General features: G+C 59.5%; 31 protein-coding genes and 4 pseudogenes. 21 read left to right on the top strand and 14 right to left on the bottom strand.

What is annotated here, in order from left to right:
- Both VIZ63_RS10120 and VIZ63_RS10115 read left to right on the top strand, forming a co-directional pair.
- Positions 1 to 622, top strand: a pseudogene (locus tag VIZ63_RS10120) (IS3 family transposase); the annotation flags it as partial.
- Between the two features lie 6 nt (positions 623 to 628).
- Positions 629 to 751: pseudogene (locus tag VIZ63_RS10115) on the top strand (IS5/IS1182 family transposase); the annotation flags it as partial.
- Between the two features lie 205 nt (positions 752 to 956).
- On the opposite strand, the pseudogene VIZ63_RS10110 reads toward VIZ63_RS10115, so the two are convergent.
- Positions 957 to 1,413: pseudogene (locus VIZ63_RS10110) on the bottom strand (transposase); the annotation flags it as partial.
- A gap of 618 nt (positions 1,414 to 2,031) precedes the next feature.
- On the opposite strand from VIZ63_RS10110, the gene VIZ63_RS10105 reads away from it, so the two are divergent.
- The 4 genes from VIZ63_RS10105 to VIZ63_RS10095 all read left to right on the top strand — a co-directional run bounded on the left by VIZ63_RS10105 (position 2,032) and on the right by VIZ63_RS10095 (position 7,304).
- The gene (locus tag VIZ63_RS10105; RefSeq protein WP_331609462.1) at positions 2,032 to 3,105 is read left to right on the top strand and encodes a universal stress protein; all 1,074 of its coding nucleotides are present in this window, start codon (positions 2,032 to 2,034) and stop codon (positions 3,103 to 3,105) included.
- A 38-nt stretch (positions 3,106 to 3,143) separates the two neighbouring features.
- Positions 3,144 to 3,473 (top strand): universal stress protein, encoded by a 330-nt coding sequence (locus VIZ63_RS25620; protein WP_414703786.1) that lies wholly within the window; start codon positions 3,144 to 3,146, stop codon positions 3,471 to 3,473.
- Positions 3,474 to 3,772: 299 nt separating this feature from the next.
- The gene (locus tag VIZ63_RS10100; RefSeq protein WP_331609461.1) at positions 3,773 to 4,540 is read left to right on the top strand and encodes a universal stress protein; all 768 of its coding nucleotides are present in this window, start codon (positions 3,773 to 3,775) and stop codon (positions 4,538 to 4,540) included.
- Between the two features lie 31 nt (positions 4,541 to 4,571).
- Positions 4,572 to 7,304, top strand: a complete 2,733-nt coding sequence (locus VIZ63_RS10095; protein WP_349261163.1) for a cation-transporting P-type ATPase — start codon at positions 4,572 to 4,574, stop codon at positions 7,302 to 7,304.
- A gap of 136 nt (positions 7,305 to 7,440) precedes the next feature.
- Here VIZ63_RS10095 and VIZ63_RS10090 read toward each other — a convergent pair.
- Both VIZ63_RS10090 and VIZ63_RS25615 read right to left on the bottom strand, forming a co-directional pair.
- A protein-coding gene (locus tag VIZ63_RS10090) for an IS3 family transposase (protein WP_414703785.1) occupies positions 7,441 to 8,567 on the bottom strand; the annotation gives its coding sequence in 2 pieces (ribosomal slippage) (positions 7,441 to 8,321 and positions 8,321 to 8,567; 1,128 coding nt in all).
- 48 nt (positions 8,568 to 8,615) lie between these two features.
- Positions 8,616 to 9,014, bottom strand: coding sequence for a DUF6538 domain-containing protein (locus VIZ63_RS25615; RefSeq protein ID WP_414703784.1), 399 nt, complete (start codon positions 9,012 to 9,014; stop codon positions 8,616 to 8,618).
- 195 nt (positions 9,015 to 9,209) lie between these two features.
- On the opposite strand from VIZ63_RS25615, the gene VIZ63_RS10085 reads away from it, so the two are divergent.
- Entirely contained in the window at positions 9,210 to 9,524 is a 315-nt protein-coding gene (locus tag VIZ63_RS10085; protein WP_331609458.1) for a hypothetical protein, read from the top strand.
- A 90-nt stretch (positions 9,525 to 9,614) separates the two neighbouring features.
- Here VIZ63_RS10085 and ltrA read toward each other — a convergent pair.
- Positions 9,615 to 10,853 (bottom strand): annotated as a pseudogene (gene ltrA / locus VIZ63_RS10075) (group II intron reverse transcriptase/maturase).
- Between the two features lie 1,491 nt (positions 10,854 to 12,344).
- Between ltrA and VIZ63_RS10065 the strand changes: the two are divergent.
- The 11 genes from VIZ63_RS10065 (at position 12,345) to VIZ63_RS10015 (ending at position 29,330) form a co-directional block, all read left to right on the top strand.
- Entirely contained in the window at positions 12,345 to 12,581 is a 237-nt protein-coding gene (locus tag VIZ63_RS10065) for a hypothetical protein (protein WP_331609455.1), read from the top strand.
- Positions 12,582 to 12,635: 54 nt separating this feature from the next.
- Positions 12,636 to 14,900, top strand: coding sequence for a TonB-dependent receptor (locus tag VIZ63_RS10060; RefSeq protein ID WP_331609454.1), 2,265 nt, complete (start codon positions 12,636 to 12,638; stop codon positions 14,898 to 14,900).
- A 237-nt stretch (positions 14,901 to 15,137) separates the two neighbouring features.
- Positions 15,138 to 16,427: a CoA transferase gene (locus tag VIZ63_RS10055; RefSeq protein ID WP_331609453.1), complete on the top strand. Its 1,290-nt coding sequence runs from the start codon at positions 15,138 to 15,140 to the stop codon at positions 16,425 to 16,427.
- Between the two features lie 58 nt (positions 16,428 to 16,485).
- On the top strand, positions 16,486 to 17,370 hold the full coding sequence (locus VIZ63_RS10050; protein ID WP_331609452.1) for an enoyl-CoA hydratase/isomerase family protein: 885 nt from the start codon (positions 16,486 to 16,488) through the stop codon (positions 17,368 to 17,370).
- A gap of 369 nt (positions 17,371 to 17,739) precedes the next feature.
- On the top strand, positions 17,740 to 19,602 hold the full coding sequence (locus VIZ63_RS10045; RefSeq protein ID WP_331609451.1) for an AMP-binding protein: 1,863 nt from the start codon (positions 17,740 to 17,742) through the stop codon (positions 19,600 to 19,602).
- Positions 19,603 to 20,135: 533 nt separating this feature from the next.
- Positions 20,136 to 21,596: a carotenoid oxygenase family protein gene (locus VIZ63_RS10040; protein WP_331609450.1), complete on the top strand. Its 1,461-nt coding sequence runs from the start codon at positions 20,136 to 20,138 to the stop codon at positions 21,594 to 21,596.
- A 50-nt stretch (positions 21,597 to 21,646) separates the two neighbouring features.
- Positions 21,647 to 22,549: an enoyl-CoA hydratase/isomerase family protein gene (locus tag VIZ63_RS10035; protein WP_331609449.1), complete on the top strand. Its 903-nt coding sequence runs from the start codon at positions 21,647 to 21,649 to the stop codon at positions 22,547 to 22,549.
- 14 nt (positions 22,550 to 22,563) lie between these two features.
- Positions 22,564 to 24,897: a TonB-dependent receptor gene (locus VIZ63_RS10030; protein WP_331609448.1), complete on the top strand. Its 2,334-nt coding sequence runs from the start codon at positions 22,564 to 22,566 to the stop codon at positions 24,895 to 24,897.
- A gap of 93 nt (positions 24,898 to 24,990) precedes the next feature.
- Positions 24,991 to 26,271, top strand: a complete 1,281-nt coding sequence (locus VIZ63_RS10025) for an MFS transporter (protein ID WP_331609447.1) — start codon at positions 24,991 to 24,993, stop codon at positions 26,269 to 26,271.
- Entirely contained in the window at positions 26,268 to 27,581 is a 1,314-nt protein-coding gene (locus VIZ63_RS10020) for a CoA transferase (protein WP_331609446.1), read from the top strand. Before VIZ63_RS10025 ends, VIZ63_RS10020 begins: the two co-directional genes overlap by 4 nt.
- Positions 27,582 to 27,623: 42 nt before the next feature.
- Positions 27,624 to 29,330 carry a class I adenylate-forming enzyme family protein gene (locus VIZ63_RS10015; protein WP_331609445.1) on the top strand — a complete coding sequence of 569 codons (1,707 nt, stop codon included), beginning with the start codon at positions 27,624 to 27,626 and terminating at the stop codon, positions 29,328 to 29,330.
- A 144-nt stretch (positions 29,331 to 29,474) separates the two neighbouring features.
- Here VIZ63_RS10015 and VIZ63_RS10010 read toward each other — a convergent pair whose 3' ends face one another.
- Positions 29,475 to 30,440 (bottom strand): helix-turn-helix domain-containing protein, encoded by a 966-nt coding sequence (locus VIZ63_RS10010; protein WP_331609444.1) that lies wholly within the window; start codon positions 30,438 to 30,440, stop codon positions 29,475 to 29,477.
- Between the two features lie 28 nt (positions 30,441 to 30,468).
- On the opposite strand from VIZ63_RS10010, the gene VIZ63_RS10005 reads away from it, so the two are divergent.
- Both VIZ63_RS10005 and VIZ63_RS25610 read left to right on the top strand, forming a co-directional pair.
- The gene (locus tag VIZ63_RS10005; protein ID WP_331609443.1) at positions 30,469 to 30,642 is read left to right on the top strand and encodes a hypothetical protein; all 174 of its coding nucleotides are present in this window, start codon (positions 30,469 to 30,471) and stop codon (positions 30,640 to 30,642) included.
- On the top strand, positions 30,623 to 30,700 hold the full coding sequence (locus VIZ63_RS25610) for a hypothetical protein (RefSeq protein ID WP_414703787.1): 78 nt from the start codon (positions 30,623 to 30,625) through the stop codon (positions 30,698 to 30,700). The genes VIZ63_RS10005 and VIZ63_RS25610 overlap by 20 nt, the downstream gene beginning before the upstream one ends.
- 218 nt (positions 30,701 to 30,918) lie before the next feature.
- On the opposite strand, the gene VIZ63_RS10000 is transcribed toward VIZ63_RS25610, so the two are convergent.
- The 8 genes from VIZ63_RS10000 to VIZ63_RS09965 form a co-directional block, all read right to left on the bottom strand.
- Positions 30,919 to 32,202, bottom strand: coding sequence for an acetyl-CoA acetyltransferase (locus tag VIZ63_RS10000; RefSeq protein ID WP_349261162.1), 1,284 nt, complete (start codon positions 32,200 to 32,202; stop codon positions 30,919 to 30,921).
- A gap of 6 nt (positions 32,203 to 32,208) precedes the next feature.
- Complete coding sequence (locus VIZ63_RS09995; protein ID WP_331609441.1) at positions 32,209 to 32,370, bottom strand: hypothetical protein; 162 nt, start codon at positions 32,368 to 32,370, stop codon at positions 32,209 to 32,211.
- A gap of 5 nt (positions 32,371 to 32,375) precedes the next feature.
- Positions 32,376 to 33,557 carry an acetyl-CoA C-acyltransferase gene (locus VIZ63_RS09990; protein ID WP_331609440.1) on the bottom strand — a complete coding sequence of 394 codons (1,182 nt, stop codon included), beginning with the start codon at positions 33,555 to 33,557 and terminating at the stop codon, positions 32,376 to 32,378.
- A gap of 116 nt (positions 33,558 to 33,673) precedes the next feature.
- Positions 33,674 to 35,470, bottom strand: a complete 1,797-nt coding sequence (locus VIZ63_RS09985; protein ID WP_331609438.1) for an acyl-CoA dehydrogenase — start codon at positions 35,468 to 35,470, stop codon at positions 33,674 to 33,676.
- A 121-nt stretch (positions 35,471 to 35,591) separates the two neighbouring features.
- Positions 35,592 to 36,635, bottom strand: coding sequence for a phosphotransferase family protein (locus VIZ63_RS09980; RefSeq protein WP_414703783.1), 1,044 nt, complete (start codon positions 36,633 to 36,635; stop codon positions 35,592 to 35,594).
- Positions 36,632 to 37,402: an SDR family oxidoreductase gene (locus VIZ63_RS09975; RefSeq protein ID WP_331609436.1), complete on the bottom strand. Its 771-nt coding sequence runs from the start codon at positions 37,400 to 37,402 to the stop codon at positions 36,632 to 36,634. Before VIZ63_RS09975 ends, VIZ63_RS09980 begins: the two co-directional genes overlap by 4 nt.
- A gap of 1 nt (position 37,403) precedes the next feature.
- Positions 37,404 to 38,582: an acetyl-CoA C-acyltransferase gene (locus VIZ63_RS09970; RefSeq protein ID WP_331609435.1), complete on the bottom strand. Its 1,179-nt coding sequence runs from the start codon at positions 38,580 to 38,582 to the stop codon at positions 37,404 to 37,406.
- A gap of 14 nt (positions 38,583 to 38,596) precedes the next feature.
- Positions 38,597 to 40,687, bottom strand: a complete 2,091-nt coding sequence (locus VIZ63_RS09965; RefSeq protein ID WP_331609434.1) for a 3-hydroxyacyl-CoA dehydrogenase NAD-binding domain-containing protein — start codon at positions 40,685 to 40,687, stop codon at positions 38,597 to 38,599.
- A 452-nt stretch (positions 40,688 to 41,139) separates the two neighbouring features.
- Here VIZ63_RS09965 and VIZ63_RS09960 point away from each other — a divergent pair, with 452 nt between their 5' ends.
- Positions 41,140 to 42,177 (top strand): AraC family transcriptional regulator, encoded by a 1,038-nt coding sequence (locus VIZ63_RS09960; protein WP_331609433.1) that lies wholly within the window; start codon positions 41,140 to 41,142, stop codon positions 42,175 to 42,177.
- Positions 42,178 to 42,690: 513 nt separating this feature from the next.
- On the opposite strand, the gene VIZ63_RS09955 is transcribed toward VIZ63_RS09960, so the two are convergent.
- The coding region (locus tag VIZ63_RS09955) for an OB-fold nucleic acid binding domain-containing protein (RefSeq protein WP_331609432.1) at positions 42,691 to 43,933 on the bottom strand (1,243 nt) is incomplete at its 5' end.

Raw genomic sequence — 43,933 nt, 5'->3', positions numbered from 1 at the left:
CAGCTTGATGGAGGAGCTGGGGCTGATCTGCAAGCAGCCCGGCAGCCATGCCTACAAGCAAGCCACGGTGGAGCGGATCGATATACCGAACCACCTCAATCGTCAGTTCGCGGTTGATGCGCCGAATCAGATCTGGTGCGGCGACATCACCTATGTCTGGGGTTCAAGGGGGTTGGCATTACCTGGCGGCCGTACTCGACTTGTTCACGCGACGGGTCTTCGGCTGGGCGTTCTCGACACGCCCCGATGCCGACCTGGTCGTGCAAGCGCTGGAGATGGCCTACGAGCAGCGTGGTCGGCCGCAAGGGCTGCTGTTCCACTCGGATCAAGGCGGTCAGTATGCGAGCCGGAAGTTCCGACAGCGCCTGCGGCGCTATCGGATACAGCAGAGCATAAGTCGTCGAGGAAATTGCTGGGACAATTCTCCGATGGAGAGGCTGTTCCGCAGCTTCAAGACAGAATGGCTCCCGTCCGCGGGTTACATGACGGCGCGGGAAGCACACCGGACATCAGTGAGTACCTGATGCACCGATACAATTGGATACGGCCGCATCAGTTCAATAACGGACTGGCACCGGCTGTTGCAGACGAAAAACGTAACGCCGTGTCCGGGATGACTTGACCACTACAGTTCGGCTTCAACAAGGTTCGCTATCGCGGCTTGGCGAAGAATCTGCATCGGTTGCAGGTGACGTGCGCCCTGGCGAACCTGTTCAGCGCTCGAAAGCATCTGCTGCGAGTGGCGACATGAAGATGCGCGGCGTCCAGGCGCACAGCGCGCCCCAGAATTCAGCCCAGAGGCTGCATCCACCGACCCCAACTTTGCTCTGAACGTTTTCAGTCGCACAGTCATCCGCCTTGGCGGCAATTAATCAGACCTTCCTTAGATCGAATCGCAAGATCGCATTCAACTAATCTTGTGAATTTCCTACGTGAGTATCGATCCGGGGGTGTCACTATGTTGTTGTCAACGGGTTTTCTCCTTGCGGTGGGCTGTATAGCGTCCCGTCCCGGAGGATGGCGAACAAGACATCGCAGCGCCGACGCGCGAGCGCGATGAGGGCCTGATTGTGGCGTTTACCTTGGCTGATCTTGCCTGCGTAGTATGCCCTCGAGATCGGGTCGCGCAGCGCTGCGAAGGCCGACAGGAACAGCGCGCGCTTCAGTTGTTTGTTTCCCCGCCTGGACGGATGCTCGCCACGGATGGAAGAACCGGAGCGTCGTGACGGGCGCAAGGCCTGCGTAGGCCGCCAGATGAGCGGCCGAGGCGAAGGCCCGAGTGGCTACATCGATCAGGAGTCGGGCGGCGGTCCTGATGCCGACTCCTGGCATGGTGGTCAGGACCAGATGAAGAGGGTGTGCAAGTACCCGTTGCTCGAATTCTCGGGCAACGTCCTCGCGCTGACGACGCAGCGCCCGCCGGCGCTGCACGTTCGCGAGCTCGTCGCGCGAGGAGGGTTGGGGAATGCGTTCATCATGACGGCATCTGGCCAAACGCTGCTGGCCCTGTTCAGGCGGCGTATTCCGGACATCGTCACGGCCATGCACAGCGCCGTCCGCCGCGACCTCGCGTCGCGCGCGAGTCCACGAGCAACCGCGGAGTTCTACGCTGAACTGCCGACGATCGATTTTTCACGTGACATCTTGCCTGGACGAGAAGCCTATCTGCGTGTGCTGTCTGCCGCAGTGTGGATGGGCCGATGTAGGGACTTCGCATCGCGTCGCACGTGCGCTGCGCTAGCAGCCGCAGCGCGAGACAGATCCGGAGTCCGTTGGAGAATCTGACCATTGGAGCCTCGCCGCACAGCACGAGCAGCTGCAACGCGTGGTTGCACGCCGACGCGAGGCGTCCTAGTCCAGGACGGTGTTCGAGCCGCCCGAGCCAACGCGCGGCTTGGGGCTGCGTTCCGGCAGCACGGCAAAGCGTGGCATCTGCTTAGGCGACCCGTGGATCCTCTCAGCTACGTCCGCACTCGAGCCGATGACAATGGTGACCTTGGTATCTCATGCGTACAGAGTTCTCGTTGGCAAATGGAGAAGGGCACCCAAGTGGCACGATCGAAGCTCCGAACAATCCTTGTGGCCGTCGCCGACGCAGCGAGTAGCCGAGAGCCGGCCATGGACCGGGGAGCGCAGCTTGCGAAAGCGACCGGTGCACGCCTTGTACTCTTTCATGCGGCTTTTGATTCGGCGCTGAGTGGGCGGCCGTTCTTCGACTCCAAGCGGCTTGCGAAGTCGCGCGGCTGGTTCGTGGCCGACCGGATGCGATTGCTGGAACGGCACGCGAACTCATTGAGAGCAGGCGGTCTTAGCGTAGACGTCCGTGTCGTTTGGGAAGAGCCCGTGCACGAAGCTGTCGTGCGCGCAGCGATCCGCGAGAACGCGGACCTCGTGGTGGCGGGGAGACATGAACGTCGTGAGAACCGTCCGCCTCAGTTCCGCTTAACAGACTGGGAGTTAATGCGTTTGTGTCCTCGGCCGCTGCTTGTGACCCACGCGATGTCGGGTACGCAGGCATCCGGCGTCGTGCTCGCAGCGCTGGACCCGACGCACGCAAATGACAAGCCTGCGAGTTTGGACATATCCATTGTCCATTCTGCGGCCGAAATAGCGGTTACGCTTGGTGTCGAGCTTCACGTTGTGCATGCCATACCACCCAGCGCATATCCGCTCGCCGTAACAGCGGCGGAGCGTAAGCGCTTCGACAAGCGCACGCATTCTCGAATGGAACAGCTCATCAGGAAGGCCGACGCTGATGTGAAGTCTGTGCACTTCGTGCACGGCAGTGTTGCCAAAGGCTTGCCAGAATTCGCAAGCACGCTACCCGCTCAGATCCTTGCGATGGGCATCATCAGCCGCCGATGGATGGAGCGCTTCGTCATTGGCGACACGGCTGAAACCATTATTCGCGACGCCCCGTGCGATCTACTGCTGATCAAACCTGACGGCTTTCAGCTGCGGCTCGGACGAACTCGCAAGGAAACTGTGGTGCTCCCCAAGGCAGCGGCAGCAGCACGAGCCGGAACGGCGCAGGCAAGCAATGCTCGTAAAGCCATTGTGCGCACAGGAGTGACTCAGGCGCATGTAGGGGCATCTCAACCATAACGTCAGCTCCGGATACGGCTCTGGACTGGAGGGCGAACATGAAGCCGGGCCGCACGATTCTCGTTCCGGTCGACGGCTCGGAGTGCTCAAAGCGAGCGCTCGAGTATGCAGAGAAGCGAACTTCCAGTGCTGGCGCCTCGCTTCTTGTCCTCAACGTGCAGCCAGTCCTTCCTCCAAGCCGGTTTGTGTCTCGCGCGATGGTCGCTGAGCACCAGAAGCGATGTGCAGATGAGGCTCTTAAATCGGCACGAGCATTCTCGGGCGACGACAATGCAAGGCAGATGTCCGCGTGCAGATCGGCGACCCTGCAACCACCATCATTGCGTGGCAAGAAGCAAGCACTGCAGCGAGATGGTGATGGGCAATAGCGGTCTCGGAGGCATCGCCAAGCTGCTGCTGGGTTCGGTCGCCGCCAAGGGTCATCCAGCTAGCGCCTTGTCCAGTCACGGTTGTGAAGTAAGTTCCTTGTCCAGCGTATGCAATGAGGGGGGCACATCATGCGTCGATTCCAGAACATCCTGTATGTCACTCGTGGGACCGAGGGCGAGACTGATTCTCTGAAGCAAGCACTCAGCTTGGGTCGGAACAATGCGACCACGCTGCAGGTTGTCGCTGTCTGTCCAATGCTCCCAAGAAGCTCGGCGAGTATGAAGTTGGCTACGAAGCAGTGCTTGCCGATCGGATCTGGGCATTCGTCGCCAGTGGTCAGGCTGAATTGAAATTGGCAGCCGACGAGGTTCGTACTATTGTAGCGGTGGAATGCGGAGGCACGCCTGCGGTACGCATCGTGCGGCGCGTCCTGCGCGATGCGCATGACCTGCTGATCAAGCAGGCCGAGCAGACCGAGCGCGGTGTTGGTTTTCGAGCGCTCGACATGCAATTGCTGCGGTTGTGTCCATGTCCTGTGTGGTTGTGTCGTCCGATCAGTCGTCACCGGACTGAGATCCGAGTTGGCGTCGCGGTGGATCCGCAGAGCATGCAGCCGGCTGGTCGGGATCTGGCGCTGCAGCTACTGTGGCTGTCGAGATCACTTGCTGACACCTGCAGCGGGGATCTGACCATCATTTCCTGCTGGGATTTCGAGTTCGAGAACTGCTTGCGCCACTCACCTTGGGCGAGGGTTCCGGAAAAGCAGATTGACGCTGGTGTAGCGTCCGCCGAGCGCGACGCTCGTGGTGCGTTGGAGGACTTGATTCATGAATCGGGTACTACGGGGCAAAGTCGCGTGCACCACGTCAGGGGCCGGCCGGACCAAGCCATCCCGAAGTTCGCCGATAGCCTGCAGCTCGATATCCTCGTAATGGGTACCGTGGGCAGAACGGGCATCCCAGAATTCATCATCGGCAACACTGCCGAGAATACGCTCCGGGAGATACGGTGCTCGCTGCTCGCGATGAAGCCCAATGGGTTTGTTTCGCCCGTGAGGGCATATTGAAGATATGGATATGGGCAAGGCTGCGATCGAAATGACCAAGCAGCAGGCGTCGTGGCATGAGAGAGCGACAGCCGAGGTGCTGGCGGAGCTGAAGGCGGCGTCGCGCGGCCTTTCGCAGTCAGAGGCGCAGAAGCGCCTCGCCGTGCATGGTCCGAACCGCCTGCCTGAGCCGCCCAGGCGAAGTGCGCTCAGGCACTTCCTGCTTCAATTTCATAACATCCTGATCTACGTCCTGCTCGGTTCCGCAGTCATCACGGCTGCAATGGGCCATCTCGTGGATACGCTGGTGATTCTGGCGGTCGTGATTGCCAACGCCATCATCGGTTTCATTCAGGAAGGGAAAGCAGAGCGAGCAATGGACGCGATTCGCCACATGCTCGCGCCTCATGCATCCGTAATGCGCGACGGGGAGCGTCGAAGCGTCGACGGCGAGACGCTCGTGCCCGGTGACATCGTTCTTCTCGAGGCGGGTGACAAAGTGGCGGCCGATCTGCGGTTGCTGCAAGCGCGCGGTTTGCAGGTTCAGGAGGCGATTTTGACCGGCGAGTCGTTACCCGTCGAGAAGCAAACCAATGCTGTCGCGGCGAGCGCGCCGCTCGGTGATCGCTCTTGTCTCGCATTTTCCGGGACGCTGGTGACTGCGGGTCAGGGAATCGGCGTCGTCGTCGCAACGGGAGCGGCCACAGAGATAGGGCGGATCAGCGGCCTCCTGTCGGAAGTGGAAATGCTGACGACTCCACTCGTGACGCAGATGGGCGTGTTCGCCAAATGGCTCACGATTCTGATTCTGCTCATCGCCGCTCTGCTGCTCGTCTTCGGTTACTTCGTCGAGCATCACGAGTTCTCCGAAATGTTCATGGCCGTGGTCGGACTCTCGGTCGCTGCGATTCCCGAAGGATTGCCGGCGGTGCTGACAATCACGTTAGCGGTCGGCGTGCAAGCGATGGCGCGTCGCAATGCCATCGTCCGAAGGCTTCCCGCGATCGAAACCCTCGGCTCGGTGTCGGTGATATGCACGGACAAGACGGGTACGCTCACTCGCAACGAAATGATGGTCGCCTCAGTCGCGACTTCCTCCCATCTTTTCAATGTGGAAGGAGAGGGCTACGAGCGCAGCGGCGCCATTAGATGCGAGGGCGTCGAGGTGAACGGTCGCGATCACGGCACTCTGCAAGAGCTCGCGCGTGCCAGCGTTCTCTGCAACGATGCGGCCCTTCGTGAGCACGAGGGCGCCTGGACCGTAGAAGGCGATCCCATGGAGGGCGCGCTGCTCGCCTTCGCCGGCAAGGTGGGTCTGGACGATCGTCATGACCGCGCCGTCTGGACGCGCACCGATGCGATTCCTTTCGATGCGAGGCATCGGTTCATGGCGACGCTGAACCACGACCACGAAGGCAATGGGTTCGTTTTCGTCAAAGGTGCGCCTGAGCGGATCACCGGGATGTGCAATGAACAGCGAGCCGCGAAGGGAGATACGGAACCGCTCGACGCCGCGTACTGGCATGACAAGGCCGAGATCATCGCTGCACGAGGTCAGCGCGTTCTGGCGTTTGCCATCAAGCCGGTCGCTTCCTCGGACACCGTCCTGGAGCATGCGGATGTACACGGCACGTTGGTGCTGCTCGGTCTGGCCGGGCTGATCGATCCGCCGCGCGCGGAAGCGATCGAAGCGGTGGCGCAATGCCACGAGGCGGGTATCCGCGTGAAGATGATCACTGGAGATCACGCTGGAACCGCTGTTGCGATCGCCCAGCAGATTGCGCTGAAGAACCCTGGCAACGTGTTGACCGGCGTCGAGCTCGACCGTATGGATGATGTGGCGCTCGCCGCCGCTGTGGTCAATACAGATGTGTTCGCGCGGACGAGCCCTGAGCACAAGCTTCGCTTGGTCATGGCGCTCCAGTCGCACGGGATGACTGTGGCAATGACGGGCGACGGCGTCAACGACGCACCGGCGTTGAAGCGAGCGGATGCAGGCATCGCAATGGGCAAGAAAGGTAGCGAGGCGGCGAAGGAGGCGGCCGAGTTGGTGCTGGCGGATGACAATTTTGCCTCGATCGCCGCCGCAGTTGGCGAAGGCCGCACGGTTTACGACAACGTCAAGAAAGTGATCAGCTGGACGCTGCCGACGAACGCAGGCGAAGCAACGACCATCATCGTCGCGCTTCTATTCGGCATGACGCTGCCGATAACGCCCGTGCAGATCCTCTGGATCAACCTCATCACGGCCATCACGCTCGGCCTTGCACTCGCCTTCGAGCCCACCGAACCGAACACGATGCGACGCCCGCCACGCGCACGCAATGAATCGTTGATCACCGGCGAGCTGGCCTGGCACATTGTGTTGGTCTCGGCGCTGTTCCTGGCTGGTGTCTTCGGCATTTTTTCCTATGCAATGGACCGAGGTTATTCGGTTGAACTTGCCCGGACGATCGCCGTGAACACGCTGGTCGTCATGGAAATCTTCCACCTGTTCTTTATCCGCAACATCTACGGCACATCGCTAACGTGGAGCGCCGTCAAGGGAACGCGCGTGGTTTGGATAACCGTTATTGCGGTTACACTCGCGCAGTTCGCAATTACCTACCTGCCGCCGATGCATCGTGTATTTGCCACCGAACCGGTACCGCTGTTCGATGGTCTCTTGATCGTCGGCGTCGGGGTGGCGTTGTTCGCTGTGATTGAGACGGAAAAGCAGATCCGTCTGCGTGTGCGAGCAATGAAGGGCGGGGCGAGCACGGAAGGTGCCGTTGACGCGCGATGACGCTGCAAACGACGAGCAGTCACTGCGACCGATTCGCCGTCGCGCCGGTCTGTGTTGGAGCGGAGCCGGATGTGCCAGAAGTGGCCTCGCAAATCTGAACAGCAAAACGCGCTCGGTTAAGTAAGGCCCTGCGGTTTCAAGCTGCCTGCGCGAGCGGCAGCGATTCAAAGTACACGGCATCGGGCGTGCGCCGGTCAAGCGCCGTATGCGGGCGGCGCGTGTTGTAGAACTGGAAGTAACGAGCCAGGCCGCTGCGCGCCGCGCTGACGCTGTCGTAGGCACGCAGGTAGACTTCCTCGTACTTCACCGACTTCCACAGCCGCTCGACGAACACGTTGTCGCGCCAGCGGCCCTTGCCATCCATGCTGATACGGATGCCGTGCTGCTTGAGCACACTGGTGAACTCCAGGCTCGTGAACTGGCAGCCCTGATCGGTGTTGAAGATCTCAGGTGTGCCGTACGTCGCTAACGCTTCCTCCAACGCCTCGACACAGAAGTCGGTGGTGAGCGTGTTCGACAACCGCCAGGAGAGCACCTTGCGCGTGTACCAGTCGATTACAGCCGCCAGGTACACGAAGCCGCGCGCCATCGGGATATAGGTGATATCGGTCGCCCACACCTGGTTGGGCCGATCGATCTGCAGTCGCCGCAGAAGATACGGATAGATGGTGTGCTCCAGATTCGGTCGGCTGGTGTTCTTCTTGCGGTAAATCGCCTCGATTCCCATGCGCTTTATCAGCGTCGACACATGCCGGCGGCCAACCGCCTGAGCTTCCGCATTGAGCAGGTCGCGCAGCATGCGGCTGCCGGCAAAGGGATGCTCCAGGTGCAGCTCATCGATCCGGCGCATCAGCTGCAGATCGCGCTCGGGCAAGGGGCGTGGTTCGTAGTAGATCGCTCCGCGTGACAGTCCGACCAGCACCGCCTGACGCACCAGCGGCAGCTCATGCTCCCGATCGATCATCGCTTTGCGCTCGGATCGCCGATGCGACCGAGCGCGCCGGCTAAAAAATCGATCTCCAGTGCCTGTTGGCCGATCTTTGCGTGCAGTTCCTTGATGGCCGGCTGCGCAGTTTTCTCCGCACTTGCGCCGAACGCCTCCATCGCTCGCTCGAGCAGCTGCGTCTTCCATTGCGTCACCTGCGTCGGGTGCACGTTAAAGCGTTCGGCGATCTCGATCACCGTCTGCTGGCCCTTGACCGCTTCCACGGCTACTTTGGCTTTGAACGCCGGTAAATGATTGCGTCCGGATCTCTTGCTCATTGATGCTCCTGAATTCCGGCGATATCTTCGCCGACAAGAGCAGAGCCGTCACTTAGCCGGCTGTATCAAAAAGCGGGACCACCTCTGGTGGATATGGACAGGGATGTTGTACGCGGCAAAGAAGGACAGTGACGCCCGGATAGCATCACCGGAAACACTTCCCACAGCTTCCATCAACGGGAAGAGGGTGACTTTGGGTAGCTCAATAGCAGACATGTCACAACGCAAGTAGTCCTCAAGGGATGCACCACCCATCACACTAGGGTGCTTTGTTGCCTCCACCCACCGTGTCCAGACCCTAGCAGCCAGCGCTACAGCCAGTGGCCTAGAGGTGGTCCCCAGACTGATATGAATCTCACCCTTGGGGGAGAGGTGCGACAGGTGGGCAGGGATGACAAGCCTGAAAGCGTAGATACCGGACGGTCTACGGGAAAGGTGCTGGCTCACGTTTGGAGTACTCAGTTGGAGTACCGCGAGCCAGTTAGCCTAAGTCATTGAAAACATTAAGCTGGTGCCGGTGGAGGGCACCGCAATCTTTTCGAATTGAGGTAGGAATCATTGAGCTAGCGTTTCGTCGTTCCGTGATACCCCTAGAAATACCCCGACCGAGTTCGGTCTTGGCCGGGCCCGGGAAATTATTCCATGGGCACATTTCTGAAGCCAGATGCATGCCGGCAACGATCAAGTGATTCGCGCATCCGCTTCCCAGCTCACTTGGCCCTGGCAATGACGATCGACACCGTCACTCGTCCGACCGGCGGCTCGCAGCCTTTGTCGAATCGTACGTTTGGACATCGAATTGCGAAGCTGCTGCGCCGGCGCGCCCGCAAGCAACCAAGGTTGGTCTTTCTCGCACAATCAACTGTTCTTCGCGCCCTCGAGAATCCATTTCATCGCTCGCTGGTATTTGTTCAGCTGCACATCTATCACGAAGGCGACGAACACCGGACCACGTGAGGCGGCGACATACGGGTGAGTAGGCCGGGGCATTGCAGCCCCAGCCCCTCGCAGAACCGGACATGAACCTCTCGGCTCATCCGGCTCCCGTCATCGAGCCGCGGGGATAAACCCCAGATCCCAATGCACGAACGATTTCGGCGCGCGTTCGGCAAGCCGGCCAAGCGCCCGTGCGGCGCGGGTTACCCCGCGTGCAAGGCGCTTGTACTTGCGTTGCATCCAGCGCACCAAGTAATCGTTCACGTGCCGCCACAACGGCTTCATCGCCTTCGCATAGAACCGACCGTAGTAGTTCGCCCAGCCACGAAGCACCGGACCGAACATCTTCGAGAGGTCGCCCAGCGTTTTGTCGCACTTGATCTGCAGATGCCATCCTCACACCGTTTGCCGCATGGCCTTCATAGCCTCGCGGCTCACCGCCGGAGAGAAGTTCACATAGACCCGACCATATTTATCCACCGCCTTGCGCGGTCGGAACGTGTAGCCGAGAAAGGTGAACTGGACCACGGGGTACTCTGCCTTCCGATTGACATCCTGGCAGTACACGATCTGCGTTTTCTCCGGATGCAGTTCGAGCCCGCACTCGCGCAGTCGCTCTCCTAGCTTCCTCAACACCAGCTTTGCCTGCGCTTCGCTTTGGCAATGAACAACACCATCATCAGCGTAGCGGCAGAACCGCACGCTCTGAAGATGACGGCGCATCCAGACATCCATCGCGTAGTGCAAGAAGAGATTGGCGAGCAGCGGACTGACGACACCGCCTTGCGGCGTCCCTCGTTCTCGCGCTACCCGCTTTCCTTCGATCTCCATGGGCGCCTTCAGCCATCTGTCGATGTATAGAAGAACCCATGGAACGCTGCAGTGCTTTCGTACCGCTCGTAGAAGAAGTTCATGATCAATGTTATCGAACAGACCTTTGACGTCGAACTCGACAACCCAGTCATATTCCCAGCATCGCCGCCTCACCAGCGCCACCGCATCCAGAGCAGAGCGCCCCGGCCGATAGCCAAATGAGTTGCAATCGAACACCGGCTCGAGCTGCGGCTCGAGGACCATCTTGACCACCGTCTGTGCGACTCGATCGGCAACTGTCGGCACGCCAAGTATCCGTGTGCCCCCGCTTTTCTTCGGTATCGGTACCGCTTTCACTGGCGGCGGAAAGTAGCTGCCAGAGCCCATCCGATTCCAAAGCTTGTACAGGTTGTCGCCAAGCGTGCTCTCAAACACCTCGATCGATTCCTGATCTACTCCGGCGCTGCCGCCATTGGCCTTGACCCGCTGGAATGCATCCCAGACACGTCGCTTGGAAATGACGAACGGCCTTGTCATTTGCCTCGGCTCCTCCTGCTTGCGCAGTTGGCCTGAGCATCTGACTCGATGATGCGATCCCTTCGCTCCATCACCATTACGGTGACTTCATCGCTACTACGAATCGCTCCGTCCCTTGATCGCGCCTCGGTACTGTCGGCCTCGCGGGTTACGCTTGTGCCTTTCCCTTGCCATCGCGATCGAAGGTTCCCGCAGTTCCACATAGGAGCCCGAACCGAGCTGGCGCTGCCTCTATGCCGGATGTCGCATGGCCAATAGGCAGGCTCCCGCCATGCTGCTCCCGGATTAACTTCAACGTCCGGGTTCGACATCGTTTGAGCACTTTCGACAATTGAACGGCAGTTCACTGTTGTTCGCCTTCTGCGATTCTCACCTGATGCCTTACGGCACCTTTTCCGCAACGCTCACGACCAGAGCTTTTGACTCCAGCCGCTTGCGGTGGTTTGCAACCTGCTCCTGCAAGCCGGTTGCGAGAGGCCTGTTGTTCTCCTTAACTACATCTCTCATCTCCTACGCCGCTTGCTGCGGCACACTGAAGTCTGCCACCCCACAGCTGATTCGGACGCTCGGCCGTGAACTCGCGGTTGACCAGGTCCACCGGCCGCACTGCCACCTCATCCGGAATCGTCGTCTTGAAGCCCGCGGCCCGAACCACCCCACGCAGCCCCAGATCGCGCATCGTTGTTGGCCCTGCGCATGGGTTCCCCTGCTGCGGTATCTGACCGGTGCGAGCCTTCTGGAATCCACGGCATCTAACTTCGCTGTACCGATTGCGGATGCAGCCAAAACCTACGGCGAGAGACGCTCGCCGATGCTGCAACCCGCAGGGCACTGGCGGATGGACGGTTATTGATGCAAGAGTAGCCGCTTCAACTCTCGCGCTGGGACGATATCGATTGGTGTTTCTGGAATAAGTGCGTCTTGCTGTGCCAGCAACAACGGCTATATACGCTGAGATGGCACAAGATGGCTCTCGTTCATCGCTACAAATCGAGAAAGATAGCGCCATCTGTCCGACATATGAAAATTAGCAAGAAAAAATTCTGGCCGGGAGCTGCGTGACTCCAGTGTAGAAACGGAATCGTAGAAGTAGGCGAAGTTGATGAGCAAGTGAGGGTGCCGGTGGATTAACGTGCTTCTAAAGTTCATCGACGCGACGACTGCGTGCGTCAAAACCCCTGTGTTTTTAGGATTGTAATGGGAGAAGGATGCTCGAAGTGCGACACGCTAATCGCCCGCCATTTCTGCGCGGACATCTTCCGCAGCGGTTGCTTATCTACAGACTTGCATAACGAGACCGTTGTTAATACAATCTGAATTGTCGTGCATGGCTGCGTGTTGGCCGCGTTGGGGCGAGGAATTCAATGAAGGTCGAAAAGCTCCCGCCGATCCGCACTGCGTCTCGGGCGAACGATCATCCTTATCTGGGCGGTCCGTCGATGCCACTACACGAAGTGGGTAGCACCCCGCGACTTGCCCGTGCTCGAACGCATGCAGCTGACTGGCATCAACGGTACGTCCTTGCGCAACACCGAGAATCATGTCCATCAGTTGCTCGCCCGGTATCACCCGTTCGGCTGCGACGACCTGATTCACGAGACGATTCCCGCCGCGACCATGCGAACTATCAACCGATTCGCGGCGCAGGCGCTGCTGAGAAAGGCTGACGCAGAACGAAAAGATCGCTGTGGCATCGAACTCATGTATCCGCGTCTGGTCACAACCTGACAACGAACCACTGCGCGTCTTTCCAAGACCAACAAAAAAGAAGGGGGGTATGACATGACTATAAGGCCAATCGGTTTGTTCTCCGCTCTGGCGGTGCTTGCTTCCAGCAATAGTGTTTTCGCCAAAGGAGCCGAGGGTTACACCGCCAGAGCGACCCTTGAAGAAGTTACGGTCACCGCGAGGAGAAGGGCCGAGAATTTGCAGGATGTTCCAATATCGATAGATGTGTTTTCGACAGCGGATATCGAGGCCAAATCGGTCACCAGTCTGCGAGAATTATCCGCGTTTACTCCCAACTTCAGCATGTACAACAACGGCAACGACGGTGCTTTGACCTCAGAAGTGTTCATGCGTGGTATAGGCAATACGATTGGGAATTCGGTAGGCGGTCCGGGTGTTGGCATTTACCTGGATGGTGTTTATCTGTCTACGCAGCAAGCGATCGATCTGGGGTTGATGGACCTCGAGCGGGTCGAAGTATTGCGGGGGCCGCAAGGGACCTTGTTCGGAAGGAACACCGTCGGCGGTGCCGTGAGCTTTGTCACCGCGCGACCTACGGCGGATTTTTTCGGTACCGCGGAGGTAACTTTCGGGTCGTATGATCGATTAGACGCCAAGATCAATCTGAATGGGGCACTGATCCCAGGCAGGTTGAACGGCAGGATCGCGGTGGGAACGCAGAACAAGAGTGGGTATGGCAAGGTGCTCGATTACTCCACGGGAAGGAAGATCGATGAGATGGGTGACAGGGACAGGATCAGCGGCCGGGTCTTGCTCGACTGGATACTGTCAGACGATATTTCGATCCTGTTCTCAGCTGAAGCAATGGACCTTGATGAGAAAGGCACCGTACGGACGGTTGGGTCCTTTACTCCAAATTTCGTCCACAACACTTTCAATGCCGTTTTCAGGCCGGTTCCGCCCCTGAACGCGGGCATCGTGCCCAGGGACGTCTTCACCACCTATGGGCCTGCAAATAACTTCAACAAGATGGATTCACTGGGTGGTTCCGTGACGCTCGATTGGAGCCTCACTGATGTTCTGTCGATAAAGCTGATTACTGCTTATCGGGAATACACCACCGCTTTTGGGGTGGATTTCGATTTCAGCCCACACAATATTGGCAGCGTAATCAACTACACAGACCAGGAGCAGTTCAGCCAGGAATTTCAGCTCAACGGGGCGTCATTTGATGACAGACTCGATTGGGTCATGGGGCTGTATTCCTTTTCCGAGAAAGTCTCCGACCCTTCAGATGCGAGAATTTTCGAACCGCTTACTGCTGCTGGGCTCATTGCGGATTCGAGCTTCAGAGTGGATAGATGGTCAGACAACAAGAATCTCGCAGCCTTCGGCGAAGGGACGTTCGCGATTACGGACAAGCTCAATTTCACAGCCGGGCTTCGTTATACGGTGGACAAACAAGCAGGCACTCATCAGCAGTCGGATATACAAGATGGCGGCTTTGATTGTGCCGCCTGTCTGGCTCCGCTCGGTGGCAAGACCCGCACCAGCGATTGGACCGGGCGTGCCAGTGTCGCTTACAAGTGGAATCAGGATGTAATGACATACGTTTCCGCAGCCCAGGGACTCAAGAGCGGCGGTCTGACACCACAGGTTACCAGTCCGGTTCGTGATGAACGACTCAAGGCTTTCTTGCCGGAGCATGTCTGGACCTATGAGCTGGGCACAAAGTCGACCTTGTTTGATCGTCGCCTGCGTCTGAACGCCGCGTTCTTCTACAGCGACTATTCCGATATCCAATACTCTTTCAACTACACATCGATAGTGAATGGGACCATCGTTCCGGTGAAACTTGCCTCGAATGCACCATCAGCGGAAATCAAAGGGTTTGAGGTCGATATGCTGCTTGAGCCGGTGGAGAACCTCACGTTCACCGCCGGAGTAGGGCTCACTGATGCGAAATACACCGAGGCGGATGCGAGGGGTGGGCCGCTGAAGCTGGATAGCGAGTTCGTGTTTACTCCGAAGTGGTCTTATGCGCTGGCAAGCGAGTACAAGATTCCCACTGCCTGGGGCAATTGGAGTGCTCGCGTTGACTATGCTTGGAGGAGCAAGGTCTATTTCGAAGTACAGAACACGACGAATCCCATGCTGCAGCAGCAGGCATACGGAATCGTGAATGCAAGGATCAATTTGGATCTTTCCGCGGGCTGGAGCTTGTCGGCATTCGGGACGAATCTCACGGATGAGCTCTACATGTTGTCAGCGTATTCGCAGCCTGGTCTCGGCCTGAATGCATTGTTCCAGCCGGCAATACAAAGGGAGTGGGGTCTCACAGCGAAATATAGCTTCTGAGTCTTTTGGAAATCGAAGTTGTCCTTGGTTTTGTAGGATCGGGAACTTCGCTGGCCTTGGGATTGCTGCCGAACAGTGATTCCGAGGCCAGTAACCAGGCACTGATGACCGGTGACTAGCTCAATGCAGCTAACTAGACATCTGATCATCAAGGCGGGGAATGGTTGAAAGTGTTTGCTTGATTGCAGGCGCTCATTTTTCGTTCTTTTTCGAGCGCGCCAAGTCATAGGAAAGTCCATGTCTCAACAACCTTTTGAAGGCCTTAATGTCGTTGAATTCGGTCAGTTCTTGGCGGCGCCGATCGCGGCCCAGCTGCTTGCCGAGGGCGGAGCAGCAGTCGTCAAGGTAGAGCCCCTCAGTGGAGACCCTATGCGCTCGGCTAGTTCGCTGGGCGGCGGGGAGTCGAGACACTTTATTCGCTGCAATCAAGGCAAACGTTGTTTACCTTTGGATCTGAGTAAACCAGCTGCCAAGCCTGTCATTGAGGCTTTGCTGAGCAAGGCCGATGTTGTTCTCATGAACTTTCGACCCGGCCTTGCAGAGAAAATGGGTATCGCGCCCGAGCAGCTTCTCAAGCGTTTCCCACGACTGATCATTGGTTCGGTGTCGGGCTATGGGAATGCCGGTCCCGAAGCGAGCAGTGTAGGTCAGGACATCGTGCTCCAAGCTCGTAGCGGGCTGATGGCGGCGAATGGCCGCATGATTGACGGTCGCCCGGCAGCATGCGATAGCGCCAGTGTGGATACGATGGGCGCTGTAACGCTCGCGTTCGGGGTGAGTTCTGCGCTGTTGCGGCGTGAGCGAACGGGCCTGGGAGGTGTAATAGAAACGAGCCTGCTGCAGGCGGCGGTGTCCATGGCGAGTACCAGTACGAGCGCACAACTGACCAGGTTGGACGAACGTGATGCGGTAGAGCGTGCCCAGATGCTCGAGCAACTCGCCGCCAAGCGGGCACAGGGCGCATCCTACGCGGAGCAACTTGAGTCGATACAGGCAACCGAACTCACGCTGCTGAAGAAAATGAAGAATGTCTATTACACGACGTTCGCTACTCAAGATTCGTTTATCGCTGTCGCCTGTGGAAGCCCCTCCTTACAAACGAAGTTCATCGATGCACTGGGTATCGTTGATGCCAGACGTGCCGCCGATTTTTCCGGAGACTTGCAAGCGCATTACACAAATCTTGCGTCACAAGTCGAGAACATGTTGGCAATGCAACCGAGCGACCACTGGGTCGCGATCCTCCGAACCGCTGGTATCCCTGTTTCCAAGGTGTACCTGCCGATCGAGCTGTTTGATGACGAGCATGTGAAAGCCAACAAGCTGTTTCATAGCTTTAAGCATCCAGTGGTTGGTGCGGTAACGGTCGTGGCACCGCCGCTCAACTTGGATGAAGATGGCTTTCGTCCCGCTCCGCCGACCAATCCATTCGGTTCGGAATCCGTGAAAATACTTCTACAACTCGGATTTTCAGAGAAAGAAATTGCTGATCTGATGGCCGCAGGTATCTCCCATAAAGGGTTGTGACCTGTTCAAGGCTCAAGATAAGTTTCGCTAATTAAAATTATTGTAAGGGTGTACTCAAATGGGCTCCGAGAGAATCAGTTACACGGTAGACGGGAAGATCGCGACTGTGACGCTCAACCGGCCACCTGTGAACGCTTTGACTCACAAGGACCTTGATGCATTTATCGACATCATTACCGAGGCGGACAAGGACGACGGCGTCCGGGTGATCGTCATTACGGGGGCTGGAGACAAGACCTTTTGTGCCGGTGCTGACGTAAATATTGCATTGGGCGGCGGGAAACATGAAGAACGGTCCGCGGAGTTTGTCGAGCAGCACAAAGAGGAACTGAAATCCAAAAGTTATGACTATCTCTTATGGTCGCCGGAAGACAGGTTGAAAGAGGTCATCCGAAGGTTTCTGATGGAGGGGTTTCCGCTGCATCACATCGAACTGCTGCAAAGGATCAACACCCCGACCATTGCTGCCGTCAATGGAGCTGCATCGGGCCTGGGTTGTGAGATTGCCTGTGCGTGCGACATGAGAATCGTCTCCGAGAAAGCCCGATTTCGTTGGCCATTCGTCGGGACGCAGGGGGCGACACCTGAAATAGCACACTGGTTGCTCCCACGGTTGGTTGGTCTGGCCAAGGCTTATGAATTGATCCTTACCAGCGATATTATCGATGCCAAAGAAGCGGATAAGATTGGGCTGGTGAATAGGGTGGTGCCGCATGAGCAGTTGATGAGCGCCACCATGGAACTGGCGTCCAAGCTGGCAAACAGACCTCCCTTGGCAGTGAAACTGGCGAAGGAAGGTATTCGCTGGGGCATCGAGATCCCCGCCGAGAAAAACAAGCGGTGGGGCAACCTGGCCTGGGAGTTTTGTATGGGAACGGCGGATCATCGAGAGGCCGTCGAGGCGTTCCTCCAGAAAAGAGAGCCCGTGTATAAGGGTAAGTAGACGGGAACCGATGACGTCACGTTTCTGAACCATCAGGGAAAGCGTTACAGAGGCCGACGAGATCTGCAGGGCGCAGCGATACGAGCGCCCCTGCATGTCGCGTACACAGGCCTTGATTACGAACGAGTTCGAACCGAAAGCAGATGAGGTGAGCTGCAGACAGCGTGACGCCTCGATAGCGGTTTTGAATCCGCTATCATCTAGCGGAATAGACATAGAGAAGCGCTGCTTGGTGCGCAGCGGTTCGTCCACGAGCTGCAGATGTTGCGGGCGTCAAACCGATGCGCTCACCAGAGCATCGTATGCCAGTCGACTTGCATTTCAAGACCTACTCAGTGACGATCGTTGTACCCTCGACCCGGAATCGTCATGATCGAACACGCCCTTACGCAAGCAGCGCAGGTCCCGTTTCGCCGGACCTACTTCCCTTCCGCTCGCATGGACGTGGAACGGCGCTCGGACGGTACTCTGATCGTGCGGGCCGCGACCGAACTGCAGGCTTTCGTCCCCAATATTCCCGCCGAACTCGCATCCTGGGCTCGACGCATTCCTGAACAGACTTACCTTGCACAGCGGCCGACGGCTGCGGCGCCATGGATACGCCATACCTACGCTGCCACGAAGCGTGACGTTGATGCGGTCGCTCAATGGCTGCTCGATCTCGAGATCGTTCCGGAGCGTTCGGTGCTCGTCCTGTCCGGCAATTCCATTGCCCATGCGATAGTGAAGTACGGTGCGATGAGTGCGCGCATTGCGCTTTGTCCGGTGAGCGTGAACTACGCGCTGATGGGAGGCGACTATGGGCGCCTGAAACACGTGATCAGGCTCGTACGACCAGCCGTGGTCTTCGCCGAACAAGCAGCGCTGTATCGCGCCGCGCTCGAGAACGTGGACTTCGGCGACGCGGTGATCGTGACCGACGATCCGAAGCTCCTGCGCCGACCTGCCGTCGCGCTGAGCGAGGTGCTGGCCACGCGTGTCACGGACGCGGTAACGACGTCGATCGAAGCGATCGATCCCGATGCTCCTGCGGCCTACATGATGACCTCCGGATCGACCAGCTTGCCGAAGGCAGTGATCCAAACCCAGCGCATGATCGCCGCGAACCTAGCGCAGGGGCGGCAGGTGTTCGGCCAAACGGCTGGCTGGCACGAGACCATGCTCGATTGGCTGCCGTGGAATCACGTCTCTGGCGCGTTTACCAAGATGGGAGTGCTCACCAGCGGCGGCACTCTGTACATCGACGGCGGCCGGCCGATGCCGGGGAAGTTCGAAGAATCGATCGCGAATCTGAAGGAACTTGCCCCGTCGTTCTATGTGAACGTACCGATTGGCTACGCGATGCTAGCCGATGCACTCGAGAGCGATGCGGAACTGCGCGAGCGCTTCTTCGGCGGTGTGCGACTCGCGCTGTATGGCGGTGCCGGGCTGCCGCAGGCACTCTACGATCGCTTCCAGGAGCTCGCGGTGCGCACGATTGGCGAGCGGATCTTCTTTACGACCGGCTACGGTGCCACCGAGACCACCAGCGGCTGCATGTCGATCTATTTCCCGACCGAGCAGGTCGGCATCGGCCTGCCGATGCCCGGAGTGGAGGTGAAGCTCGTACCGATCGCGTCGCGCTACGAAGTCCGTATGCGGGGTCCGATGATCACTCCAGGATATCTCGGTGTGGCCGGACGCGAGATGTTCGACGAGGAGGGTTTCTATCGCAGCGGTGACACTGCGCAATTCCACGACGACAACGACGTGCAAGAGGGCCTCAAGTTTGCCGGTCGGCTCGCCGAAGAATTCAAACTTTCGAACGGCACATGGGTCTCGGCGGGCGCGCTGCGAGCCAGGCTCCTTGAAGCGTGCGCGCCGGTGTTGTCCGACGCGCTCATCTGTGGCGAGCATCGCGCGTACGTCGCCGTGCTGGCGTGGACGAGCGACGCAGGTTGTCGATCGATCGCCGGCGCTGATGCGCAATCACCGGTGGAGGTGCAGAGTGCGATTGCCACATTCCTGGCGCAGCGCCTGGCCACGTTCAATGCGGGCCGGGGATCGAGCGCGAAGATTCAGCGTCTGCGGCTGCTGATCGAGCCGCCGAGCATCGATGCTCATGAAGTGTCCGACAAGGGCACGATCAATCAGCGAGTCGCACTGGAGCGCCGCTCGCAAGACGTCGAACAGCTCTACGCCGATCCACCCTCCGCAGGGACGCTCTATGCACTCGAATCGAACGCAACATGAGCTGATGAATCTCTCGGCGGCCATGCATTGGCCGCTGGTGAACGGGTAAACAGAGGCAGGCACACTCTAAAGGGTGCCTTCGCGTGTGCGTGAGGTCGAGGTGCTGCCACGACGACGCGATCCATGACCGCGGCGGCGGGTATCGCGGGCTGATGCAGGAATGCGCACAAAAAATCGAAGAGATCGCGAGCGTGTCCACGCGGATGGATCATCAGCTGCTTCGCCACGAAAGCCTTCGTCGAATAAATGACTGCGCGCGCTGAAGGCGCCGTTCTAACTTCGCGCGCATTGATAGTGGGGATGCGAAGGTAGGCACGATCACTCTGCGGTGATTGATTGATCGTCTTGTCCTCCTGTCCAAAGAGGGCGTGATCCATGTCGATCTATCGACTTGCATATCAAGACTATCTGAAATACATTCTTGGCCATTGTGCAGACCGTGTGTCGGTTGACGTTGGCGCGAGGAATCCGATGAAGATTGCGAGAAATTCCCGTGAAGGTCGAAAGGAATCCATGAGGCTCGAAAGGGATCTATGAAGATCAAGAAGCTCCCACTGATCCGGACCACGCTGCGCACCAGCGATCATCCGTATCTGAACGGTGCGTGGACGCCGTTGCACGAAGAAGTCACGGCCTGCGACTTGCCCGTGCTCGAAGGCAAAGTACCGACCGACATCGACGGCGTGTACCTGCGCAACACCGAGAATCAGATCCACCAGCCGCTCGGTCGTTATCACCCGTTCGATGGCGACGGCATGATCCATCAGATGGATTTCCGACCCGACCATGTGAGCTATCGGAACCGATTCGTACGCACGCGCTGTCTGCAGGCGGAGCAGGATGCGAACGGATCGCTGTGGGGCGGACTCATGGATCCGCCGGGCACATCGCGCCGTCCTGGCTTCGGAGCGCACGGCAGTCTCAAGGATTCATCGAGCACCGATATCTGCGTGCATGGCGGCGTTGCGCTGTCCACCTTCTATCAATGTGGCGAAGCGTATTGCATGGATCCGGAGACGCTCGACCCGCTGGGCGTGGCGGCCTGGGCGCCGCTCGATGGCGTGTCCGCGCATGCGAAAGTTGACCCGCACACCGACGAGTTGATGTTTTTCAATTACTCGAAGCACGCGCCGTACATGCACTACGGCGTCGTGAACAGGCACGGCAAGGTAACGAGCTTCACGCCGATCGAACTGCCGGGACCCCGGCTGCCGCACGATCTCGCAGTTTCCGCGCATTACTCGATTGTCAACGACCTGCCAGCGTTCTGGGACGAAGAGCTGCTGAAGCGGAGCATCCATGCCGTGCGCATGCACGACATGCCATCGCGCTTCGGCATCCTGCCACGGCATGGCAAGGGTGAAGAGGTGCGTTGGTTCGAAGCCAAGCCAACGTACGTGCTGCATTTCCTCAACGCCTACGAAGCCGGCCACGAGATCATCATGGACGGATACTTCCAGGAGAATCCGAAGCCGCCTCCGTACGAACACGCACCGGCTGGCTACGGTCACATGATGGCGCATCTCGACGAGTACAGCTTTCGCTCGCAGCTGCATCGCTGGCGCTTCGACATGCGCACCGGCAAGACACGCGAAGAGCCGCTCGATGATCGCGTCCTCGAGTTCGGCACGATCAATCAGCAGATGACCGGTCGTCCCTATCGATACGTGTACAGCTCGCGCGCCAAGCCCGGCTGGTTCTTGATGACCGGATTCGTCAAGCACGATGTGGTCACTGGCCGCTCGTGGGAGTTCAATCTCGGCGACCAGCAGTATGCAAGCGAAGCGCCGTTCGCGCCGCGCATCGGCGCCACTGATGAAGACGACGGCTATCTCGTCAGCTTTGTCACCGATGAGAAAAAAGGCACGTCGGAATGCATTCTGCTCGATGCGAAACACATCGAAGACGGTCCGGTCTGCCGCATCGGTTTGCCGCACAAGATCTGTAGCGGAACGCATGCCCACTGGGCAAGTAGACCGTTCGTTCGCACCTGATCCATTGATCAAACGCCGTTAATGTTCACCGGGTATTGCGAGGAAAGAAGATGTCAACGCAAGAAGAAAGAAGAACTCTGTATTCCGTTGAGGATCATATCGCAACGATCACGATCAATCGTCCACCACACAATGCTTTGACACACAAAGATATCGCGGAACTAACCGAGCTGGTTACGGAAGCGGACAACGATGACAACGTCAGGGTGATGGTGCTGACTGGGGCCGGCGACAGAGCCTTCAGTGTCGGTGGAGATATTAAGACGCTATTCAAGAAATCCATCGAGGCTCGCGAAAATGCCGGTGTCATGGATGCTCAGACTCATGAAGAGCTGGACTTGAAAGGCGCCGAGTATCTCTTCAAGTCGACCGAAGAGAGCCAGAAAGAGCTGCTCTACATGAATCTCATGAAGAAGCACAGGAATGTTGGTTGGGTACACAATCTGCTGAGAAGCGTTCATACGCCGTCTATCGCCGCTGTAAATGGCGACGCAGTCGGACTCGGATGCGAGATTGCGCTTTGCTGTGACATCAGAATTGCTTCAGAGAACGCCAGGTTCGGCGAGGCGTTCGTCAAACTGGGGGTTACACCGGAGATGGCCCTTTTCCTGTTGCCAAGGATAGTAGGGCTGTCGAAAGCCTATGAAATGGTACTGACAGGCAGTCTCGTCGATGCTGCAGAAGCGTACAGAACAGGCATCGTGAGCAAGGTGGTGCCTCAGGACCAGCTGATGAGCACGACGATGGAGATGGCTGCCAGAATTGCCAGTAATCCTCCCGCGGCCGTGAGAATCATCAAGGAAGGTATGCGTCAGTTCCTGAACGTCCCATTGGAGGAACTGCACGTCTTTACGCGTACTGCATGGCAACTGTTGGACAGGTCCGACGACTTTAAAGAGGCCGTAGCCGCTTTCACAGAGAAAAGAAAGCCCGTCTTCACTGGGAAACTATAAATAGACCGTTGCCAGTGAAAGCCGATCCGGTGGTCACTTGCGACGCAATCGAACGGCATGAAATCGGGGGGCATATGACTATTAGGCCAATTGGTTTTCTCTCAGTTCTCGCGGTACTTGCAGCCACCGATGGCGCGAACGCCGCCGCTGAAGAAGAGGGTTACAGCGGCAGAGCGGTCGAAGAAATTCTGGTCACCGCCAGAAGACGAACCGAGAATCTGCAGGATGTGCCGATATCGATCGATGTCTTCTCGACAGCCGATATCGAGGCGCGATCGCTCACCAGCCTTCAGGAGCTGTCGCAGTTCTCGCCGAACTTCAGCATGTACAACAACGGCATCGATGGTTCGTTGACGTCAGAAGTATTCATGCGCGGCATCGGAAATTCGCTGGGTGGTCCGGGTGTGGGCATTTATCTGGACGGCGTTTACCTGTCTACGCAGCAAGCCATTGATCTGGGCATGGTGGATCTCGAGCGGGTCGAAGTATTGCGTGGACCACAAGGAACCTTGTTTGGAAGGAACACCATTGGCGGAGCCGTCAGTTTTGTCACAGCCAGGCCGACAGGGGATTTCTCGGGCAGTACGGAGGTGACCGTTGGTTCATTCGACCGTTTCGACGCCAAGCTCAATCTGAATGGGGCACTGATCCCTGGCAGGCTGAACGGCAGAATTGCCGTGGGGACGCAAAAGCGGGATGGCTATGGCCGAGTACTCGATTATTCGACAGGTAAGAAGATCGATGAAATGGGCGACAGGGACCGGATCAGCGGCCGTGTATTGCTCGACTGGACGGTGACGGACGACATCAAGGTCCTGTTCTCAGTGGAAGCGACGGACATGGACGAGAAGGCCACTGTGCGGTCGATTGCGGAATTCAGACCGATATCCTTCCACAATCTTTTCAATGCACGTCTCAATCCGCAGCCACCCGTTGATCAGAGCCTCTTGCCGCCGGATATCTACAGCACCTACGGCACATATCGTGGCGGCAGAGACAATTTCAATTACATGGACTCACTGGGCGGCTCCATGACGGTGGACTGGAGTCTCAGTACTGACATTTTCATAAAATCGATTACCGCCTGGCGAGAATACGAAACCGGCTTTGGGTCGGATCTGGATTTCACCTCGCACGGTCTTGGCGCCGGGAATAACTACACTGACCAGGATCAGTTCAGTCAGGAATTTCAGATCAACGGAGCTTCCTTCAATGATCGGCTTGATTGGATCCTTGGGCTTTACTATTTCTCCGAGGACGCCTTCGATCCGTCAACCGCGTACGTTTTCGTACCGCTTACGCAAGCTGGGCTCATCCCGGACTTGAGCTCTGAGCGCGAACGCTGGTCAACGAATGACAGTTGGGCGGCATTCGGAGAGGGCACCTATCACATTACGGATAAGCTCAGTGTCACAGGTGGTCTTCGATATACCAAGGATGAAAAGACGGAATCCTATCAGCAGATAAACATCTACGACGGCAGCTTCATTTGCGCTTCCTGTACGACTCCGCTCAGTGGCGAGATGAGCATTGGCGATTGGTCCGGGCGTGCGAATGTCGTGTACAAGTGGAACGACGATATCTCGACCTACCTTTCCGCGGCCAGGGGATTCAAGAGCGGCGGTCTGATCAATTCGGTTACCAGTCTGAGTGATGTTCTCAATAGAGACACACTCAATGCATATCTTCCAGAGTATGTCTGGACCTATGAGCTGGGGATGAAATCCACCTTGCTGGACAATCGCCTGCGTCTGAATGTGGCAGCGTTTTACAGCGACTATAAAGATATCCAGTATTCGTTTACATACATCAGGCCGAGCGGCAACAACCTGGTTTCAGTCGCAGTTGTCTCCAACGCACCAACGGCGGAAATTAAAGGGTTTGAGCTGGAAGCGCTCCTTGAGCCGGTGGACAACCTGACACTTAGCGCCTCAGTGGGGTTCACCGATGCGGAGTATAAGAGCGCCGACAGGCGGGGAGGGCCGCTGACGATCGACAGCGAGTTTTTGTTCACGCCGAAATGGTCCTACACGCTATCAAGTCAGTACAAAGTGCCGCTGGACTGGGGCAGCCTGACTGCACGTCTCGACTATGCCTGGAAAGACAAAGCCTATTTCGAAATACAGGACACCACTAACCCGCTGCTTCAGCAGCAGGCATATGGGCTGTTGAATGCAAGGGTCAGTGTGGACTTCCCATCGGGCTGGAATGTCGCGGCGTTCGGCACCAATCTCACCGATGAAGAATACGTGCTGTCCGCTTTCTATCTTCCAGGTCTTGGCGTACCTGCGATGCGTCAACCAGCGCTGCCAAGGGAGTGGGGCGTGGCTGTGAAATATAGCTTCTGACCGTTTCTCGATTCGCTACGGATCGAAGCTAGGCGCACAGGCCGGTTATAGCCATAACCGGCCTATCGAACTAAAACTAGAAGAGACAAGTACATGAGAGCACAAGACGACCAACGTATGTTCTATGGGTGGGTCAACGCCGCCATATTCTTTTTCGTGTATCTGGCGTCAATGGGGCTGGTGGTCTACGGCTACAGCGTGATCTTTCCGGCGATGGTGGCGGATTTCAATTGGAGTCGCGGCAGTGCTTCGATTGCCAACTCAATTCATCTGTTGGTCTTGGGATTTCTGGCGCCGGTAGTCGCGATTGTTCTCAAGAAACTGGGTAGCAAGACGACCATCATCCTTGGTCTCATCGTGCTGCTCGCAGGGATGACTCTTCTTGGTACCGTCACGACAGGAATCGTGCCCTGGACGATCATCTGGGGTTTCATCGTCCCCATCGGTCTGGCTTTCGCCGGCCTGGTGCCCATTCAGCTCAACGTCATGCAATGGTTCAGCGTGAAACGGGCGACCGTCCTGGGTTTAGTGATGACCGCAGCACCGGTGGGTGGCTTCATTGCACAGCCGGTCTATACCTGGTTTATGGAGCACGCGGGCACGTGGCGAGTGGGCTGGCTGGTTTCTGCCGCGTTGGCGGCTGTCGCATTGATCCTCTCCTTTTGGGTGCGGAACAAGCCGGAGGATGTGGGGCAATACCCGGACGGCATCCGTCCCGAAGAGGCCAAGAAAGCAGGAGGACCGCAGGTGCGGGTTGCTCGGACTTATCGCACCTCAACACCGTGGACACCCGGCGAGGCGTTCAGAACGCGAACCCTGCGTTTCTTCCTCTTGACGTTCGTCACCAAAGCCATGGCGCTCATGTTGATACTTTCCCACGGCGTCTTGCATCTCACCGATGTCGGGCTGACGGATATGCAGGCGGCCTATGTGCTCATGTCCGTCCTCATCGGGAGCGCGGTCATTCGCTTCCCTATGGGGTGGGTGGGCGATCGCATTGAACCCCGCTGGGTGATCAGCGTATCTATGGGGCTCATGCTGTTGTCCTTTCTCGTGATATGGCAAGCCCCCGCCTTTGTCATCCTGATGGTCTGCGGCCCGATTTTCGGCGCGGCATTTGGAGCGAGCCTCGTCATGGACACGACGATGCTCGGAAATTATTTCAGCCCGGAATCCTATCCAAGCATCATGGGGATCGTCTTGCCCGTCGTGACGCTATGTATGGCCGCCGTGCCAACTGTTTCAGGGTATATCGCGGATCAGCAGGGCAGCTATGAGCTTGCGTTTGTTTTCTGTGCTATCGGGCTGGTGATCAGCTTTATCTCCAGTTTTCTCCTGTCACCGCCCCACAAGAGTATTGCGCCGGCTGTTTGAATCCAATCGTCAGTGCTTGCTTCGGAGAAGAAGAGATGTCTCAGCAGCCTTTCAAAGGCCTTAATGTCGTTGAATTCGGGCAGTTCGTGGCGGTGCCTGTCGCGGCTCAGTTATTGGCCGATGGTGGTGCCGAGGTCGTCAAGGTAGAGCCCCTCAGTGGCGACCCTATGCGCTCCGCGGGTACGGTGGGGGGGGGTGAGTCGAGGCACTTCATTTGCCGCAACAACGGTAAGCATTGTCTGCCTCTGGACCTGGGTAACGCGGCTGCTAAGCCGGTAATCGAGGCACTCATAAAAAAGGCCGACGTCGTCCTGATGAATTTTCGACCGGGCCTTGCAGAGAAGATGGGGATTGCTCCCGGACAACTCCTTGAGCGTTATCCACGCCTAATCATTGGTTCGGTGTCGGGCTATGGCAACGCCGGGCCCGAAGCAAGCAATGTGGGTCAGGACGTGGTGGTTCAGGCTCGTAGCGGGCTGATGGCGGCGAACGGCCGAATAATTGACGGTCGCCCCGCCGCCTGCGAGACCGCTAGTGTAGATACGATGGCTGGTGTGACGCTCGCGTTCGGTATTCTCTCGGCGTTGTTGCGCCGTGAGCGAACGGGCGCAGGTGGCATCATAGAAACGAGTCTGCTGCAGGCGGCGATGTCCATGTCGAGTACGCAACTTGCCAAGGCGGATCGCGATGCAGTGGAACATGCCAAGATGCTGGAGCAACTGGCTGCCAAGCGGGCGAGCGGTGCATCTTATGCGGAGCAACTTGCATCGGTTCAACCGGCCGAGCTTGCGCTGCTGACGCGAATGATGAATGTGTATTACACAACGTTCGCTACTCAGGATTCGTTTATTGCGATCGCTTGTGGAAGCCGTTCCTTGCAGACAAAGTTCGGCGAGGTGCTGGGCATTGTTGATGTTGGGCTTACCCGGGACTTTGCTGGGGATCGGCTGACGTACTACAGCAACCTTGCGTCACAAGTTGAACAACTGATCGCCCGTCAATCGAGCGACCATTGGGTCACACTCTTGCGAAAGTCCGGCATTCCCGTGTCCAAGGTGTATCTGCCGATTGAACTTTCCGATGACGAGCAGATCAATGCCAACAAGATGTTTCATAGATTCGAACACCCGTTGGTTGGTGCGATGACTATCGTGGGGCCGCCGCTTAGCCTGGATGACGATGGTTTTCGTGCGGGTCAGCCAACCAACCCACTCGGTTCAGAGTCCGAGAAGATACTGTTACAGCTTGGTTTATCGGAGCAGGAAATCAATGGCCTGATGGCAGCAGGTATCTCGCATAAAGGGCTGTGACCCTTCCGTTCTAGTTCAACTTCAGATAAGCGACAAAAATTGATGATTCGCAGCACACCGGCAAGAATCGAAGAATGCATGCGCCTGGGCTGGTGGAGCGGCCGCACCGTCGACGACTTAATGCAGGAAGCGGTGCGCCTGGCTGGCGATCAGGAGGCTTTGGCGGACCCGCTGAATCGTCCTGCCCTGATCGGCAGTCCGTCACGACGGTTGACCTACACCGAACTTGACGCAGAGGTGAACGCCCTTGCGGCCGGGTTTCTCGGCCTTGGCCTGCGCAAGCAGGACGTGGTTGCCGTGCAGCTGCCGAACATCGTCGAAGCGGTCGTTATCTTTCTTGCCTGTGCCAGACTCGGCCTGATCTTCTGCCCGGTCTCGATGCAGTTCCGTTCCCATGAGCTGCGCTATTTGTTGACCAAGTCATGCGCGCGCATCGCCATCACAGTGATCGGGCTCAAGGATTCGCGGCCGGCCGAAGCAATCGACGCACTGCGCGGCGAGGTCGGCACGCTCGAGCGGGTGATCACTCTCGACGGTGTCGGCGGTTTTCTGGTCGCCGGCCAGTTGCTGCGAGGCGAGCCGGCGCTGCTGTCCGGTCACCTCGCAACCTTGCAAGTGGATCCGAACGATCTGTTGACACTGTGCTGGACGTCGGGGACGGAGGCCAGGCCGAAGGGTGTGCCCCGCAGCCACAACCACTGGATCGCGAACGGTGAAGTTTGCGCCGAAATCGGCCAAGTGCGTCCAGGCGATGCGATTCTGAACCCGTTCCCGATGATCAACACCGCATCGATCGGCGGCATGGTGATGCCCTGGCTGATGAATCGAGCGCGGCTCGTGCAGCATCACCCATTCGATCTGCCTATCTTCCTAACGCAGCTGCAGGAGGAGCGCATCGCATACACCGTCGCGCCGCCCGCAGTGCTGTCGCAGTTGCTGAAGAACGAAGCACTGCTTGCGAATACCGATCTTTCCTCGCTGCGCTCGCTCGGTTCGGGATCGGCGCCGCTCGCGCCCTGGATGGTCGAAGGCTGGCAGACCCGTCTCGGTATCTCGGTCGTGAATATATTCGGCTCAAACGAAGGTTGCGCGCTGTTCAGTTGCGCCCAGGATCTGCCGGATCCGCACGATCGCGCACAGTACTTCCCACGTTTCGGCGTCCCGGGTCTGGAATGGTCCTCGCCTTTCTCGGCCAAGGTGCGGACGCGTCTTGTCGATCCAGTGACCGAAGAGGAGGTGACAGAGCCCGGACAGCCCGGCGAGTTGCGAATCGACGGTGCGATGCGCTTCGACGGCTACTGGGATGAGCCGGAGCTGAATGTGGCGGCGTTCGACGCCGCGGGATACTTTCGCTCGGGCGATCTGTTCGAGATCGCAGGCTACGGCGCCCAGCGCCGCTTCTATCGCTTCATCGGCCGCGCGAAGGACATCATCATCCGCGGTGGAATGAAGATCTCGCCAGCGGAGCTCGATACGCTGATCGAAGGCCATCCGCAGATCCGCGAAGCGGCGTTCTGCGGCGTGCCGGATGATGTACTGGGTGAGCGCGTCGGCCTGGCGGCGGTTGCCAAACCCGGTGAGACAGTGACGCTCGACAGCGTCGTGAGCTACCTGCGCAAGCTGGACGTGGCGACGATCAAGTTGCCGGAGTATCTGCAGATCTTCGATGAGCTGCCGCGCAACTCGCTGGGCAAAGTCGTGCGTCGAGACCTGCCGTCGCGGTTCAAGCAGCGCGAAGAGTCCACCTGAGCCGGGGCTTCGCTTCGCTATCGTTTGTAGTGCTGCGATTGCGTGCAGATGATTCGCACCTTGGGCCTGCAGCAGGATTTCGATGGTCGAGCAGGGAGTGAGTGAGGCGCGCTGCGCTCCCGGTTTGAATCGGTGCACTCGATGCTAGGAAGTCGCTTCAGTCTTCGGCTTGCGCGCGATCGATGGTGGGAAGGTCACGTCGTGCGGATCAATGGCGGCATGGCAATGACTGCAGGTGACCAGGGCGCCGAGATACGTGCCGCAGGTCTTGTGGACGATGCGCAGATTCGGTCCGCCGCTCGGCGCGAGCCAGCGATCGCCCCACTGCATGAGCAGCAACGCGTGCGGGTACAGGTCGCGGCCCTTCTCGGTGAGACGATACTCGAAGCGCGGGGGGCGATCCGAGTACTGGCAGCGCTTGAGGATGTCATGCGCGACCAGAGTGTTGAGGCGGTGCGTGAGGATGTTGGTGGCGATCTCGAGGCCGCTCTGTATCTCGTCAAAACGTCGCAGGCCGAAGAAGGCAGCAGACAGGACTAGCGGCATCCAGCGATCGCCGAGGATGTCGGTCGTTCGCACGAACGCGTCATTTGCGCCGCGATGGTTGTCGACTGTGATCGAGGAAAGGCGGCGAAAGCGCGGTTTTGAAGCCTTGACACGGCCCGAGCCGGCGACCACTTCGTACGACGTGTCCTTGAGCTCGATGTGTTGCTTGCAACCCGAGCAGGTGAGATCCGGCTTCATGGCATGTCCGCAAACGTTGTGTCGCAGATAGCTCGGAATGCCTGCGCCGCTCGGCCCCCAGCGATGTTCCCAGCGCCAGATCACGAGCGTGACGCCGTAAAGGCTGCGACCGCGATCAGTGAGTCGGTACTCGAAGCGTGGCGGCGACTCGGAGTAGCGCACGCGTTCGAGCAGGCCGTTTTCGACGAGGCCGTTCAGTCGGCTAGTGAGTGTGGAGCGCGCGGCTCCGCTCAGGGTGCGGAACTCCTCGAAGCGATGCGCACCTTTGAATGCGTCGCGCAAGATGAGCAGCGTCCAGCGATCGCCGATGACGCTGAGCGCCCGTGTCACGGAACTAGCTGCAATGATCTTGGCGCTGGTGGGCATCGTACGACTTTAAGGGCAGGGCTGCTCGATGGCAACGGCACATCAGTGCGGCGCCGTACTTTCGCTTGCGTCGGCGGAACACAGGATTCGCTTCAATGAGCGCTGGGTGATCGTCACAGGCACGGGCAAGCATAGCGCTGTGATTGAGTGGCTTATTGTTCAAAACGATCCCGGATGGACAGGTGGCCTGTTTCAAGCGTGATCCAACCAATGGCGGCCGTATCCGGGATGCGGATCTGTGGCGCTACACGAGGCTTTAGAACTACTTGGCAATTTGAAACGCAAGCAGCGTTCGGGCCCGGACCCCATAGGCGAACGCCAAAGTCCACCGGATTTCCCTCCGCGGCGGTACCGATCGTACGGCTGCGTCGGCCAGCTCCCTCAAGTCGCATGACGCGATTACCCTTGGGATCATTATGCAATTGCCCAGTGGATTGCACTGGGCGACTCGCCGGGATCTTCCTCGTCGGATCAAGGACTAGTCGCGACTTACGACCAGGCTGACGGTCGTCGTCGCGCTGCCGCCGATGTTCAGGGTGGCGAAGTTTCGCGCGCCTTCAACCTGATACTCGCCGGCCGTACCGGTGACCTGCTTGAAGCAGTCCAGAGCCATGCGCACGCCCGTTGCGCCGACTGGGTGACCGAGCCCGATCAAACCGCCGCTGGGATTCACGGGAATCCGGCCGCCGATCTCGATGTCGCCAGCCTCCACCGCTTGCCAGCTCTGTCCCGGCAGCGTAATACCGAAGTGATCGATCGCCATGTATTCGGTGCTGGTGAAGCAGTCGTGCGTCTCGATGCCGTCGAGGTCCTTCACGTCAGCAAGACCGGCACGGCGGAAGGCGTCGGTGATCGCGCCACGCACGTGTGGGAACACGTACGGTTGCCCTTGGCTCGCCTGCACTTTCGCGGCATAGGTGATCGGCGCCGTGCGATGGCCCCAGCCGCGGATGTAGGGGAACGCATCGATGCTGATGCCGAGGCGCTTCGCATGCTCTCTCGCTTTTTCCTCCGAGGCGAGGAACACGATCGCTGCGCCGTCAGTGATCTGGCCGCAATCCTGCTTGCGCATGCGCCCGGCGACGGTCGGGTTCGCAGTGTCGTCCGCGGTGAAGCTTTGCTGGGTGAACGTCCAGCGGCGCGTCTGCGCATTGCGATTGCGCCGGCCGTTTGCAAAATTGATCTCGGCAATGCGCGCCAGGTGTTCCTGCTTCAGCCCGAAGCGGCGATCGTACTCGTCGGCAACGTCGCTGAAGACGCTCGGCCACGGATACCGCACGTTCTCGTATTCGTGCCCGCTCCACATGGCTGGACCGCCGATCAGCTGGGCGGCCTTGTCGCCTGGCACGTTGCGCATCTGCTCGACGCCGAGGACGGCCGCAAGACCGTAACGCCTGGCCTCTAGGTCGGCCGAGGCCGCCAGAATCGCAAGGCTGCCGGAAGCACAGGCGCCTTCGTGCCGGGACGCAGGAATGCCGGCGAAAGCCGGATCGCTCGCTGCGAACAGACCACCGAGATGGCCCTGCTGACAGAACAGTTCGGCGGCGAAGTTACCGACATGCGCGACTTCGATCTGAGTCGCTTCCAGGTTGGCTTCGACGAGGCCTTGCCGGATCGTCTGGCGCATGCCGTCGGCGATCTGCATGCCGTTGCGCGCCCAGTTTTCGGCGAAGTCGGTCTGATAACCACCGAGGATATATACCTTCGTCGTCACGTCCGTTCTCCTGTTCTTGCTCTGAGCGCGCACCGCGCTCGCGGTCATTTCAAATCACTGCACGATCGTGGCCACGGACTCGACGCTGCCGATTGCCTGCAGTGCCTGGTCGCAGGCGCTGCAATGGTCGAGCTCTTCGGTCGTGCGGCAGTTCGCGAGGAGCATTGGCGCGGCGAGGACCGGCAGCCGCAGGCAGGGAGAAGTCAGGATCGCCACGGCATTCACCGCAGGCGCTTGACCACCATGGCCGCTCCGGCACCGGCGGCGCCGCTTGCCACCACCAAGCCGGTCGTCGCATCTCGCGCCTCGAGGACGTCGAGCAGCGTCGACAGCAGAATCCCGCCGCTGGCGCCCATCGGATGACCCTTGGCCATGTGACCGCCACTGACGTTGACGCGCGCAGAGTCGACGCGGCGGTCACGCAGAAACTTGGCGATGGTCACTGCGAAGGCTTCCATGAACTCGATACAGTCTATGTCGTCCAGCTTCATGCCGGCACGCGCGAGCGCGCGATCCATCGCAGATAAGCCGGCCAGCAGAGAAGTGTGCGGATCGCCCCCCGCTTCGGCATAACTCACGATGCGCGCACGGGGCTTGAGCCCATCGATCGGCCCGGCGACGAACGACAGCGACGCGCCATCGCAGATCGGAGGGGCGTGCGCGATCGTGTGCCGATGATCGATGCGGCGGTGACCGAGCGCATCGGCGTAGGCTCGCGCGAGTTCGCCGAATGCCGGCTGCATCGCGGCCAGCGATTCCGGCGTGGACTGCGGGCGCACGCATTCATCTTTGGCAAGCGCGACTGCACCGTCGGCGGTCTTGATCGCGATGCGCGATCGGTTCAGGGCGCTGCTTGTCTCGGCATGCGCAGCACGGCGTTGCGATTCGAGCGCGAGCGCATCCATCGTCGCACGATCGATCTGCTCCTCTTCAGCAAGCCGATCTGCAGCGAGCGCGACAGGAAGGTAGCGGGTCCGGGCCGCGAACGTGGCATCGGTGTAGTAGTCCGCGGCGTCCGCCATGAACGGCACGCGCGACATCATTTCGACGCCGCCGGCGAGTACGCGTTGCGCTTGACCTGAATGCACCAGCGTGGCGGCCTGGCCGATCGCGGTGAGACTCGAGACGCAGTAATTATTGAGCGAGCAGACACTAACGTCATCGGGAAGACCGCTGTGCAGCTTCGACACGAGCGCAATGTTTCCGCCTTGAGCGCCGATCTGGCCGACGCAGCCGAGTAGCAGGGTGTTGGCCGAGCGTACGACGCCGCCAACTCGGTCGTCCAGAGCGACGACTAGCTGCCGCACGAGTTCCTGCGGAGCATGGCGAGCGAGGGAGCCGTCGGCGCGCGCTTTGCCGCGCGGCGAGCGCACAGCGTCATAGACGTACACCGAAGAGATCATGTCGTTAGTCGTATCGGGCAGCGACGGCCCACGTGGCGAGAAGTCCGATCAGGTTATCACCCGTCAGTCTCGTAACGCAAGTAACACGCTGTGCTGCAATTGAGCTGCGATTGCAGTCAGAACCACTCTGGTTTCATGCTCAATGTCCTTTCATTGAGACTACGCAACAGCGCGAACTGAGCCGCGGTCTTCGGTAGCTCCCACTCGGAGAACCAGTGACACGTCTGGATCTTGCCGTCGTAGAAAGCCTTGTCGTCGGCTGTAAGCGGTTTCGCACGAGCAGCGACAACCGCCTGTCGCAGCCAGATCCACGCGACAACGACATGACCGAAAGCTTCCAGCAATACGCTCGCATTGGCTTGCGCCAGCGCTGCTTGTTCGCGGAGCGCTGCGCTCAGGACAGCGACGGTGGCCACCGTGTCCTTGACTGAAGCGCGCAACGCATCGGCGCACGGGCGCAGCGATTCGAACGCGCCTGCTTCCGTGAGTGTCGGTTCGATGTGTTCCACGAATTTCTGCAGGGTCGCGCCATTCTGCAGTTGCAGTTTGCGAGCGAGCAGGTCCAGCGCCTGGATGCCGTGAGTACCCTCGTGAATGGCATTGAGACGATTGTCGCGATAAAACTGCTCGACAGGATACTCGCGCATGTAGCCATAGCCGCCCAGCACCTGGATCGCCAGGCTGTTCGCTTCCAGACACCATTGAGCGGGCCATGACTTCACCACCGGCGTCAGTAGTTCGAGCAACAAAGAGGCATCGGCTCGTACCGATTCACTGTCCGCGGATTGTTGATCGTCCTGAAGTCGCGCTGCGTACAGGCAGAGGCCGAACCCGCCTTCGACGTAGGCCTTCTGTGCGAGCAGCATGCGCCGCACATCGGCATGTTCGATGATCGGTATCTGCGGTCGTGATGGATCACGTGTGTCGTGACTGCGTCCCTGCGGTCGTTCCTTCGCGTAATCAAGCGCCGCGAGGTAGCCGCGATAGCCGAGCATCGCGGCATTGGCGCCCACGCCGATGCGGGCCTCGTTCATCATGTGGAACATGGTCGCCATGCCCTGATATGGCTGCCCCAGTAGCTCGGCGTAGCAATCACCGCGCTCCCCGAACGAAAGCATTGTCGAGGTCGTGCCGCGCCAGCCCATCTTGTGCAGCAGCCCCGACAGAGAGACGTCATTGCGCGCGCCTCGTGCACCGTCATCAGCTACGCGGTACTTGGGGACGATGAACAGAGAAATTCCTCGGGTGCCCGGGGGAGCGCCCGGGGTTTTCGCCAGCACGAGATGCACGATGTTCTCGGAGAGTTCGTGATCGCCTCCCGAGATGAAGATCTTGTTACCGTGAAGTCGATAGCTGCCGTCGGGCTGGGGTAGCGCCATCGTGCGGATGTCGGCGAGCGATGAACCGGCCTGCGGCTCGGTCAATGCCATGGTGCCGAAAGAGCGACCGCTGCGCAGTCCTGTCAGATAGCGTGCCTTCTGCTGTTCCGTTCCGAATCTCGCAATCACATTCGCGTTTGCCAACGTGAGCATCACGTAGCCGTTCGTGCCGACGTTTGCAGCAGCAAACATGAAGTGGCAGGCGCTGGCGATCGTTCCTGGCAGCTGCATTCCGCCCAGTTGGGCGTCGTGTTGGGCAGCGAGAAAGCCGGCATCGACGTAGGCATCGAGTGCCTGCTTCACCTCGGGGATGATGCGCACGTGTCCGTCTGCAATCTCCGGCTCACGTTCGTCCGCGTGGCGATTGTGTGGCGCAAACTTGTCGACGGCGATGCGGTGCGCGGCATCGAGCGCGGACTGGAAGGTCTCGATGCTGTGTTCAGCGTAGCGGGCGCGGCCGGTCAGTGCTTCGGAATCCAGCACTTCGAACAGCTGGAAGTGCAGATCGCGCAGATTGATGATGCGTTCACTCATCAGGCCGGCACCTGTGCTGAGCATTGGGTGGTCACGTTCAGCTGTTCACGGCAGCGTATCGCCCGAGATCGGGCCTGCCGATCGGGTTGCGATGAGCCTAGTCCGGACGTGTATGCGAAGTTCATGGCTGCCTCGATGATGGAGTCCAATGTTGTGCAATTTTCCAGGCCAGCTTCGCGAGCGGACGCGCCTGACGTGCGGTGTCGATCGCGGCGGCATTCGACGCGTTGCCCTGCCGTGCCCGTGCGGCGACACCCTGAAGAATGCTGACCAGTCGGAACATGTTGAACACGATGTAGAACTCCCAGTCCGCCGTGGGGATGGCCGGGCGACCGATACGCTTGAGGTAAGCTGCCACGAACGACGCTTCATCGGGGATGCCGAGTCCTGCGCAGTCGGTGCCGTACAGCCCGTCGAGGAGGGTTGGTGGCATTCGCCAGCGCATGCAGAAGTAGGCGAGATCTACCAGAGGCGGCCCGAGCGTCGATAGCTCCCAGTCGAGTACGGCGAGGATGCGCGGTGTCGTCGGGTCGAATATGACGTTGTCGAGCCTGAAGTCGCCATGCACGATGCGGACTTCGTCGTCAGCTGGAATGTACTGCGGCAACCAGTCGATCAGCCGTTCCATCGCGTCGATGCTCTCGGTTTCGGCAGCCCGATACTGGCGCGTCCAGCGAGCGATTTGTCGCGCGACGAAGTGCTCGCTGCGGCCGTAGTCGCCCAGTCCTGCAGCGACCGGATCCACGCCATGCAGCGATGCCAGCACGCGGTTCAGTTCGTCGTACATGGCGGTGCGTTGCACGGTCGACACGTCTGGCAGACGCGCGTCCCAGAAGATCCGCCCGGAAACGAACGACATGACGTAGAACATGCTGCCGATCACGGCGTCGTCTTCGCACAGGGCATATGCATGGGCGACGGGTACATCGGTGCGCGCCAGCGACGAAATGATGCGGAACTCGCGATCCACGGCATGGGCCGATGGCAGCAGGATGCCCGGTGGCTTGCGGCGCAGGACGTAGTGCCGGTCGCCTGCGCTCAGGTGATAAGTTGGATTGGATTGGCCGCCTGAAAATTTCTCGATGCGCAGGTCACCGGAGAAATCCGCCACGTGTGCGCGCATCCATGCCGCGAGTCGCGCAGGATCTGGCATCGGCACTGTCATGCGATTGAAGCGCCGCCGTCGATCGCCAGTGCTTGCCCCGTCACGTGCCGCGAGGCGTCCGAGGCCAAGAATACCACCGCCCCCATCAGGTCATCGTCGCCGCCAAGCCTGCCGAGCGGTGTGCGTGCAACGATCGAGGTACCGATGTTTTCGAGTAGTCCATTGGCGAGCTTCGACGGAAAAAAGCCCGGACAGAGGGCATTGACGCGGATGCCATGCGGTCCCCATTCGCAGGCGAGTGCGCGCGTCAGATGCACCACGGCGGCCTTCGATGCGTAATAGGCCACGGCTTTCATTTCCATGTCGACGCGCAGCGAGGAGACCGAGCCGACGTTGATGATATTGCCGCGCTGGCGCGGGATGAAGCACCGGTTGGCGACCTCCTGTGACAACAGGAACACGCTCCTGGCGTTGAGGTTCATGACCTTGTCCCAGGCTTCGGTCGAATGCTGTGCGGCGGGTGCGCCCCAGCTCGCGCCCGCATTGTTCACCAGAATGTCGATGTCGCCATAGCGTTCGACGACGGCGTCGACGAGCGGTCGCAGCTGCTCGGTTTCGCTCAGGTCGTTCACCACGGTGAAGGCGTTGATGCCGGCTGCGGCCAGTTCGGCCTTGGCTTCGTTCAGCTCATCGGCCTTGCGCGCGCTGATGGCGACCTTGGCGCCCATTTCACCGAGCGCCCGCGCGAGTTGTAGGCCGAGGCCACGGGAGCCGCCGGTGACGAGCACCGTCCTGCCCTGGAGTTCGAACAGTTCGCGCAGCGCCATTTCAGCAGACCTCGAACAGACCGGCGGCACCTTGGCCGCCGCCGATGCACATCGTGACGACGACGTACTTCACCCCGCGGCGCCGGCCTTCGATCAACGCATGGCCCGTGAGCCGTGCGCCACTCACGCCGTACGGATGGCCGACGGCGATGGCGCCGCCGTTGACGTTGAGCAGTTCGTCAGGAATACCGAGCTGGTCGCGGCAGTACAGGACCTGGCAGGCGAACGCCTCATTGAGTTCCCACAGTCCAATGTCGCTGATCTTCAGCCCATGCCGCTTGAGCAGGCGCGGGACGGCGAACACCGGACCGATGCCCATCTCATCCGGTTCGCAACCGGCGATAGCGAAGCCACGAAAGATGCCGAGGGGTTGCAAGCCACGCTGTTCCGCGAGTTTCGCGTTCATGACCACACATGCAGAACTGCCATCTGAGAACTGACTAGCATTGCCCGCGGTGATCACTCCATTCGGCAGCGCCGTGCGGATCTTCGCGACACCTTCATAGGTCGTGTCGGCGCGGATACCTTCGTCGGCGGCGATGGTGACCTCGCATGTGCCGAGCGCGCCGGTGTTCTTGTCGACCACGCCCATGGTCGTGGTCATCGGAACGATTTCATCGTTGAATTTTCCGGCCGCCTGAGCGGCTGCGGCGCGCTGCTGGCTGCGCACGCCGTACTCGTCCTGTGCCTGTTTCGGAATCGCATAGCGCTTGGCGACCGTTTCGGCTGTCTGCAGCATGCTCCAGTACAGCGTCGGCTTGTGTTCGACGAGCCAAGGATCGCTCAGCATGTGGCTGTTAATTTCGTTTTGCACGCAGGAGATGCTCTCGACGCCGCCCGCGACGATGGCGGGCGCCTGTTCCAGGATCACGCGCTGCGCAGCCATCGCGATCGTCTGCAGGCCGGAGGCGCAAAAGCGGTTCACCGTCACGCCGCCGGTGGTGATCGGCAGGCCCGCCCGTATCGCGATCGTCCGCGCGATGTTGCCGCCCGTCGTGCCTTCGCCAAAGGCGCCGCCCATGATGACGTCTTCGATCTCGTCTGGGTCCAGGCCTGAACGCGCAACGGCATGCTGTACCGAATGCGCGCCAAGCGTCGCGCCGTACGTCATGTTGAAAGCGCCTTTCCAGCTCTTCGCCAGTGCAGTGCGCGCGGTGGAAACGATCACGGCATCGGTCATGGAAAAGTCTCGACTCAGTTGAAAGTCCGGCCTTCCGCGGCCAGGCGTTCGATCAGGGGGGCTGGTTCCCACGCGGCGTTGTCGTCGTCGGCGGCGAATCTGCGCAACGAGCGAACCACATCTGGCAGTCCCAGCTGATCGGCGTAGTGCATGGGTCCGCCACGCAGTGCGGGAAAGCCATAGCCGTTGAGAAAGACGACATCGATATCGGACGCACGCTGCGCAATGCCTTCGTCGAGGATGCGGGCGCCTTCATTGACCAGCGCCAGAATGCAGCGAGCCACGATATCGTCGTCAGCAATACGGCGCGGTGTCACGCCTTTGGAGGCTCGATAGCGATCAATCATCTCGGCGGTGACAGCATCCGGAATCGGATCGCGCTGCCCGCCTTCGTACCGATACCAGCCGGCGCCGGTCTTCTGGCCGAAGCGGCCGGCCTCGTACAACGGGTCGGCCACCGAACTGAAGTCGAGATCGGGCCGTTCGGCCGCGCGGCGCTTGCGCGTGGCCAAGCCAATGTCGAGTCCGGCGAGATCCATCATGCGGAACGGACCCATGGCCATGCCGAATTTCTGGAGTGCGGTGTCGACCTGCTGCGGTTGTGCGCCAGCGACGACCAGGTCGTGCGCGGCCACGAGGTAGCGTTCAAGCATGCGGTTGCCGATGAAGCCGTCGCAGACGCCAGCCACGACCGCAACCTTCTTGATCTTCTTCGCAAGCTGCATTGCTGTGGCGAGAACATCCGGCGCCGTCTTCGCGCCACGCACGATCTCCAGCAGACGCATGACGTTGGCCGGTGAGAAGAAGTGCAGCCCCAGCACATCCTGCGGGCGACTCGTCAATGCGGCGATCCGGTCGACATCCAGATACGACGTATTCGATGCCAGGATCGCACCCGTCTTGCAGATCTTGTCGAGCTGTCGGAACACTTCCTGCTTGGCGTCCATGCTTTCGAACACGGCTTCGATCACCAGATCCGCGTCAGCCAGTGGCGCGTAGTCGAGCACCGGCGTCAGCAGTGCCATGCGCTGGTCGAGCTGCGTTGGCGTGAGTTTGCCTTTTTTGAACGAATTCTCGTAGTTGCGGCGGATAGTCGCCACACCGCGATCGAGTGCTTCCTGTTTGACTTCTAGGAGCACGACGGGAATGCCGGCATTGAGCAGATTCATCGCGATGCCGCTGCCCATCGTGCCGGCACCGATCACCCCGACGCGGCGAATCGGACGCGTAGCGGTGTTGCGTGGCAGATCGGCGATCTGACCTGCGGCGCGCTCGGCGATGAAGTTGTGACGTAGCGCAGTGGACTCGGGCGTCCGCAGCAACCCGGCGAACAGCTTGCGCTCGTTGGCGATGCCTCCGTCGAAATCGTATGTCGCCGCGCCGGCGACGGCTTCGAGGCAGGCGAGCGGTGCGGGGTAGGGGCCTGCACTTGCCCGCACCATGTTCCGCGCGAACTGAAGGAAGGCTTCTGCATTCGACCGTTCCACTGGCAGGTCACGAACGCGCGGTGGTGGCCCGGCGAAAGCTGCTCGTTCGCGGGCCAACGGGAGTGCGCGTTGCAGCAGGTCATCGCCGTTATCGATGATGTGGTCGAACAGCGGAGTGCCTGCAAACTGGCTTGCGGGGACCACGGCGCCGGACACAATGAGATTGAGCGCCCGTTCGAGACCCACCAGGCGCGGCATGCGCTGAGTGCCGCCGGCACCCGGCAGCAGTCCCAGCTTCACTTCAGGCAAGGCGATCTGCGCGTCAGCGCGTGCGATCCGGTGATGGCAACCGAGCGCCAGCTCCAGCCCACCGCCCATGCAGGCGCCGGCGATGGCAGCGATCACCGGCTTTGGCGATGCGTCCAGCCGGTCGATCAGTGACAACAGGTTGGGGTGGGCGAAGACCAGGGGTGTCCCGAACTCAGTGATGTCGGCGCCACCTGAGAAGGCGCGTTCCGAACCAATGATCACAACTGCGGCAATGGCGGGATCGTCGATGGCGCGATCGAGGCCGGCCGCCAGCTGCTGTCGCAGCGGAAATCCGAGACTGTTGAGCGGTGGACTGGTGAGCCCGATGACCGCGATTGCGCCGTGGGTTTCGTAATTGATGTGGTTCATGCCAGTGCTGCGAAGAGTCGACCTCGGGGTGGCGGTGCGCCGGAAGATGACCGCTATTGCCGGGCATTATGTGTGGGGGCATCGATACGCAAGATGCTGTGGGCGACGACGGCTTACCTTTGGGCGCCAGAACCTGCGTACGTTGCCGAGATGATCGTGAGACTGCTGTTCCGATTCGACCGGCAGTCAAGATCCTGATGTGCGTCGATGCACACGATCGAGGTAGGAGATGGCACACGGTGATGCTTGGCCCGACGGCTTCAATTCAGGATCTCCAGTCGCTAGTATGGAATGTGCGACCCGAGCGAAGCCGTTCGCCTCGGCGCGGGGCAAGTCGCCGCGTGGCACGCTGATGGTTGTAGCGAGTCACGGCGAGGTTGTTGGTCGAGGCTGCCGCTTACATATTCCGTGAAAGCGGGCTGCGTACGGTTTGCCGCCCATGAGGATTCATAGTGAATGCCGTTTTCGTTTCGCAGCCGTCCACGCTTGGCAGCTGGGTCAAGGCATTGCGTCGATGCCTGGACGCGCAGGGCGTTGACAGTGTAAGCCTGATGCGACGGGCAGGCATCGAGCCGCAGGATCTCGATGATCCTGAGATGCGCCTTCCCGTAATAGATGTCGAGCGCTTCTGGTCGCTGGCAGTGGCTGCCGCAGATGATCCCTTGTTGGGCCTCCGAACGGCGAGCTATGTGTCGTCGACCTCGAGTCATGCGCTCGGCTTTTCCGTCAGCGCGAGCAGCACGCTGAAGGAGGCGTTCGAACGCATCGCCCGCTACAGTGTCGTGGTGAGCGACGCCGCTGAATACGAACTCGTGCGACGCGGCGGGGAGTATCAGTTCAGGATTCACTTCCGCAGTGGCTGGAAACAGGTACCGGAGCTGGTCGACATGATCGTTGCGCTGTACGTGCGCATTTGCCGCGCCCATCTCGGCCGCGATTTCTCCCCGCGACGAATCGAACTGCGTCGTTCGGTACCGTCCGATGAAGCAGGTTTCGATCGAATTCTGCGCTCACCGGTCCGCTATGCCTGTGCACAGGATCTGATCGCTTTCGATCGAGCTGCCATGGAGCGTCCAACGGACAGTGCCAATCCCGTGCTGGCGCACCATAACGATGTCATCGTCCAGAGAATGTTGCTGCGTCTTGGGCAAGCCAACATCCGGTCGCGGGTGCGCGCCGCTCTGGCGGATCGACTCGAGCTCGGCGAGCCCGCACAGCAAGACGTCGCAGGCCTGCTCAACATGTGTTCGCGTACGCTGCAACGTCGACTGTCAGATTGTGGGACCAGCTACAAGGAGTTGCTGGACGACACGCGGCGTGAACTCGCGATGTCCTATCTCGGTGCTCAGGGCTACTCGGTCAGCTGCGTGACTCATCTCGTGGGATTCGCGTCCAGCAGCAGTTTCACCCGTGCCTTTCGACGCTGGACGGGTCGCTCTCCAACGGACTGGCGAGAGCAATGGAGAGCAGGGGCGGCGAACGAAGCCTGACATCGTCATTCGTCACCGGTGCGATCATGGTGACTGGCTGTGGGAATTGAGCTTGAGCAGTACGCCATGCGGATCCCGCATGAACACCAGAGTACGGTCTGCGGGGGGGGGTGTTGTTGTCAGCTGGTTTTCTCTTACCGATGTCGTTGGTGATGAAGAAACGGATTACAAGCTTCCACCTGCTGAATGCACCTGCCCGGAGAATGGCCAATCGACACTGTGCTGGGGATCGCCCAGTGGGCCGCTGCGAAAATCGTTGTCAGACTTCTGCTACCTCATCCTGTCTAATCCTGACTCGATCTGATAGTTATCCGGTTCTCCGGTGTCTATCCGCCGCCTTCTTCTCCAGCGCCGCTAGCTGGCGTTTGAAGATCTGCGGTCCATGTCGCAGCCACACCGAACGTACGCTCGTCGGACTGCAGTCAGGCTTCCTGGCCACTCATGTTCTTTCGCATCTCTGGCTCGATAGAACGCATCTCGCGACACACCCAACACGGAAGGGGGGCTGCTCAGTCAATGGAAATCCCGCGACTGCACTTGCAGTTGCCCCAGCCAGTCACTGCGGTTGTAGAGCGATTTTGCAATGAGATGCATCACGCCGCTCTCGCGCTGCAGTTCGCCGTGAACTTCCAGTAGTTGAGATGAAAGAAACGCGGAGCGGTAGTCCTGCGCGACGCGCGACCAGACGATGATATTTACGTCTCCAGTTTCATCTTCGAGTGTCATGAACGTCGTGTTGTTTGCCGTCCCGGGGCTTTGCCGGACGTTGACGATGCCGGCGAAACGTACCGGTCGGCCGGTGGGCGCGCTCTTCAGCTGTTCGGCGGTCAGAATATTGCGTTTCAGGAATCGGTCCCGCAGCAAGGCGAGAGGATGGCGGCGCAGGGTCAGGCCCAGACTTCGGTAATCGGCCGCGATGTTCTGGCCTTCCGTCGGAGCGGGCAGTAAGGGGGTGGCTTCGGGAACCGGCGCACTCTCGAACAGAGGCAGCTCGACATCCACACCGGCAAGTGCCCAGGAGGCCTGATGACGCGTGCCGGCAAGTGAAGCCAGTGCATTGGCTGCGGCGAGTGCTTCGAGATCCATCCGATTCAATCGCGCACGACGGGCGAGATCCTGCGGGTCAGTGAAGGCGCGTTCATTCCTGGCACTCATAAGCCGCTGTGCGCCGGCTTCAGAAAGTCCTTTCACCAGCCGCAATCCCAGCCGAATTTCCGCTGCGCTCGGATCGCTGCCTTCCAGCGTGCAATCCCAGTCGCTGATGGTGACATCGACCGGATGTACGCGCACGCCATGACGGCGCGCATCGCGGATCAGTTGTGCGGGAGCGTAGAACCCCATCGGCTGACTATTGATAAGCGCGGCGGTGTATTCGGCGGGGGCATGACACTTGAGCCAGCTGGTGGCGTAGGCGATGAGCGCGAAACTCACCGCGTGCGATTCCGGAAAGCCGTACTCACCGAAGCCCTGGATCTGACGATAGAGGCGCTCGGCGAATTCATCGGGGTAGCCGCGTTCGCGCAGACCATTCAGCAATTTGTCACGAAAGCCGCCTAGATTGCCGGTGCGTTTCCAGGCGGCCATCGCCCGACGTAGCTGATCGGCTTCGCCCGGCGTGAAGCCGGCGGCGACGACGGCGAGTTGCATGACCTGCTCCTGGAAGATGGGCACGCCCAGCGTGCGTTCGAGCACGCTGCGCACCGCTTCGCTGGGATAGTCGATCGGTTCGTGTCCTTCGCGACGGCGCAGGTAGGGG

Origin of the sequence: Povalibacter sp. (assembly GCF_036520495.1) — a bacterium.
Classification (GTDB): domain Bacteria; phylum Pseudomonadota; class Gammaproteobacteria; order Steroidobacterales; family Steroidobacteraceae; genus Steroidobacter.
The sequence above is the reverse complement of the archived record's forward strand: the minus strand, read 5'-3'. Positions and strand labels throughout refer to the sequence as shown.

Excerpts from the sequence above, each read along its gene's own strand:
- VIZ63_RS10105 (WP_331609462.1), top strand. The coding sequence starts at position 2,032 with ATGGAGAAGGGCACCCAAGTGGCACGATCGAAGCTCCGAACAATCCTT.
- VIZ63_RS25620 (WP_414703786.1), top strand. The coding sequence starts at position 3,144 with ATGAAGCCGGGCCGCACGATTCTCGTTCCGGTCGACGGCTCGGAGTGC.
- VIZ63_RS10095 (WP_349261163.1), top strand. The coding sequence starts at position 4,572 with ATGACCAAGCAGCAGGCGTCGTGGCATGAGAGAGCGACAGCCGAGGTG.
- VIZ63_RS10085 (WP_331609458.1), top strand. The coding sequence starts at position 9,210 with ATGGGCACATTTCTGAAGCCAGATGCATGCCGGCAACGATCAAGTGAT.
- VIZ63_RS10065 (WP_331609455.1), top strand. The coding sequence starts at position 12,345 with ATGCAGCTGACTGGCATCAACGGTACGTCCTTGCGCAACACCGAGAAT.
- VIZ63_RS10060 (WP_331609454.1), top strand. The coding sequence starts at position 12,636 with ATGACTATAAGGCCAATCGGTTTGTTCTCCGCTCTGGCGGTGCTTGCT.
- VIZ63_RS10055 (WP_331609453.1), top strand. The coding sequence starts at position 15,138 with ATGTCTCAACAACCTTTTGAAGGCCTTAATGTCGTTGAATTCGGTCAG.
- VIZ63_RS10050 (WP_331609452.1), top strand. The coding sequence starts at position 16,486 with ATGGGCTCCGAGAGAATCAGTTACACGGTAGACGGGAAGATCGCGACT.
- VIZ63_RS10045 (WP_331609451.1), top strand. The coding sequence starts at position 17,740 with ATGATCGAACACGCCCTTACGCAAGCAGCGCAGGTCCCGTTTCGCCGG.
- VIZ63_RS10040 (WP_331609450.1), top strand. The coding sequence starts at position 20,136 with ATGAAGATCAAGAAGCTCCCACTGATCCGGACCACGCTGCGCACCAGC.
- VIZ63_RS10035 (WP_331609449.1), top strand. The coding sequence starts at position 21,647 with ATGTCAACGCAAGAAGAAAGAAGAACTCTGTATTCCGTTGAGGATCAT.
- VIZ63_RS10025 (WP_331609447.1), top strand. The coding sequence starts at position 24,991 with ATGAGAGCACAAGACGACCAACGTATGTTCTATGGGTGGGTCAACGCC.
- VIZ63_RS10015 (WP_331609445.1), top strand. The coding sequence starts at position 27,624 with ATGATTCGCAGCACACCGGCAAGAATCGAAGAATGCATGCGCCTGGGC.
- VIZ63_RS10010 (WP_331609444.1), bottom strand. The coding sequence starts at position 30,440 with ATGCCCACCAGCGCCAAGATCATTGCAGCTAGTTCCGTGACACGGGCG.
- VIZ63_RS10005 (WP_331609443.1), top strand. The coding sequence starts at position 30,469 with ATGGCAACGGCACATCAGTGCGGCGCCGTACTTTCGCTTGCGTCGGCG.
- VIZ63_RS10000 (WP_349261162.1), bottom strand. The coding sequence starts at position 32,202 with ATGACCGCGAGCGCGGTGCGCGCTCAGAGCAAGAACAGGAGAACGGAC.
- VIZ63_RS09990 (WP_331609440.1), bottom strand. The coding sequence starts at position 33,557 with ATGATCTCTTCGGTGTACGTCTATGACGCTGTGCGCTCGCCGCGCGGC.
- VIZ63_RS09985 (WP_331609438.1), bottom strand. The coding sequence starts at position 35,470 with ATGAGTGAACGCATCATCAATCTGCGCGATCTGCACTTCCAGCTGTTC.
- VIZ63_RS09980 (WP_414703783.1), bottom strand. The coding sequence starts at position 36,635 with ATGACAGTGCCGATGCCAGATCCTGCGCGACTCGCGGCATGGATGCGC.
- VIZ63_RS09975 (WP_331609436.1), bottom strand. The coding sequence starts at position 37,402 with ATGGCGCTGCGCGAACTGTTCGAACTCCAGGGCAGGACGGTGCTCGTC.
- VIZ63_RS09970 (WP_331609435.1), bottom strand. The coding sequence starts at position 38,582 with ATGACCGATGCCGTGATCGTTTCCACCGCGCGCACTGCACTGGCGAAG.
- VIZ63_RS09965 (WP_331609434.1), bottom strand. The coding sequence starts at position 40,687 with ATGAACCACATCAATTACGAAACCCACGGCGCAATCGCGGTCATCGGG.